This window comes from Pseudomonas sp. K8 (assembly GCF_014889455.1).
In the GTDB taxonomy this organism is placed as follows: Bacteria; Pseudomonadota; Gammaproteobacteria; order Pseudomonadales; family Pseudomonadaceae; genus Aquipseudomonas; species Aquipseudomonas veronii.
The window spans coordinates 57,672-112,782 of record NZ_VJWO01000010.1; the positions used below are offsets into that span (position 1 = coordinate 57,672).

Genomic DNA, 55,111 nt, shown 5'->3' on the forward strand with positions numbered 1-55,111 from the left:
CGCCGCCCGACACCAGAAAGCGCGCAAAACTGAAGCTTGTCAGTTTTTTCAGCAGGCTTTTATTTTTCAATATCATGCTTTTTTCAATGCGGTGAACTCATCGTAATTACGGATGTAGTCTGCCGAGTCATAGTAATGGGATGCAAACACCAACAATACTGCATCGCTTGAATAGCGGTACTGAATTCCCCATGTCATGGGCGGAAGATGGATCCCTACATTAGGCTTGTCGAGGATAAACTCTTCTCTGTTGACGCCATCATCGGCAACGACATGAACCGTTCCCTTGACAGCAATCAGAAACTGGTGGCATTCCCGGTGAGCATGTTCCCCGCGGGTTTCTTCAGTGGGTACGTCATAAACAAGGAAGTATCGTTCAGCCTTGAAAGGAATGACCCGATCAAACTCGCCAACTGATAGGCTTCCGCGGATGTCCGTTACCTCAGTCAGAACGTGCAAGGTGACCTTTGCAACAGAGGTGGCTTGTACAGTCTGAGCCTTGGGCGACAATGTATCATTACTGGTGCTACCAGGCTTTGCATTCACATAGCCTATAATTTTAGCCGGGTTGCCAACGACTATCGCATTAGGCGGGACTGATCGGGTAACGACCGCCCCCGCGCCAACCATGGCATTTGAATCAATAGTGATGCCCGGCAGAATAGTCGCATTGGCGCCAAGCGATGCCCCTTTACGAATTATCGTTTTCGAAAAAAATTCTGGATATATCTTGCTTCTAGGAAAACGATCATTGGTAAACGTCACGTTTGGACCAATGAACACATCATCTTCTATTTCTATGCCGTCCCAGATCTGCACGCCGCACTTAATCGTCACTCGGTTACCAATGATCACGTCGTTCTCGATAAAAACCTGATCGCATACGTTGCAGTCTTTGCCTAATCTGGCGGAGGGCAATATATGTGTGAACGCCCAGATTCGCGTTCCCTTACCGATATTCTGACTTTCGCATAAAGCATGCGAGTGTACGAAAACGTCGCTTGCTGATTCAGTCATTGCCCACCTTCGTAGCTTTCAATGCGCATTGGAATGGCCAATGGGCGTTTTTTGGTATTTTCATAAGTGCGCCAAGCATAAGAGCCAACAATACCCAAACCCATGAGGTTCGCGCATCCTAGAAAGGTCACTGTGAGCATTAGCATCGCGTAGCCGGGTACCTGAATCATCCCGTTGAGTTTTGCAAAGGCGACGACTATACCCAGCAAAGCGGCCGAACCTGCGCCGATGCTACCTACGCGCGTCAGGATACGGATTGGCAAGTCAGTGAACGAAAACACACTGTCCATAAGGTAGTTAACCTTTTTGCGGAATGTCCATGCAGATTTACCATGTTCGCGCTGGATACGGGCGTAGGTAATGCATTTGCGGCGAAAACCAAGCCAGAAAATTTGCGCAATCAATGAGCTGTGGCGTTCCTCCAGCGTCAGCAAGGTGTCGCGGAATGCAAGATTGCAGCCAAACATATCTATGCCGCCAGGAGGTATTTCCGGTACTACGTAACGGCGATAAAAGCCCCAGAATAAACGTGATGCCATTCGCGACAACAGTGGGTCTTCGCGCCCCTCACGTGCACCGACCACTACATCTATCGGTTCTGTCCGCAAGATGCGATCCATGGCTTCGACCAGTTCTGGAGGTTCCTGCAGATCCGCAGCCATAACGGCGAAGCGGCTACCGGAGCCATATTGAAGACCTGTGCGAATGGCCATGAATGATCCGAAGTTTTTCGACAACAGAATCAGCTTGGAGACGAAGCTTTGCGAGGGGAGCGCATCTCTCAGCAGCTCAAAACACTGGTCAGGACTGCCGTCTACGACGAACACAACCTCAAGCGCTCCTTCCAGTTTGCTGTTCAAGCTTGTCACTGCTTTCAGAAGATCTTGGATCGATCCCTCGTTCTTGTAGACCGGTATGACGAGCGTGAGCAAGCTAATCTCCTTATTCAAATTGGGGGGCCGTCGTGAGAGCCCGGTCGACTTCCTCATCCGTCACGTTGGGAATCGGGGCACCAATAGTACCTGAAAGTGTACATTTGGGTCATCAGGCTGCGGCATATCCATTTGCTTCCTGGTGATTTCGGCACAACGGTCTATCTCTTTCAGGCTGGTGTATCTATCGGTTCTCGTGCACCGACATGAGTTTTTTCGTTTGTGATAGCAAAGGGCATGAACCATCAGTGCTGGTGCGGTCTTAGCCAGCAGTCATGTGCTATGCGATTTTATGGATTGCGAGCTTTTGGCTTTTATATAGAATTTTGGAGGTGTGAAATTTTAATTGCTGATATGGGGATGATAAAGTGGGTTCTCTGTTTTATAAAGATGGATTGGCCGCTTGGCGGCTGGGCGTTACATATCATCGCTGTAGCGGCGCCGGGCTTGCGTGAAAATTCTTTGCGCTGCAGATAAGAATGAATTTTAAATGGCGCAGCTTTAGGTGATAGTTCTGCTGAGCTTATTATGACTGTCTGTTGCTTGCAGCGGTCAAAAGCGATAGAGTGTCACGCCTCCGACCTTGTCGTCGTAAATTTATTATGGATATATAAAATATGTATTGGGCGAAAAAAAACGTTAATCCAGCGGCGACAACGCTTTGTATTCTTACTTCTGATAATGCCGCTGCAGGGTTTTTTATTTCGTTCTGTGCATATATGGTCGTACAGCTTTATATGAATGTGCAGGTATTTCCTTTTGATGCTGGTAATTATTGGGCGCTCAGCGCGCATATTTGGGATTTTTCGTTCCCTCAACAGATGCGAGGTTATTTTTATCCTTTAATGTTATCCCCTTTCAAGTTTTTGCATGATAACTATGCTCCTTTCGGTCTGCTATTTTTCAAGATATTTACATCGGTTTTTTATGCGTATTTTTTTGCTGTGCTGTTCCCAGGTTTTTTTAGTACTATATTTGGAGGGAAGTTAACTGTACTAAGTCGATCTGTTCCGTCAATGTTGATTGCGATCATTTTTCCTGGTCTGATTTGTTACCCTCTGAGCGATGCTCCTTCTCTTGCATTAGTTATTGGTGCTGCTGTATTGGCGTTATCGGGTATAAAGAGTGAAAGTAATATTAAGCGATTTGGATTGTTTTTTATTGCTGGTATGTTTGCGTACTTTGCATATAATACTCGCACTATCTATTTGTTTTCAATTGTTGCGCTGTGTTTATTGATCGTTTCCACTGCGAAGCTAAATTTTACAAAGCGAGCAATAGGGGTTTTCGCATTTTTGCTCGGTGCGTGTTTAGGCGCCGTACCTCAGATGGCCATAAATAAAGGCCACTATGATACTCCATCACCGTTTATTATCACTGATTTGGGGAGTGGCTCGCTGTTTTTATCTCAACTCATGTGGGGTGTTGTGGTTGATCGCTATGAAACATACACGCCGGTTGGCGCTCCCGGTTCTCCTGTTTTTTACGCGAACTCGGCGGGGGAGAATTTATTGCTTCATACTGATGCTCGTAAAATAGTGAGTATCAAAGACTATTTAAAGCTTGTGGTTACTCACCCACTTACCTTCTCTTCTATTTATGCGAGTCACATCGCGTCAGGATTGGATGTCCGTGATGGTGAGGTTTATACCCAAACGCCTTCTCATCAGAAATCAATGCGGTCTATTTTTTCACTGGCAGTAGTTGTATTGGGTATAACACAGTTCTTTCGATTGTTGTTTTTGTCTGGCGCTTTCTCTCCTGCAGGGTTGGTGGAGAAATTGGGATGGACAATCGTATTATTAATTGCTTGTGTCGCAGTCATCCCTGGTGCTGTAGAAACTCGGTTTTTCTTCCCCGTATTCTACGTGTGCTTAGTCGCCATGGTTAGTGGTTTTCAGAGTGATCCGCTCAAGTTCAAGGGACAGCAACTTGTCTTGGCTGCACTGATAACACTTTCAATTTATGCTTTTGTCCAGCAATCAATTCAAAATCCGATCTACGATCGGCCAGAGTCACGGATGTACAACTACCGTTCAGACTAACTGTTTGTTTAAACATTTTTATATCAGCGCTCCGGCGGTGTCGTAATTTGGCGACGCCACGGGTGCTGCTCATGAAGGCAGATCAACATTAATGTATTGAGTTGCCGGGAAAAGAATGGTAGCGGTAGGGGCGGCGGTTACCTGCCGCCCCCCACACAGATCCGTACGTGCGGAACTACCGCATACGGCTACTACCTTGTGTATGTGGCGCGGAACAGTTCTCAGGGTACGGATGTGCATTTCTGGGCTTCGGTATGTAGATGTCAGCAAGGCCTCAGTAGTGTGACCATTGAAGCCGATTTTGCTGGCTGCCACGTATTGGGGTTGCCGCCATAGGCGGAAAGCCGATGAACGAAAATTGCTAATACGTATCAGTTTCCCTGGCACCGCGTGATAGTTGAAGTTATCCCTGATAACTTGGGTAAGCCACCGACCCACGACTTGAACAGATTCGTGGCTACATTGACTATCCTCTGTCAGCTCTAACTGGCGCATTAAGTGCTCTATAAACCCCAGATTCAAAGCGCTTAGCTGGTGCTCGATGCGGTGCTCTCGATTTCTTTCTGGAGCACCGCCGCCATCATGTGACACCGCGCGAAAGTCAAAAAAATCTATCTGTACCTAAGCCCTTCGACTTCCGAAAATATATTGACGGCCTGGCTGCCCTAGTCGAACTGGGTATCAAAGTCGCCACATTTGACCCAGTGCTCCTTGTTTTCCTCAATAAGCCGCGAAACCGAGTGAAGATTCTGTATTTGAAGCGCAACGGCTTCTGCCTTTGGCTCTAGTGTCTGGAGTCCGAACGTATCAAAACATTGCCTGATGTCGGCGACGAGGCGGTTGTCCTAACGTAAGCGATCCATCACCTACACTACACATTCAAAGTCTCCAGTTGAAATCTGATGCTGTGCTCCCGATCCTTTCTGGAGCCAGTCCGTCATGATGCGTCCCGACGCCAAAGTCGAAAGCCCTCAGCGCAGTGTTTCCAGACACAACTTTGCAAACATGCATTGTTCATCTGATCCGCAACAGCCTTGATTACGCGGCCTTGGATAATCGCCGCGAACTAGCCAAGGCACTCAAACCGATCTATCAGGCAGTCACCGCCGAAGCGGCTGAGCAGGCGCTGGATGCCTTTGAAAGCGGGCCGTGGGGCAAGCAGTATCCGACGGTGGTGGCTGCTTGGCGGCGTGCTTGGGATCGAGTAATTCCATTTTTTGTTTTCCCGCCAGCGATCCGAAAAGTGATCTACACGACCAACGCCATCGAGAGTATCAACGCCCAGTTGCGCAAGATCATTAAGACTCGCGGCCCCCAAAAAAATTGAGTCTCGGTCTGTTCATACCTTGCAATACCCCCACTTTTGACACCTCCCCCTCATCGCCTAACGTAGAAAAGCAGCTTCGGAAAAGCTGCTTTTTCTACCTCACCGATGTCATGGAGCCCCACCAATGCAAAACACCTACCTCACCTCCCTAATCTTCGCCTTCCTCACCACTCTCTCCGCCGCCACTACCGCCGCCCCATCGATCAAACCCGAACTCCCAAGCCCCATCACCACCCAAATGACCCAATCCGAACAATCCTCCAAGGTCAACCTCAACGCCGCCGACGCCGAAACCCTGCGTCGTGACCTTTTCGGCATCGGTGCCGCCAAGGCCAATGCAATCATCGCCTATCGCGAGAGCAACGGTCCGTTCATGGCGGTGGATGAGTTGTTGGAAGTAAAGGGTATCGGCAAGGCGTTGCTGGAGAAGAATCGTGGCAGGTTAGAGATCAAGTAAGCATCGAGGGGCCGGTCAGTGACCGGCCTTTTTTCATCCGGGATCTGCGCTTACAAACCGTCGCGCACGATTTCGACGGTGCGTGTTTACCACGCTGAATCTTTTTACATCGCGCAGGCGTTGGCATGAAAAGTGACTACTGACAGAGGGAGGATTGTTCAACAATCGTGAGGTAACGATGACACTCAGCTTGTCCTTAGCCGACCAGATCGCCCTGGAACTGCGTGCCGACATCATTGGTGGCCGACTGTTGCCGGGAATGGCATTGGTCGAAGCCGAGCTGGTCAGGGCCTATAACGCATCGCGCAATACGATTCGTGAGGCGTTGCACCGTTTGGAGCGGGAAGGGTTGACGCGCTACGTGCGCAACAAGGGCGTGGTGGTTCGTCGGTTGGAGCGCGAAGAGGTGCGTGATTTATTTGTCGTCCGCCGCACGCTCGAATTGCAGGCCATTGCCCAGAGCGGTGCGTTCACCCAGGATCAATCCGAGCGTATGCAAAACGCCATCGAGGCCACCGCGCTGGCCCGGGAGCGTGAGGACTGGCGTGCGGTTGCGACCCACAGCCTGTTGGTGCATCAGCAGATTGTCGGGCTGATGCGCAGCCCGTTGTTCGACGAGTTTTTCGCCCAGGTGATTGCGCAGTTGCGTCTGGTGTTCTGCGCCGCGCCCGATGAGCAGCGTTTCCAGTCGCCCTGGCTGGAACGGGACCTTGAGATCCACACGTTATTAGCCAATAACAACAAGCTGGCAGCCGGGGAGGCGATGAGCGTGTACCTGGATGATTCGGAACGGCAGTCGTTGGCCCTGTTTACTTTCCCTTGATCGAGGAACCGCACCATGTACAAAGACTATCCAGCCGCTTACCAGGTCAGCAAAGGTTCGGCGTTGCAGGTCGACACCGCGTTTTACGAGCGTATCCGTGAGCGCAAGGATCAACGCACCTTGGTCGAACAGTTCGAGGTGCCGATTCGCACGGGCAGGGCGTGGAAGGTGCCGGCCGGGCATGTGTTCCGTGTGACTACGCCGGTGGGGCCGCAGGTGGGCGACTTCAATGTGTGGAACGCCAACGACCCGCGCGAACGCCTGTGGGCCGCGCGCACGCGCCAGTTGCAGGGCGCGCATGTCAGCACCCATGACCGGTTGTGGTCGAACCTGCCGTTCCTGCGGCCGCTGGTGACCATCACCGATGACAGCCTGGCCAGCTACGGCATTGATGAGCATGGCGGGCGCCTGCATGATTTGCTCGGTACGCGCTGCGACCCGTATGTGAACCGCATGCTCACTGGTGAAGATTTCCATCATCACTGTCACTCGAACCTGACCCGTGCGGTGTTGCCTCACGGTCTGACGGAATTCGACGTGCATGACGTGCTGAACATCTTCCAATGCACCGGCCTCAATCACGACGACATGTATTTTATGAAAGCCTGTCCGGCGCAGAAGGGCGATTACCTGGAGTTTTTTGCCGAGATTGATTTGTTGTGTGCGCTGTCGACCTGCCCGGGCGGGGATCTGTCGCTGCCGATGTGGGGCCCCGATGCACAGGACCCGCTGACGGTGTGTCGTCCGCTGGGGGTTGAGATTTATCGATTGGAAGCCGAGTTGCTGAACGGCTGGAGTCAGCCGGAGCGTGCTGCTTATAAAGGGCAGCACGGTTTGCAGATTGCCAAGGCGGAATGGGAGTAACCGGGGGAGGGGGCTGCTTCGCAGCCCAACGGGAGCAAGCTCCCTCGCCACAGGGGCAAACCAGGTCAGCGGTCCTGCGAGTCCTTGGCATCCGCCTGCGCATTGCGCTCGGCCACGCGTTTGCGTTGTTGGTCGGTGAGTTCCACTTTGTTGGCGCTGTCACGCAGCATCAGCAGCCCGCCGACGATCGACCCGATCGCAACCACCATAATCAACCATGCATCCCACGGCATAACGCTCTCCTTGAGGCAGATTGCCGTGGGAGGTTTTTCCCACGGTAATAACTGCTTTGAGTTACAGGCTTTCTGAGTAGTTCAGTGTAGGCCTGTTCTGCCTCAAAACCTTAGAGCCCGGTCAACATTGCATCTGCCGGTGCAGCGGCGCGGTCGTGCGCGGTCATCTGGAAGTAGATGAAGCCGACCACCATGAAGCCGAGGAAGATCATGCCGATCAGTGCGTTGAACCAGGCCATAGCCACCAGGCACACCACCGCCAGCACCAGCGCGATGCCCGGTACGATCGGGTAGCCCGGTGCGCGGAAGGTGCGTTCCAGCAGCGGTTCGGTCTTACGCAGTTTGAACAGGCTGAGCATGCTCATGATGTACATCACGATGGCGCCGAATACGGCCATGGTGATCATTGCTGCAGTCAGGGTCATGCCGCCCAGGTTGATCAAACCGTCGCTGTAGATGGCGGCAATACCGACCACGCCGCCAGCGATGATTGCCCGGTGCGGTGTATGAAAACGCGACAGCTTGGCCAGGAACGACGGCAGGTAGCCGGCCCGAGCCAGGGCGAAGAATTGGCGCGAGTAGCCAAGGATGATGCCGTGGAAGCTCGCCACCAGCCCGAACAGGCCGATCCACACCAGCATGTGCAGCCAGCCGGAGCTTTCACCGACCACAGTTTTCATCGCCTGGGGCAGCGGGTCATTGATATTCGACAGAGTGCGCCAGTCGCCCACGCCGCCGGCGAAGAACATCACGCCCATGGCCAGGATCACCAGGGTCAGGATGCCGCTGATGTAGGCTTTCGGAATGGTGCGCTTGGGATCTTTCGCTTCCTCGGCCGCCATGGCCGCGCCTTCGATGGCGAGGAAGAACCAGATGGCGAAGGGGATCGCTGCGAACATTCCGGCAATCGCCGGGGCGCCGAAGGTGTCGGAGCCGGCCCAGCCATTGAGGGCGAAGTTGCTGAAGCTGAACGCGGGGGCGACCACGCCCATGAACACCAGCAGTTCGGCGACGGCGAGTACGCACACCACCAGTTCGAAGGTGGCGGCGAGTTTCACGCCGAGGATGTTCAGGCCCATGAACACGATGTAGGCGCCGACGGCGGCGTGTTTCGGATCGAGTGCGGGAAACTGCACATTCAGATACGCACCGATGGCCAAGGCGATAGCGGGTGGGGCGAACACGAATTCGATCAGGGTCGCCAGGCCGGCGATCAGGCCGCCTTTTTCACCAAACGCGCGGCGGCTGTAGGCAAAGGGCCCACCTGCGTGGGGAATGGCGGTGGTCAGTTCGGTGAAACTGAAGATAAAGCAGGTGTACATCGCGGCGACCATCAACGAGGTCACCAGGAAGCCCAAGGTCCCGGCCACGCCCCAGCCATAGCTCCAGCCGAAGTATTCCCCGGAAATCACCAGCCCGACCGCGATGCCCCACAAATGCAGGGTGCCCAAGGTGGGTTTGAGTTGTGTGTTCATCGTATTGCGCTCCCTGAACCGGTTGGAATGATTCAAGGTGTTGCAGCGGCCATGCCAGCCTGAGAATCATTGTCGTAAAGCTGCGCTACTGTCGTTTGGGGGATGGTTTGGCGTTTGAATTTTCCTGTTGCTGCACCAGATAAGTGCGGCGGTGACTGTGCCGGTGCTATCGGGAGCAAGCTCCCTCCCACACTTGACCGAGTTGTCACGCCGAGCGCCGATCAACCTGTGGGAGGGGGCTTGCCCCCGATAGCACCCGCCCAGGCGCCGAAATCCCCGGTGTAAACCCCGCATAAACCCACTCTTTACGCCATCTTTACGCCTCACCCAGCCCCTCGCTCTCGTTCCTTTACACCACTCCTGCCGACAATTGCCCCACACGCGGCACTCGCCGCTAAACGGAGAGACTTCCATGAGCGTTCTGGACGGGGTGTCACTGCTATTGGCCGTGGCGCTGTTCATTTATCTGCTGGTTGCGCTGTTACGCGCGGATCGGAACTAGGAGCAGGCTATGCACAGTTATGACTATTGGCTGATCATCGCCTTCTTCGCCGTGGTACTGGTGCCGGCCCCGTTCCTGGGGCGGTTCTATTACAACGTGATGGAAGGCCGGCGCACTTGGCTCACGCCGCTGCTCGGGCCCGTGGAGCGCGCGTGCTATCGCCTCTCGGGCGTGGACGCGCAGCAGGAACAGAGCTGGCAGAAATACATGCTGGCGTTGCTGGCGTTCAACCTCGCCGGGTTTGTGTTGCTGTTCTCGATCCTGTTGTTCCAGGGCTACTTCCCACTGAACCCGCAGAAGTTGCCGGGCCTGGAGTGGACCCAGGCCTTCAACACCGCAGTCAGTTTCATCACCAACACCAACTGGCAGTCCTACAGCGGTGAAGCGTCCCTGAGCTACCTCAGCCAGATGGCCGGCCTCACCGTGCAGAACTTCGTCAGTGCGGCCACCGGCCTGGCAGTCCTGGTCGCGCTGTGCCGTGGGATCGGTCGCAAATCCACCCAGACCCTGGGCAACTTCTGGGTCGACATGACCCGCGCCACGCTCTACGGCCTGTTGCCGTTGTGCCTGGTGATGGCGTTGTTCCTGGTGTGGCAGGGCGTGCCGCAAACCTTCGCGCATTACGTTGATGCCGTGACCCTGCAGGGCGTCGACCAGGTGATCCCTTTGGGCCCGGCAGCCAGCCAGATTGCCATCAAGCAACTGGGCACCAACGGCGGTGGTTTCTTTGGCGTGAACTCGGCGCATCCGTTTGAAAATCCGACGGCCTGGGCCAACCTGTTCGAGGTGTCGGCGATCATCCTGATCCCGGTGGCGCTGGTGTTTACCTTCGGCCATTACGTGAAGGATCTGCGTCAGAGCCGGGCGATTCTCGCTTGCATGCTGGCCCTGTTCCTGATCGGTGGCGCGACCTCGCTGTGGGCCGAGTACCAGCCCAACCCGACCTTGAACAACCCGGCGGTTGAGCAGACGGCGCCGCTGGAAGGTAAAGAAGCGCGCTTCGGCACCACTGGCACCGTGTTGTGGTCGGTGACCACCACCGCGGCGTCCAACGGTTCGGTCAACGGCATGCACGACAGCCTCAGCCCCCTCAGCGGGATGGTGGCACTGGTCAACATGATGGTCGGCGAAGTGATCTTCGGCGGCGTCGGCGCCGGTATGTACGGCATGTTGCTCAACGTGTTGATCGCGGTGTTCCTCGCCGGCCTGATGATCGGCCGCACTCCGGAATACCTGGGCAAGAAGCTGCAGGCCAAGGAAGTGCAATTGCTGGTCGTGACCCTGATGGTGATGCCGATCGGCGTGCTGGTGCTCGGTGCCCTCGCTTCCAGCCTGCCCGGCCCGGCCGGTGCGATCAGCAACCCTGGCCCCCACGGGTTCAGCCAGTTGCTCTATGCCTACACCTCGGCCAGTGCCAACAACGGTTCGGCGTTCGGCGGCTTCAGTGCCAACACGCCGTTCCACAACCTGATGCTGGGCCTGGGCATGTTGATCGGTCGCTTCGGCTACATCCTCCCGGTACTGGCCCTGGCCGGCAGCCTGGCGATGAAGAAGACCGCACCGATTGGCCAGAACAGCTTCCCCACCCATGGTCCGCTGTTCGTGACCCTGTTGACCGTGACCATTTTGCTGGTGGGCGGCCTGACCTTCCTGCCGACACTGGCACTGGGCCCTATTGCTGAACACCTGAGCATGGCTGCTTTTAAATGAAGAGCCGAGGGATATGAAAATGAACATGCCTGCAAAAAACGCGAGCCCGGTCAAAACCCACGAACCCGCCAAAACCGCGATCTCCGCGCTATGGCGCCCGGCGCTGGTCCAGGCGTTCGTCAAGCTCGACCCACGGCAACTGCAACGCTCGCCGGTGATGCTGGTGGTCGAACTGACCGCCATCCTCACCACCGTGCTGTGTCTGGTGCCCGACACCGCCGTGCCGACCTTCGTCGCCGCGCAAATCGCCGTGTGGCTGTGGTTCACCGTGCTGTTCGCCAACTTCGCCGAAGCCTTGGCCGAAGGGCGTGGCAAGGCCCGCGCCGACAGCCTCAAGGCCGGTAGCGAAGGCCTCAGCGCTCGGCGCAAGGAGGCCGATGGCAGCTTCAAGGTCGTGCCCGCCACCAGCCTGCGCAAAGGTGATGTGGTGCGCGTCGCCGCCGGGGAAATGATCCCCGGCGACGGCGAGGTCATCGAAGGCATCGCCGCGGTCAACGAAGCGGCGATCACCGGTGAATCCGCGCCGGTGATCCGCGAATCCGGCGGCGATCGCTCGGCCGTCACCGGCAACACGCGCCTGGTCTCGGACTGGCTGCTGATCCGCATCACCGCCAACCCCGGCGAGTCCACGCTGGACCGCATGATCGCGCTGGTGGAAGGCGCCAAACGCCAGAAAACCCCCAACGAAGTGGCGCTGGATATCCTGCTGATCGGCCTGACCCTGATCTTCCTGCTGGTGGTCGTGACCCTGCAGCCGTTCGCCCACTTCGCCAATGGCAGCTTGCCCCTGGTGTTCCTGGTCGCCCTGCTGGTGACGCTGATTCCGACCACCATCGGCGGCTTGCTCTCGGCCATCGGTATCGCCGGCATGGACCGCCTGGTGCGCCTCAACGTGATCGCCAAGTCCGGTCGCGCCGTGGAAGCGGCGGGGGACGTGCATGTGTTGTTGCTGGACAAGACCGGCACCATCACCTTTGGCAACCGTCGCTGCGCGGCAGTGGTGGCGGCGCCGGGCGTGAGCGGCCGGGAACTGGCCGAGGGCGCGCTGCTGGCGTCCCTGGCGGATGACACGGCAGAAGGTAAATCCATCGTTGAATACCTGCGGGCCCTGCACCCACAGGCCGAGCCGTCCCTGGCGGAACTGACCGCCGTGCCGTTCACCGCCGAAACCCGTTTGTCCGGCGTCGACTATCAGGGCCGCGTATTCCGCAAAGGCGCCGTGGACTCGCTGCTGGCGTTTATCGGTCAGCCTCGCGGCGACCTGCAACCGGCCCTGTCGCGGGAAGTCGACAAGATCGCCCAGAGCGGCGGCACGCCGTTGCTGGTGTGCGTCGATGGCAAGTTGCTCGGTGCGATCCATCTGAAGGACGTGGTCAAGCCCGGCATCCGCGAACGGTTTGCCGAGCTGCGCAAGCTGGGGATTCGCACCGTGATGGTCACCGGCGACAACCCGCTGACAGCGGCCGCGATTGCTGCGGAAGCCGGCGTGGACGACGTGTTGGCCGAAGCCACCCCGGAGAAAAAACTCGCGCGGATTCGCCACGAACAGAACGACGGTCGACTGGTGGCGATGTGCGGCGACGGCGCCAACGATGCCCCGGCGCTGGCCCAGGCGGACGTCGGCATGGCGATGAACGACGGCACCCAGGCTGCCCGCGAAGCGGCCAACATGGTCGACCTCGACAGCGACCCGACCAAGCTGCTGGACGTGGTGCAGATCGGCAAGGAATTGCTGGTGACCCGCGGCGCGCTGACCACCTTTTCCATCGCCAACGACGTGGCCAAGTACTTCGCGATCCTGCCGGCGCTGTTCGCCTCGATCTACCCGCAACTGGGCGTGCTCAACGTGATGCACTTGCAGAGCCCGCAGAGCGCGATCCTCTCGGCCATCGTGTTCAACGCGCTGATCATCGTCGTGCTGATTCCCCTGGCGCTGCGCGGTGTGCGGGTGCAGGCGGCGAGCGCGGCGGCGTTGCTGCGGCGCAACCTGTTGATCTACGGCCTGGGCGGGATTGTGGTGCCGTTCGTGGGCATCAAGGCGATCGACATGTTGCTGACCGCGCTGCACCTGGTTTGACCCGAGGCCTGTGGGCACCGGCAAAGCGGTGGCCACAGGTTGCACTGACCGAATCGAGGAATTTGAAATGTCCAATATCATCCGCCCGGCCCTGAGCCTGCTGGTCCTCATGACCCTGATCACCGGCGTTGCCTACCCGTTGGTGGTGACCGGCGTCGCCCAGGTTGCCTTCCCGGACCAGGCCAACGGCAGCCTGGTGCGCGACGCCAGCGGCAAGGTGCGCGGCTCCAGCCTGATCGCCCAGGACTTTACCGGCGACAGCTGGTTCCACCCGCGTCCTTCGGCAGGCGCGTTCGCGACCGTGTCCAGCAGCGCGAGCAACCTGGGGCCAAGCAACCCGGCATTGGCCACGCGCGTGTTCGATGACGCGAATAAACAGTTCGTGCCCGCGCAAGGGCCGGTGCCGTTAGCCTCGCTGACTACCTCCGGCAGCGGTCTTGATCCACACTTGCCTCCGCAGGCGATTGCCTATCAACTGGCGCGGGTAGCCGCCGCGCGGAATGTGCCGGTGGCCACCCTGCAACGCTTGCTGGATGAACACATCGAAAGCCCACTGGTGGGCCCGCCGGTGGTGAATGTGCTGGCGCTGAACATGGCCCTGGAAAAATTGTAAACAGGAGCGCCGCTATCGCGGGCAATGCATTCCAAATGTGGGAGCGGGCTTGCCCGCGATAGCGCCCTGAAAGACACCCTATAAACCCCTGAAGGAACCCCCGCGCATGAGCGACTCCGGCCGCGCCGATGCCCTGTTAGCCGATCTGCCCCGGGACGGCCGTGGCCGGCTCAAAGTCTTCCTGGGCGCCGCGCCGGGTGTGGGCAAGACCTACGCCATGCTCCAGGCCGCCCACACGCAGTTGCGCCAGGGCGTCAGGTTGCTCGCTGGCGTGGTCGAAACCCACGGCCGCGCCGAGACCGAAGCGTTGCTCAGCGGCCTGCCGCAGCAACCGTTGCTGCGCAGTGAATACCGGGGCGTGATGCTCGAGGAAATGGACCTGGACGGCCTGCTCGCCGCCAAGCCGCAACTGGTGCTGGTGGACGAACTGGCCCACAGCAACGCGCCCGGCAGCCGCCATGAAAAGCGCTGGCAGGATATTCAGGAACTGCTCGCCGCCGGCATCAACGTGTTCACCACGGTCAACGTCCAGCACCTGGAAAGCCTCAACGATCAAGTGCGTGGCATCACCGGCGTGCAGGTGCGCGAAACCCTGCCCGATTGGGTCCTGCAGGAGGCCGATGAGCTGCTGCTGATCGACCTGCCGTCGCGCGAGTTGCTGGAGCGCCTGCGCGACGGCAAGGTGTATGTGCCAGAACAGGCCCGTGCGGCCATCGACGCGTTTTTCACCCAGACCAACCTGATGGCCCTGCGCGAGCTGGCGATGCAAACCGCCGCGGCTCACGTCGACGACGACCTGGCCCAGGGTTACCGCCAACTCGGCCAGGCCGCGCCGGCCGTGCGTGGGCGCTTGCTGGTCGGCGTCGACGGCGATGCACAAGCCGAACGCCTGGTGCGCCATGCCAGCCGCGTGGCCCAGCGTCGCCATCTGCCCTGGACCCTGGTGCATATCGATAACGGCCGCGCACGCGATGAACAAGCACGTCTGCGTCTGCAAAATGCCCAGCAACTGGCCGAACGCCTCGGCGGTGACGTGGTGCTGCTGCGTGCGGGTGAGGTGACCAAGACGTTGATCCAGCATGCCGCCGAGCGCCGCGCCAGCCTGGTGCTGGTCGGGCAGTCGCGGATGAACTGGCGACGCCGGCTGTTCGGCGGTGGCGTGGCCGAGCGCCTGATGCGCAATGCGCGCGGTCTGGAAATCAATATCCTCGACAGCGACGACGTACCTGCACCGCCGCGCCTGCCGGATGTGCGCGGGCTGGTGTGGTTCGACTATGCGCTGGCGGTGGTCGCGACGGTGATCGCGGCGGCCCTGGCCTGGGCGGTCGCCAGTGTGTTGCCGTTGCCGAATATCTCGCTGGTGTTTCTCGCGGCGGTATTGCTGGTGGCGGTGCGCAGCAGCCTGGGGCCGTCCCTGATGTGCGCGGCGCTGTCGTTCCTGACGTATGACTTCCTGTTTATTCCGCCAAAATTCTCCTTCGCCATCCAGCGTGAAGAAGACGTACTGACTCTGTTGTTCTTCCTGCTGATGGCGGCGTTGACCGGCAACCTCGCGGCGCGCCAGCGTCGGCAGTTGCAGGCGTTGCGCGATACCCAGGAAGAAACCAGCGAGCTGCTCGACCTGTCGCGCAAACTCACCGCCGCCACCGACCGCCAGGCGGTGATCAGCGCGGCGGCGCATCACCTGGAAGGCTGGAGCGACCTGGATCTGTGCCTGGTCAACCGCGACGGCCAGGGCGCCTGGAAAGTCGAGACCGGCGGGCCGCTGACCTTCACCGAAGCCGAACGCGCCGCCGCCGACTGGGCCTGGCAGCATGACCAGCCGGCAGGTAAGGGCACCGGCACGCTGCCGTTCGGGCGCTGGTGGTGGTGGCCGTTGTCGGGCGAAGAGGGCCCGCTGGGGTTGCTCGGCGTCAGCGCAAAACCCGGTATGGAACTGAGCGGCCAGCGCCGTCGCTTGCTGATCGCCTTGAGCCAGCCGCTGGCCCAGGCGTTGGCCCGCGCGCAATTGGCGCAGGAGCTGGAGTCCGCGCGCCTGCACGGCGAGACCGAGCAACTGCGCAGTGCCTTGCTCGCCTCGGTGTCCCACGATTTGCGCACGCCGTTGACGTCCATGCGCGGCAGTATCGACAGCCTGCTGGCACTCGGCGAAGCCATCCCGCTGGAGGATCGCCGCGAGTTGCTCGAAGGCACCCGCGATGAAGCCGAGCGCCTCGACCGCTATATCCAGAACCTGTTGGACATGACCCGCCTGGGCCACGGCGCGTTGAAGCTGGCGCGCGATTGGGTCTCGCCCGGTGATATCGTCGGCAGCGCCCTCGGCCGTTTGCGCGCGGTGCTGGCGCCGTTGCAGGTGAGGATCGATGTGCCGTCTGAACTGCCATTGCTGTATGTGCATGCCGCGTTGATCGAGCAGGCGCTGGTCAACGTGCTGGAAAACGCCGCTCGATTCTCGCCGGCCCAGGGCCATTTGCACGTCAGCGCCGGGGTGTCGGATAACCAGCTATTCTTCGCCGTGGCGGACGAGGGCCCCGGGATTCCCGAAGACGAGCGCGCGAAGATTTTCGATATGTTCTACACCGCTGCCCGTGGCGATCGCGGCGGGCAGGGCACCGGTCTGGGCCTGGCGATCTGCCAGGGCATGGTCGGTGCCCATGGCGGGCATATCAGCGTCGCCGATGGGATTGGCGGGCGGGGTACCTGCATCACGCTGTTCCTGCCTTTACCCGCACAGCCTGGCCTGGAACGCGAGGCGTGAGCTACTCTCTTTTTTCGATGGATTTTGATTGGACACCATGAGCCAGACCGCGACGATTTTGGTCATTGACGACGAACCGCAGATCCGCAAATTCCTGCGCATCAGCCTGGCCTCCCAGGGCTACAAAGTGATCGAGGCCGGCACTGGCAACGAAGGCCTGGCCCAGGCCGCCTTGAGCAAGCCGGATTTGCTGGTACTCGACCTCGGCTTGCCGGACATGGACGGCCAGCAGGTGCTGCGCGAGTTTCGTGAGTGGTCGACGGTGCCGGTGCTGGTGTTGTCGGTGCGCGCCAGCGAAGTGCAAAAGGTCGAGGCGCTGGATGGGGGCGCGAACGATTACGTCACCAAACCCTTTGGCATCCAGGAGTTTCTGGCCCGCGTGCGCGCCTTGTTGCGCCAGGCCCCAGCGGGTGAAGCCCAGGAAGCGGCGTTGTGTTTTGGCCCGCTGACGGTGGACCTGGCCTTCCGCCGCGTATTGCTGGACGGTGCCGAAGTGGCGCTGACCCGCAAGGAATACGCGGTGCTGGCGCAACTGGCGCGACATCCGGGGCGGGTGATTACCCAGCAACAACTGCTCAAGGACATCTGGGGGCCGACCCATACCGAGGACAGCCACTACCTGCGCATCGTGGTGGGCCACCTGCGCCAGAAGCTGGCGGATGATCCGACTCAGCCGCGGTTTATCGTGACCGAGGCGGGGGTGGGGTATCGGTTGTTGGGGGCTTAGGTCTGATGGATTTTCGTTGGCTGTCAGGGCCTCATCGGGGGCAAGCCCCCTCCCACATTTTGAAATGTGTTCACAAATCAAACTGTGGGAGGGGCGGTGCGACGATTCGACTTGCCCCCGATGAGGCCCCCAGCCACACCGCCAATCTCAGTGCTGCTCACTCTCATACCGATCCAACGTATCACTGGCGATCTCGCGCCCCAGGGCGATCAGTTCCGGCGCCTTGTAGAACTCGAAAAACCGGCACACCCGCTTCGGCACGTTGATCAGCACATCCGGCGGGTAGCCGGCGATCTTGTATTGCGCCAGCGATGTCTGCATCACCTCGAAGCTCTGGTTGATCAGGTCCAGCAATGATGCCGGGCCGACGTTGTCGATGATGAACGATCCGGTCGCCGACTTCGGCGCCCCGGCTTTTTCCGGGGCGGCGGCGGGCTGCTGGGATTCCGGTTCGGCCGACTCCAGCCACGGGTTGATCTCGGCCGCTTGGGCCTGCAAGGCTTCCTGTTCGAGCTTCATCAACTGCTCGGCCTGCTTGCGGCGAAACGGCAAGTGCGACCCCAGCGACTTCGCCAGGCTGTTGAAGCGGCTCTTGAACGCCGGCGGCCGCTGGATCACCGGCAAGTGGTAGTGTTTCTGGTTGGTCGCATTGAGGTTGACCGCAATGATCAAGTCGCAATGGCTCGACACCACCGGCACGATCGGCAGCGGGTTGAGCAGCCCGCCGTCCACCAGCATGCGGTTGCCCTGCATCACCGGGGTGAACAGGCTCGGAATCGCCGCCGATGCGCGCATGGCCTGGTGCAGGCAGCCTTCCTGGAACCAGATTTCCTGCTGGTTGGTGAGGTCGGTGGCCACGGCGGTGTAGGGGATGCGCAGCTCTTCGATATTGATCTCGCCGACGATCTTGCGGATCTGCCCGAAGACCTTCTCGCCGCGAATCGCTCCCAGGCGGAAGCTCACATCGACCAGGCGCAGTACGTCGAGGTAATCCAGGCTTTCGATCCAGTTGCGATACTCGTCGAGTTTGCCAGCAGCATAGATTCCGCCCACCACCGCGCCCATGGAGCAGCCGGCGATACAGGCGATGTCGTAGCCGCGCCGTTCGATTTCCTCGATCACACCGATATGGGCATAGCCCCTGGCCCCACCGGAGCCCAGCACCAAGGCAACACGCTTCTTCATGGTCGATGTCCTTCGTTAAGCAGGCGCCCACAATGCACCCAATACGGGGGCGGCTTCAATCTTCGCGCCAACGCGCAATATTTTTCCAGAATAGCGGCTAGGCTCGGGTATGCTCTGGCAATAGGCGCTTTTGATTTCGGGTGGCGGACAAGGCACTTTTCTTTGTAGGCAACGTCTACACGGTACGACCGTTTTTCTTTATTTTGAGGTGTCATCGATGAAAGCCTGGATGTGTGTGCCTGTGATCATGTTGGCCCTGGCCGGTTGCGCCGGGAAAACTGCCTATCGCGACAGCTGCGGCAGCCAATTGGACGCCGCGTGGAAAGAGCTGGACCTGGCCAAGGCCGAAGGCTTTGCCGGTACCGTGAGTTATTCCAAGGCCTTGTCCCTGCTGACCGGCGCCAAGACCCAGCAGCAATTCGAAGCGTTCGAAGGCTGCGCCAACAAGGCCGAGAAGGCGCGTTTCTATATTCGTGAGTCGCGCGCCGGCCGCTGATTCGTCGCAGCTGTCGAGTGCAACCAGGCTGCGTCAGCGGTTTGAGTGATGCAGGGATTATTCGTCGTCAGTGGAGGAAAACATGTCAGCCTTGGTAGATCAGTTAGTCGCTCAGGTCATCGGCCTGGAAGTAGGGTTACTGAGCTGCCAGGCTCGGCTCGCCGCCGTCACCGACGATGAAGCCCTGCATGATTTGCGCACCACCGTGCGGCGCCTGCGTAGCCTGTTGCGACCCTTGCGCGGCTTGCCGGGGGTCGAACAACTCGAACTGGCCGCCAGTACCGTCGGCCAATTGACCACCCCGTTGCGCGATCGTGAAGTGCTGGCCGCGCATCTGCACCAGCACGGTCACCATGCCGCCGCCGACCGTCGTCTGCGCCTGCAACCCGAGGCCTATCGCCACGTCGCCGAGGGCCCGGAGCTGGCGCACCTGCTGCAGATCCTCGATGCATTCCCGCGGTTTATCCGTGCCTCGCAACACCAGAAACTGCTCAGGGGCCTGCGCACGCGTATCGAGAAACGCCTGGCCAAGCAATGGCACAACCTCGATGACGCCCTGCAGGACCCCAGCCACGATCGCCACCGTCTGCGCTTGTTGATCAAGCGCGTGCGCTACGCCGCCGAAGCCTACCCCGAGCTGGACAAGCTGCCGGTCAAGGCGATGTCGCGCCTCAAGCAAGCCCAAGGCGCCCTGGGCGATTGGCATGATTGCTGGCAGTGGCTGCTCCAGGCTGAGCATCAAGCCGATCTGCAGCCCTGTGTGACGATTTGGCGTCGCACCATGGCCCAGGCCGAAGGCGAGGCGGATCGGGTGCTGGACAAACTCTGCGCGGACTGTTTCTGAGCCGGTCCGGTTTTTGGCCGGAATAGGCGCTGTACCTGGTGGGTGCGCTGGTTAAGATCGCTGCTCCGGTCTTTTTGATGTGAGGTCGCCATGCGCTTCAGTGATTTGCTCGACGCCGCCCGTAACCACCCGCTGGAGGTCACCATCCCCGCCGAATGGGCGCAGGGTCGCGCGACCTTTGGTGGCCTGGTGGCCGCTTTGCAATATGAAGCGCTACGCGCCCAGGTCCCTGCCGACCGGCCGTTACGCTCGTTGGCAATCACTTTTGTCGGCCCGGTCGCCGCGGATGTGCCCGCCAGTTATCACGTCGAAGTGCTGCGCGAAGGCAAGGCGGTCAGCCAATTGCTTGGCCGGGTGATGCAGAACGGTGAAGTGGCGACGCTGGTCCAGGCCAGTTTCGGCGCGTCCCGTGAGTCGCAAGTCGTGGTGGCGAGTGAGCCGCCGCCGACCTTCAAGCATTGGGATGAATGCCAGGAGCTGCCGTATATCCAGGGCGTCACCCCGGAATTCATGCGGCACCTGGCGATGCGCTGGAGTGTCGGCGGCCTGCCGTTTACCGGCAATACCTCCCGCGACATGGGCGGTTGGGTGCGCTTGCGCGGCGATGTGAAAGAAGAGCCGCTGACCGAGTCGCACATCCTCGCCCTGGTGGATGCCTGGCCGCCAGCGTTGCTGCCGCACCTGCGCAAGCCCGCGCCGGGCAGTACCCTGACCTGGACCATCGAGTTTATCCAGCCGCTGCAAGACCTCACCACACTTGACTGGTGCCAGTACTACGTCAACATCGAACACGCCCGTGACGGCTACGGCCATGCCGCTGCGGCGCTGTGGAGCCCGAGCGGCGAGTTGATCGCCATCAGCCGCCAGACCGTGGTGGTCTTCGCCTGACCTTCAGTGCCGGTGGCGTTGACGCCAGGCGCGCCACCAGCCACCGCTGAGCACAAAGCGTGGGAAGCTCACGAACTGCTCGACCAACAGGCGTTGGACCGCGTCTTTGCGGTCGCTGAACGGTTCACCGGCCTGGGCTTCCAGGCTGTGGCCATGCTGCTGCAAGGCAAGGCCGGCGAGGATGCCGACAACGCCCACGGCCAAACTGGCCAGGCTCAGGCTGAACACCCCGGAAACGACCAACAGAAACCCGATGATAAACAGCGGCACCGCGATCATGTGCAACGCCAGGTTGGTCGGGTGCTGGTGGTTTTGCGGGTACTGACGCCATTGCCAGGCGGGGAGATTGGGATGACGTTTGCCCATGATGATGAATCCTCTGTCCGTTGAAATAACTTGAACAGAGTTTAGGTCGGGTCGGCTGGCGCGGCGAATCAAGGCTGGCTATGGGGGCCATAGCCTCGCCTTGTATTGCTTATAGCTTCAACTGGCCAATCGCCTTGCTCAACTCCCCGGCCAATGTGGCGAGCTGATTGCTGGTGGTGGCCGAATCCACGGTCTGCTGCACGGTGTTCTCGGTCACATCACGAATACTCACCACGGCGCGGTTCATCTCTTCGGCGACATGGCTCTGCTGTTCGGCGGCGACGGCGATCTGGGTGTTGCTTTCGCGCATCTGCGCCACGGCGCCGGTGATTTCGGCCAGTGCCGCGCCGGCTTCCTGGGCCTGTTGCACGCAGTCATCGGCCTTGAACGAGCTTTCTTGCATGAAGTCCACCGCATCGCGGGTGCCGGCTTGCAGCGCCGAGACCATGAGCGTGATTTCGTCGGTGGAGGTTTGCACGCGTTTGGCCAGGTTGCGCACTTCGTCGGCGACCACGGCGAAACCGCGGCCCATCTCCCCGGCGCGGGCGGCTTCGATGGCGGCGTTGAGCGCGAGCAGGTTGGTCTGTTCGGCGATGCTGTGGATAACGCTGACCACGCCGTTGATTTTCTGGCTGTCTTCGGCGAGTTTCTGGATCATCTCGGCGGTCTGTTGCACGCCGCTGGACAGCCCGGCGATTGAGCGTTGTACCCGATCCACCACTTCGCGGCCGCTGCCGGCGAGGGTGTCGGCGGTCTGGGACAGGTCGCGGGTGGCGCCGGCGTGTTGGGCAATGTGGTGGACGGTGGCCGTCATCTCGTTGATGGCGGTGGCGGCCTGGTCGGTTTCGCTTTGCTGGCCGAGCATGCCGTGCTGCACCTCGTTCATGCTGCTGGCCAGGCGCGCCGCGCCCTCATCCAGTTGCTTGGCGGTGCTGGCCACGGTGTTGACCACTCGCTGGTAGCCGGCTTGCATGGCATTGAACGCGCTGGCCATCTGCCCGACTTCATCTTTGCAGGCCAGCGGGACGCGCGCCGACAAGTCGCCGGTTTTCTCGACGTGCAGCATCACGTCCTTGAGGGTGTTGAGCTGGCTGAGCAGGAAGCGGATCAGCAACTGCGACGCGCAGAGCATCGCCAGCATCAGGATCAGCACCGCCACCGCGTAGTTGGCGAAGCGCTCACTGAACACCTGGCTCAGGCTTGGCGCGTAAGCGAGCACGGCGACCTGTTGCCCGTCGGCGCGGGCGACCACTTCAGCGCCCATCAACGGGTTTTCGCCGAACAAGGGCAGGTGATTGAGTTCGACCCAGCCGCTGGCACTGCTCAGGTCTGACAGATCTTGATCAGCCAACTGTGGGACTTGGCCACGGGCAAACGTCAGCCACGCCTCGCCCTTGGGCAGCGCCTTGTCGGCCGGCCAGGCGCTGAGCAAGCGCGCCTGGGCTTGTGCCGAGGCCTGGGACGCCTGGCTGCGCGACTGCTGTTCGAGATGCACAGCGTATAGCACCAACAGCAGCGTGGTGATAAAGGCGACCGCGTTGACGGCCCAGAATTTGTATTTCAGCGAGATATTGCTAAGCCAGGCACCCATAGAAGGTTTTTCTCTGATAGCGGAAACAGCATTGGCAAGGTGCCATTATTGTGCCGCTACCGAAAAAATACCACTTTGATATGGGTCAATACGCCACATCAAACCACCGCGGGTAGGCCAAAAAAAATGCGCGCGCAGGCGGTGCTGTGCTGGGCCAGGTCTTCCAGGCTTTCGTTGCGGTGCAGGGCGACTTCGCGCAGCACCTCCGGCAGGTAGGCCGGTTCGTTACGGCCGTTTTTCGGTTTGGGCCGCAGGGTGCGCGGCAGCAGGTAAGGCGCATCGCTTTCCAGCATCAGGCGGCCCCGAGGAATTTCTCTGACCAGCGGATGCAGGTGCGTCCCACGGCGCTCGTCGCAGATCCAGCCGGTGATGCCGATGTGCAAGTCGAGGTCGAGGTAGCTGAACAGCGCCTGCTGCTCGCCCGTGAAACAATGCACCACGGCGGCGGACAAGTGATCGCGGTAATCCTTGAGGATCTCCAGCAGGCGCTGGTTGGCGTCGCGTTCGTGGAGAAACACCGGCAGTTTCAGCTCGACGGCCAGGGCCAGGTGTTCTTCGAGGACTTTTTCCTGCTGCGGGCGCGGTGAGAAGTCGCGGTTGAAATCCAGCCCGCATTCGCCCACCGCGCGCACGCGGCTGTCGTTGAGCAAACCACGTAGGCGTTGGGCGCTGTCGCCGTTCCAGTCGCTGGCGGAATGGGGGTGGATGCCGGCGGTGCAGAACAGTCGCTGGCCGCTTTCATCCAGCTTTTCGCACAATTGCAGGGCCTGTTCGCTGCCGTCGACACTGGTGCCGGTGAGCACCAATTGTTGCACGCCGGCGGCATATGCACGCTCGAGAACGGCCTGGTGCTTCTCGTCGAAACTTGGGTTTGTCAGGTTGACGCCGATATCAATGAGTTGCATGGTGCTATCTCCGCCTGCGGCCGGAAAGCATATCAGAGCTGTAGATTTATAAGAAAAACCTAGAACTACAACGAGTTATAGCTGTCTTTGAACGTCGCAAGTGACATTGTGGTGGGTCTATCGCCTATCCTGGTGCCGCCGTTGCGTGCCTTGTCAGCGCATAAAGCGCTCTGTTTCTGACCTCCAGCCCCTCGTTTTTCGCGAAGGTGCTGGCCAGTATTCTTTCCGGAGAGCGGATGATCCGACCCTCGGCGTTGCTTATGTTGTGCCTGACGTTATTGCTGCCCATGGCGGCGGTCGCGCGGCTGGACGGGCCGCTGGAAGTGACCAAACCGAGCAAGGTGCGCGACCTGGCCGAGATTCGCTCCAGTCGTACCCTGCGCGTACTGGTCAACCAGAGCCGCAACAGTTCCGGCGAAATCCAGGGCCAGGCCATTGGTGTCGAATACCATCGCCTGCGTGCGTTCGAGCAGTACCTCAACGACCAAGCCCGCGATGGCCAGGAAATCAACCTGAAGATCATCCCCAAGGCCAAGGACCAACTGCTCGGCGCGCTGGCGCGGGGTGAAGGCGATCTGGTAGCCCCCGGGGAATTGCTGGAAGTGAAGGCCACGCACAAGATCAGTGCGAGCGACCCGATTGCCAGCGGTGTGCCGTTATGGCTGGTGGGGGTCAAGGGCGAGCGCCGGTTCACCCGGCTGGAGCAGTTGTCCGGGCGCACATTGGCGCTGACCACCGGCAGCGCGGCGGCGGATGCGATCAACCAGGTCAACCAGAAACTGGCCCTGCACAAGCAGCCGCCGATCAAGGTGGAGTGGGTCGACCCGAGCCTGGCGGTGGAGGACGTGCTGGAGATGGTCCAGGCCGGCATCTTTCACCTGACCATCGTCGAGAAGCCCATCGCCGAACGTTGGTCGAAGATCCTGCCCAAGCTGCGCTTCGACAAGCAGGTGGTGATCAATGAGCCGGGCGAAGAGTATTGGTTCGTGCGGCAGGACGCCGCGATGCTGCGGGCGAGTATTGATCGCTTCCTCAAGACCTACCGCACGCCTTCCGACCAGGACGTGGCGTTTCAGCGCATTTATCGACGCCTTTACCAAGTGCGCAACCCGCTGGCCCGCATCGACCGCCAGCGCCTGGAGAAACTGCGTCCGATCCTGCAAAAACATGCGCGCGAGCAAGGCATGGATTGGTTGAACCTCGCCGCGCTGGCCTTCAAGGAGTCCGCCCTCGACCCAAGCGCGCGCAGCAGCGGTGGTCCCACGGGCCTGATGCAGATCACGCCTTCGGCGGCGCAGCGGGTGGGCGTGAACAATATCGAGAATCTCGACAGTAACGTACAGGCGGGCGCACGTTACCTGTCGATGATCCGCCGCAAGTTTTTCGCCAGCCCCAAGCTCAACGAGCGTGAGCGCATGGCGTTCGTGCTGGCGGCCTACAACATGGGGCCGGAACGCGTGCAAGGCATGCGTACCGAAGCCAAGCGGCGTGGGTTGAACCCCAATCAGTGGTTCTTCCAGGTGGAGCGCATTGCCATGGAGCAGGTGGGGATGAGCGGCGTGAGCTATGTGAATAGCGTCAACAAGTACTACCTGGCGTTTGATCGGGAGCGGGACTCCCTGGAGCCGTCGGCGTTGGAGCCGAAAATCGCTTCGCGCAAGTGATCGATTTTATAGATATTAATCAGGCATTTTTTCGGCTTTTATCATTGCCTAAACTGATTAATATAGCGGCCAACCAACCCCTACTCTGAAAAGGATTATCCCCATGAGCCCACTGATCAAAAGCATCCTGTCCACCCGCGCCGGCTATGGCTTGACCATTCTGCGCATTGTCGTCGGCATCATCTTCGCCGCCCACGGTTCGCAAAAACTCTTTGGCTGGTTTGGCGGCTACGGCCTGGCGGGCACCGCGCAGTGGATGGAAAGCATCGGCCTGGCGCCGGGCACCCTGATGGCCTTGTTGTCGGGCGGTACCGAGTTCTTCGCCGGCCTGGCCTTGATCATCGGCCTGCTGGCACGCCCTGCGGCCTTGGGCCTGACGATCCTGTCGCTGGTGGCGATCTTCTCGGTGCATATCCATAACGGTCTGTTCATGGCGAACAATGGTTATGAGTTCGCCCTGGCCTTGCTCGGCGGCTCCCTGGCCGTCCTGTTCGAAGGTGCCGGCAAACTGTCCGCCGACCGCGCCATCACCCACTGATCGGTCTGTAACCGCTGGAGAAGGCCCGCCATGTGCGGGCCTTTTCGTTGCGCGGGATTCTTGACACCGCCCCATCGGCTTCTCTAGGATGTTGGTTATGCGCCGATTTAAACAGCTAATTGCGGGGCGCCACTGGGACTCGATGCAGCCCGACAGAAGCCAGTTCTCATTGCAGACGCCGGCTTCGAAATACCGCTAAAGCGCTGGTTCGGTGTTGCCTCTCACCTGCCCGCAGACTTTTGAGGCAGAGACACGACACGATGAATGCACCACGCCCCCTCATACGCCTGGCTCCGATCACTGCGGAGCTGACTCAACGCAATCCGAGAATTCTCCTGGGCGGCAAGCACCAGCCGACGCTGTTGCGTTACCTGGACGGCTGGCCGCGTCGGGGCGGGCGGCCCTCGGCGTTCCTGATCCAATTTGTCGAAGATGGCGATTCCCTGGCACGCTTTGCCAGCAACAGCTTTGACCTCGCGGTGATCCAGGCGCCCAGCGCCAGTGACGCGGCTGAGGTGATCCGCCAACTGACGCGCATTGCCCGGCAAGGTTTGATCGCGCGGCGCTGAGCCCTCAATAAAACGCCGACGGCGGCACCGGCCAGCGACGACGCCGCCGCCGAAACAGCCCCCAGGCAATCAGGCACAGCAGTGCCGGCAACGGCACAGTCACCAGCAGTTTTACGTTGCGTTCCAGGCGCTGCACTGGCGCGTAAAGCGTGTTTTTCAGCGTATGCAGTTCCATCGGTAGACGCAGGCGTTCCTTGTTGAGCGCTTGCAACTGGGTACTGGTATCGACCGACTCCGTGCCCAGGGCCGTGACGTCGGGGTTAAGGCGCTGCCATTCCTTTTCCGTTCGTGCCAGGCGCCGTTCCAGCTCGGCAGCCTGATCCCGATAGGCGCGTTCGGCAGCCTCGCGCCGCTTCGCCAACAGCTTCAATGAATGGCCGGCCACCGCGCGCGGGCGAATATCCGCCAGGGCCTGCGGCGCGGCGAGGTTATCCAGTGCGTTCATGACAAATAGTTTGTTGGCATTTCGCGCGGATTCGCCGGGAGGCTCGCTCAACATATCCGTATCTGCAACCACGACCACATGGATCTGCGCCGCCTTCTGCAACCCCGGCGGCCGCCCGCCAAATCCGTCGGCAAACGCCGAATAGGCTGGCCCTTCGAGGCGGGCAGCGATCACGTGAGGCTCGCCACGCGTGGGTAACGCACTGTCCACGGCGTCTGAATCGATCAGTAACGACTGTCTGGAACTGCGCAACAGCGGCGTGAAGATGGCGCGGCTTTTATCCAGGGAGAACAGGGCGCCGCTGTTCGACACGGTCACTGTGCCCAGCTTCCAGGTGCTGACATCGCGGGTATTCATTGCTTGGCGTGGCAGGGTGAATGTGGCCGGTTGATGTTCCGACGGGGCATAGGTGGGGTCGACCAGCACTTTGTTGCTCGGCATGCTGACCCCCCAGCCGGCGAGCAACCCGTCTAACCGGGTGGCGGAAGACGTTGTCTTTGAGCCGCCTTTGTCGAGGGGGTCGATAAACATCAGCAGTTTGCCGCCGCCCAGGACGAACTGGTCGATCGCATACAGTGTTTTTTCCGGCAGCCCGCGTGGATGTACGAGCATCAGGGTTTTAATCCGCGAGGGCACATGATCGGCCGTCGGTTCCAGCTCCAGGAGGTCGAAATGTCGGTGCAATTCCAGTACCAGCGGCTCGATGGATGCGCCGGCCGGTAACCCTGATAACAGCCCGACGATCGCGGGCTCGGGGTGCAGCAACTGGGTGATCAAGTGGCTGATTTCATACTCCAGCAGCGGCTCGTTCTCCGGGTTGAACGACTCGATGCGTTGGGCGGTTTGCCCCTCCCGAGCGCCGATAAGACCGAAGAACCCCGGTTGATCGCGCAGGCCATACAGTCCTGCTTTGTAGGCATCCTCTGAAAAGGGAGTGGGATCGATAATGTGCAGATTGATCCTGCCGTTTGCTGCGTGTTCGAACGCCCTGAGTTTTTCTTCGACGCGTTTGGCATAGTGTTTCAGGATGCTTTTTTTGGCCGGTATGCTTGAATTGAAATAATAGAAGTCCAGTGGACTTTCCAGTGTGGTGAGTAAGTGCAATGCCGCGGGTGACAATGTATTGGTCTGTTGTTGGGAAAAGTCCTGGCGTAAATCAGGAAGTTTGACTACCCATACCAGGTTGAATGCGAGGAACAGCAGCAGTATGACGCTAAGTGTCATGCCGGTGCGCAATGGATATCGCATCGAGAGTGTTCCTTCTCAGCTGTTCTTGTAGTTGAGGATAACGGTCGTCGCAGCAAGAAAAGCAATGATCATGCTGATGAAATACGCGCCGTCCTGAAAGGTAAGTGTCCCGTGATCAATCAGGCCAAAACGCAGGAGTGGGCTGAGAGATGTCAAACTGTCGATGATCCAGATGGGGGCTTGACGCTCCAGTGCATCCAATATCGAAGACACGCCGCTGGCCAATAACAACAGGCTCAGCGTCAATATGAAAATGGCCAGGCGCTGGCGGGTCAGTGCGCAAATAAAAACACCCACTGAGAGATAGCTTCCGCTCAATAACCAACTGGCCAGGAATTGGGAGACGATGACCCGGTTGTCCGCACTGCCCAACAAGTTGACCACCGTCACGATGGGGAATGTCAGTAATAATGCCAGGCCCGCCACGACCCAGGCGGCGAGGAACTTTCCAATAACCAGTTCGGCGGGCCGCACAGGCAGTGTTTTCATGAAATCGCCAAAGCCTGTCTCGTTCTCGTCCGCCCAAAGTTGAGTCGACAGTGCAGGGACCAGTAACAGGTACAACCAAGGGTGCCATTGAAAAAAGCCCTGCAAATCGCTGCTGCTGCGCTCCAGCAATTGGCTGGTGTGCAACCCCAGCAAGGTCGACAGCAACAGGAACAGCGCAACACTCAGGTAGGTGGCAGGTGCCGATAGATAGCTGGCAAGCTGGCGTTTGAAAACAGATGGCAGCAGGTTCAATGGGATGCCTCCTGGCTCAGGTGGTGAACGACATCGTTCAGGCGGCCTGGCTCCAGATTCAGTGAGTGTATTTCCCAGCGTCGGTTGGCAATCAATGCGCAGATGGCGGGGTAGATGGAGTGTCCCGGCATGGCGAGAACGGTTACCGTGCCAGGGCCGTGCCGGTCTTCTTCGATACCTGCCACGCCGGGCAGTACGGCAAGCGCCAGTAAATCCAGGGCTGACTCCGCCGCCAGGGTGACTGCGCGAAAGTGCCGGGAACTGCGCTGCAGCTCGGGCATCGGGGTGTCCGCCAACAGGCGCCCGCCGCCAATGACTAGGGCGCGGGTGCAGACGCCGGCCAGTGCTTCGCAATCGCGTGAGGCAACGATGATCGTCATCTCGTCGGCCAACGACTGGATAAGCCTGCTGATCTTGCCTTGCTGATGGGGCGCCAACCCTTCGCTGGGTTCGTCCAGTAACAGCACGTCGGGGTCGTGCAGCAGGGCCTGGGCAAACGCGACTTTGCGTTTCAGGCCAGGGGGAAGGGTGTTGATCGGGTAATCGAGGACTGGCCAGAGTTCGAGTCGGCTGGCCGCATGATCCACCCGCCTGCGTCGCTCCGCGCCTTGGAATCCCCGAACGGTGGCGATGAACCTGAGCAGGTTCTTGACCGACAGGGTCGGGTGACTGACACCGGATTCGGGTTGATAGCCTATTGCCTTGCGTGCGTGATAGCCGTGTGTGTGTGTATCCAGCCCCAGAATCCGCACTTGCCCCGAGGAGGGTTGGATGGCGCCGGCGATCATTTTTAAAAGTGTCGTTTTACCTGCCCCCTCCAATCCAAATAAACCAAGGCACTCTTGGCGTTTGGCAGAAAATGAGACATCGCTGATTACACTCTTTTTGTTCAAGTATTTTGTGAGGTTGCTTATCTCGATCATTATGCTTTTCTGTTCGGTTGGTGAGGCAAGAAGAATGAAGAGGCAAGCGCCTTTGTTGAGTGATATAGGGCTCGGGTTTAAAAATGGTACGTTCAATGTACAGTGCTTGGAAACGCTGAAGTATCTTAATAAGAGAAGTCCTACGTTCAGTCTGTTACCTCGCTGAAACAATCGTTGAGTGATAAATGCATGTTGATGGTCGGATGTTTATCTGATGTTTATATACGCTTTGCTTGTTGTCATGAGGCCTGATTACTATGATGCTTCTACGTACCCTAGTTCTTGAACGCTCTGGTGAGGATGCGCCGGTCAACGGTGCTCTGCTCTGTGGTTTTGCTGTTCCCCAGATCGCGTCGAACTTTCTTGTGTACAGCCTGGATGAAGAAATAGAGCCGGGTAGTTCCCGGGTATATGTCGCAGCATTGCGTAGGAAAGTTGAACGCTACTTCTTGGGTGGGGTGGATACCCAAGAGGATCTGCAAGTTGCGATGCGGGTGTTTAAACAAATACTGACCCTGGCCGCTTCCGGTACCAAGTCCGGTAGCGTCGGCGACGGCCAGATTCCCTATCACTTTGTCGACTTGAAAGGCTGCAAGTTGCCGCCCGCCAGGCCCGAAGATCATCATTCAATGAACATCAAGAAAGCCTTGGTGATGAAGGTGATTACCTTGGGCACATCGGCCCCTGCGTCAGAGGCGATTGAAAGTCCTACGCTGATTGTCCCGTCCATTCGTTTTTCTTCCAAATTGGTCTCGGCTCCCAAAGTCACCAAGGAGCCTGAAAAGGTCTTACCGGTGGTGATCGAGGGGCTGGCTGAACCTCAGCGGCAGGTGCCCGCGGTCGTGGCGCCAACTGCTGCGCCGGTCGTCGCGGTTGCACCCAGTGCGCCGCCGGCATCCAACGAACAGGCAGAACACAATTCACTGTTCGAGGTGGACAGCACCTTGACCAACCTCGCGCGTGTCGCCCAGGAACTGACCCAGCAAAAACTTGCAATGCAAAAGCGCGAAGAAGCACTCGAACAGCGCCAGGTTGAACTGCAGCGAGGGCTGGCGGAGCTTGAGCAAAAGCGCCAGGAACTGACCCGTCGCATGGTGCAGGAGGAGGGCGCCGTGCAGTTGCAGGCGCAGGCGTTGGAGGGGCGTGAAGCGCAGTTGGCAAATGCCGTGGCCATGCAGCAGCAAGGGCAGCGTCAAATGGATGAGCGCACCCGCGTCCTGGAAGAGCGGGCCATTCAAGTCGAGGCGCAAGAGCTGCGGGCGCGTCAGAAAGGCGAGACGTTGGCGGCGCTGCTCGTGCAGTTACCAGGGTTGCGCCAGAATGTGCATGCCATTCTCTATGAACTCGACCAGGCGTTGGACGGCCTGGCCAGGAATGAACTGGTTCAAGCGAGCAGCGAGCCGGGCGCAATCCAGCTGTGATGCGAGGCGTCAGAGGGTCTGGCTACTTTCCCCGGTTCATTTATCATCACCCTCTGTTCGTCGACGCCGGGCCTGCATGCCGCGGCGTATTGGAATCAATGGACATTGCCTGGGGATGCACACGTTTGAGTACCAAGCTGATTACCAAAGAAGGTCATGAGGCGCTGAAGAAGGAGTTGGATTACCTGTGGCGCGAAAAGCGTCCGGACACCACGCGCAAAGTGACTTGGGCCGCTTCCCTGGGGGATCGCAGCGAGAACGCGGACTACCAGTACAACAAGAAGCTGCTGCGTGAGATTGACCGACGGGTGCGCTACCTGCGCAAGCGTCTGGAAGACATGCGCGTGGTGGAGTACATGCCCGAACAGGAAGGGCGGGTATTTTTCGGTGCCTGGGTCGATATCGAAAACGAGCAGGGCGAAACCAAGCGTTTTCGCATCGTCGGCTATGACGAGATCTACGAACGCATGGACTACATCTCCATCGACTCGCCGATGGCGCGGGCGCTGCTGCGCAAGCAAGTCGACGATGAGGCCATCGTGCAGACGCCGAACGGCGAGGTGTGCTGGTGGATCACCGCAATCGAGTATGTGAAATAGACAATAGTGGCCCGCGGTCTGTGACGCGCGGGCCATTGTCGTCTCAGCCTTCGCGCAATACCGCCAATGGCGTGGCATTCAGCGCGCGGCGCGTCCCGAACACCCCGGCAGCGCCGATCAGCACGCCACCGATCACCGGCAGCAACAACAACCACGGGTGTGGGTGCCAGGCCAGGTCGAAGGCATAGCGGTACAGCACCCAGGTCACCAGCTCGGTGCCCAGCGCCGCGAGCAAACCGCTGACGGCGCCGAGCAGGCCGAACTCGATGCGTCGGGCCTTCACCAGCAGCTTGCGCTCGGCGCCCAGCGCACGCAGCAGCGCACCTTGGCGAATGCGCTCGTCCAGGGTGGCCTGCAGGCCGGAGAACAGCACCGCCATCCCTGCCGCCAGCACGAACAGCAGCACATACTCCACGGCCAGCGTTACTTGGGCGAGGATGCTGCGCAACTGTTCCAGCAGGGCCTCGACTTGCAGGATCGTGACCGCCGGGAAGGCCCGGGACAGGTCGATGATCTGCCGGTCATGGCCGGGGGCCAGATAGAAGCTGGTCAGGTAGGTGGCCGGCAGGTCTTTCAAGGTGCCAGGCTGGAAAATCATGAAGAAGTTGGGCTGGAAGTTATCCCAATTGATGGTGCGCAGGCTGGTGACCCGCGCTTCACGGGTTTCGCCCGCCACGGTGAACACCAGGTGGTCGTCGAGCTTGAGTTTCAGGCTTTCGGCAACCTTGGCTTCCACCGACACACCCGGTATTTCATCGCCCGGTTGCTGTGACCACCAGGTACCCGCGGTCAGGGCATTGCCCGGCGGCAGGTCGGCGGCCCAGGTCAGGCTCAGGTCGCGCTGGATTGCGCGGTCGCCGCTGGAGTCCTTGCTGACGATCGCCTGCACGGGCTCGCCGTTGACGCTGATCAGCCGGCCGGGCACCACCGGATACAGCGGCGCCGATTGTGCCTGCAGTTCGAGCAGGCGAGCGCCAAAGGCGTCTTTGTCGGCGGGCAGGATGTTCAGCGCGAAGTAGTTGGGGGCATCCTTGGGCAGCTGGTTTTGCCAGGTGTCGAGCAATTCGCCGCGCAGCAGGGCGATCAAGCCCATGGACAGCAGGATCAAGCCGAACGCCAGCGACTGGCCTGCCGCCGCCAATGGATAGCGCAGCAACTGGCCCAGGCCCAGGCGCCACGGCAGGGACGCCCGGGCCAGCAGGCGGCGCAGGCTCTGCAACAGCAGCAGGAGCAGGCCACCGAGGATCAACGCCGCAACCACGCCCCCGCCGAGCAGGGCGAAGGTCAGCACCAGGTCGAGGCTCAGGCGCCACATGATCAGGCCCAGGGCAAGCAGCGCCGCGCCGTAGACCATCCAGGTGCTGGACGGGATGGGCAGCAGGTCGCGCCGCAACACGCGCAGCGGTGGGACGCGGCCCAGTGCTGCCAACGGTGGCAGGGCGAAACCGGCGAGGGCCACCAGCCCGGTGCCGATCCCGGCAATGGCCGGCAGCAGCCCGCCGGGCGGTACGTCCGCCGGCAGCAGGTCGTGCAGGAAATAGAACAGGCCAAATTGCGCCAGCCAGCCCAGCAGGGCGCCGGCCAGGCTCGCCAACAGGCCGAGTACGCTCAGTTGCAGGCTGAACAACAGCATGGTTTCACGCCGCGATAAACCCAGGCAGCGCAACAACGCGCTGGCATCAAAACGTCGGCTGGCGAAACGGTTGGCGGACAACGCCACGGCCACACCGGCCAGCAACACCGCCACCAGGCTGGCCATGTTCAGGTAGCGCTCGGCCTTGCCCAGGGCGCCGCCGATCTGCTGGTTGCCATCCCGCGAGTCCTGCAGGCGCTGGTTGGCCGCGAGGCCCGGCTCGATCAGATCACGATAGGTTTGCAGTGCCGTACTTGAGGGGGCTGCGCGCCACAGCTCGCGGTAACTGACGCGGCTGCCGGGCTGGACGACGCCAGTGGCGCCCAGGTCGGCCAGGTTGATCATCACCCGTGGCGTGAGGCTGTAGAAATTGCCGGCGCGGTCCGGTTCATAGGTCAGCACACGCGCCAGGCGCAGGGACTTCATGCCCACGTCGATGCTGTCACCGACTTTCAGGTCGAGTGCGGTGAGCAGCCGTGCCTCCACCCAGGCTTCGCCGGGTTTCGGGCCGCCGCCTGCGGTTTCGTCAGCGAATGGCGCGGCTGCGCTCTTCAGTTCGCCGCGCAGCGGGTATTGTTCGTTGACCGCCTTGATGCTGGACAGCTGGATGCCGTTATCGGTGGCGATAACGCTGGAGAACTCGACGACGCGTGCGTGATCCAGGCCCAGTTCGATCCCGGACCTGATTTGCTCGGGGCGCGCGGGTGAGCTGCCCTCGAGCACCAGGTCGGCGCCGAGGAACTCGGTGGCGCGCAACAGCATGGCGCCATTAAGGCGTGCGCCGAAGTAGCCGATGGCGGTGCTGGAGGCCACGGCCACCAGCAGGGCGAAGAACAACACGCGCAATTCGCCGGCGCGGGCATCGCGCAGCAATTGGCGCAGGGCAAGGCTGAACAGGCGCAACAGCGGCAAGCGTGCCATCAAGGCTCCAGGGGCGCGACCAGCAGGCCGGCTTCAAGGCGGATCAGGCGTCGGCAACGGTGCGCCAGGCGCTCGTCGTGAGTGACCAGGACCAGGGTCGTGCCGCTTTCTTTATTCAGTTCGAACAGCAGGTCGCTGATGCGCTCGCCGGTATGGCTGTCGAGGTTGCCGGTGGGTTCGTCGGCAAACAGCACGTCCGGTTCGGCGGCAAAGGCGCGGGCGATCGCCACCCGTTGCTGCTCACCCCCGGAGAGTTGGCGTGGCGAGTGGGTCAGGCGTTGGCCCAGGCCGACCCGTTCGAGCAGGTACCTGGCGCGCTCGCGGGCGTCTTTGCGGCCGTCCAGCTCCAGCGGCAGCATGACGTTTTCCAGGGCGTTGAGGCTGTCGAGCAGTTGGAATGACTGGAAGACGAAGCCCACATGCTCGGCGCGGATGCGCGCGCGCTGGTCTTCGTCGAGGCTGCTCAGCGCTTGGCCGGCGAGGATGACTTCGCCGCTGCTGGGCAGGTCGAGGCCGGCCAGCAGACCGAGGAGGGTGGACTTGCCGGAGCCGGAGGCACCGACGATAGCCAGGCTATCGCCCTTGTTCAGTTCCAGGCTCAGTTCGTGCAGGATAGTCAGTTCACCTTCCGCGCTGGGAACCACTTTGCTAAGGTTTCGCGCGATGAGAATGCTTGCGCCCATGGAGAATCCGATGCGAATGTGGTTTTTGAGTGCTGGCCTGGCCTTGATGTGCATGGCCCAGAACGCAGCGGCGGGTACAGTCCTGATCGTTGGCGATAGTATCAGTGCCGGTTTCGGACTGGATACCAGCAAAGGGTGGGTAGCCTTGTTGGGACAGCGGCTCAAACACGAAGGTTTCGACGATAAAGTGGTCAACGCGTCCATCAGCGGCGACACCAGCGCCGGAGGCCTCGCGCGGCTGCCGGCGGCGCTTGCGGAGCATAAGCCCAACCTGGTGATTATCGAGCTGGGCGGCAATGACGGCCTGCGTGGACAGCCGCCCGCGCAATTGAAACAAAATCTTGCGTCGATGATCGAGCAGTCCCAGGCGGTCGGGGCCAAGGTCCTGCTGCTGGGCATGCAGTTGCCGCCTAACTACGGTCCGAAATACACCACGGCATTTGCCGGGGTCTACGCGGCCCTGGCCAAGGAGAAGAGCGTGCCGTTGGTGCCGTTTTTCCTCGACGGCGTGGGCGGTCATCCCGAGCTGATGCAGGCCGATCAACTGCACCCGGCGGTCGGCGCCCAGGGTAAGTTGCTGGAAAATGTCTGGCCGACGCTAAAACCGCTGTTATGACGCTTTTCTACCGGCAGGCTTTCGGCTAAGGTGGCGCCCCCCCGATTTGGAGCCCTCGATGTCGCGTCCTGCCTGGTCCCTGTTTAATTACCAACTGATCGAGCCGGACGAGCAGCTGGATCTGTTCGCCTGCCAGGAAGTCCGGGTGCATCTGGTCACGCGTCAATTGGAGCTGGGCGGCACGATCGATCGCACGCTCTGCGGCACGTTGTTGCCGGCTCAGCCACGCTGGTCGGCGGTGGATCGCTCGATCTTCCAGGACCAGCGCCTGTGCCCCCTGTGCCGTGCCATCTTGGAGTCGCAAAAGCGTGGCACGCCGCCGATCTGGCCGGAGCTGCGCTTCGAGTGGTGAGGGGCGCTACGAGCTTGCAGCTTGAAGCCCGCATCGCGTATACAATCGCTTTTTACCTACACGTTGTTCTGCGAAGGATTTTCCGGATGTTGTCGCGCCTTTCCGCCGTCACCTGCTGCCTGTCTCTTGCCGCCCTGTGTGCGGCGGGTTCCGCGGCGGCCTTGCAGTTGCCCCTGCCACCCCCGGGCGAAGACATCGTCGGCCAGGTCCAAGTGATCAAGGCCAAGTACGAAGATACGTTTGCCGACCTGGGCACCACCTACGACCTGGGCTACTCGGAGATGGTCGCCGCCAACCCGGGCGTCGATGCCTGGTTGCCGGGGGCGGGCACCGAGATCGTCCTGCCGACGCGGTTCATCCTGCCGCCGGGCCCCCGCGAAGGCATCGTGATCAACCTTGCCGAATACCGGCTCTACTATTTCCCCAAGGGCCAGAACGTCGTCTACACCTTCCCGCTGGGGATTGGTCGTGAAGGCTGGGGCTCGCCGATCGCCCATACCAGCATTGTCGCGAAAACGCCGAACCCGACCTGGACGCCGCCCGCTTCGATCAAGGCCGAGCACGCCGCCAACGGCGATCCGTTGCCCAACGTGGTACCGGCCGGCCCGGACAACCCGCTGGGGCCGTTCAAGTTCACCCTGGGCACGCCGGGCTACCTGATCCACGGCTCCAACATGAAGTTCGGTATCGGCACGCGTACCAGCCACGGCTGCTTCCGCATGTTCAACAATAACGTGCTGGAAATGGCCGGCATGGTACCGGTGGGTACTCCGGTGCGTATCATCAACGATGCCTACAAGTTCGGCAGCAGTGGCGGCAAGGTCTACCTCGAAGCGCATACGCCGCTGAACGACGATGGCACGCCGTCGGTGGTCGACAAGCACACCGCGGTGATCAACGCGCTGCTCAAGCGTGAAGACCTGGCCAATCACCTGCGGGTGAACTGGGATCAGGTGCGCGACGTGGTCGCGGCGGAAGATGGCCTGCCGACTGAAATCGGTGTGCCGGCTGCGGCGTCGATGGTCTCGAACGCGCCGCTCGATCCGTTGCAATAAGCCGGTTCGATCAATCGCCCGCCACGGCCTTGGGCTGCGGCGGGCTTTTTATTGCCCGTGATCCGGGACCGAATCGCAGGCAATAAAAAGCCGGTCCAAGAATGGACCGGCTTGGTAACAACCCCGAAGGACTATTACTTGCGGCTAGCTTTTTCAAGCATGCGCAGAGCGCGCTCGTTAGCTTCGTCAGCAGTCTGTTGTGCTTTTTGAGCAGCAGCCAGAGCTTCATCAGCTTTACGGTAGGCTTCGTCTGCACGAGCCTGGGAGCGAGCTGCTGCGTCTTCAGTTGCAGTCAGACGAGCTTCGGTTTCTTTGGAGACGCTGCTGCAACCGGTAGCCAGAACTGCGGCCAGAGCCAGAGCAGAGAATTTCAGAACGTTGTTCATCGTGTTCCCCTTCAAGGACTTTCTATAAGATAGCTACTATCTCAGAGTGAGCTAATAGCCGGCGTACATACTACTCATTACTTGTAGTAAGTAAACTGACGTAGCGCAAGAAGCAAAAAAAAATTTCTGTGCTGAATCTATTTTGGCTAATCTTTTGGGAAATTGTATAAAAAGCGTTCAATTTTTAGCAGTCTGCTGAAGAATGCATGCGCCCTGAAAGGGCCGGCCCGCATGTGTCAAGCCTTGTAAGTAGATGAAAATTTATATACTGAAGCTAACACTTTTGTACAGGTTGACTTTGCCAAACCCTGTATCTTTTGCGCATGTAGAGGTGACTTTAACAGCGCCTGTTCGTCTCAAGCTTCAACTGCCGGCAATGTTCAGGCTTTCGGTCACCGATTGATCGAGGCCCTTTCTATATCCGCCAGCCCCAGGGATGACGAGTGCGTCTTGAGCAATTTCAGGATTGCCGCCTACTATTCTCTACGTGCTGGTTGTGAGCGCTCACGGTTTTCTCGTTGTCGAAACCGGCACGGGGTGGCGTAGATGTTCCTTCGCCGGAAAAACATCGGTAAGGTAGGGGTCAGAATCCAAGACCCGCGAGGAGTAGTGATGAGCGAGGCGTTGTCCATCCACCATGACCAGGCTGGTCATCAGTTCGAGACCAATGTGGACGGTCATCGTGCCTACCTGACCTATATGGACCTCGGGAAGCAGACCTTGGACATCTATCGGACCTTCGTGCCCAACGCACTGCGAGGTCGCGGTATCGCGGCTGCATTGACCGAGGAAGCCTTGAAGTTCGCCGAAGAGGCCGGCTACACGGTGATCCCGTCGTGCTCTTACGTCGAGCGCTACATGGAGCGCCACCAGCGCCATGCGGCCAAGCTGTAAGGCATGAACTGCAACATGAAAAACGCCGGGCTTAGCCCGGCGTTTTTGTGTGCGCTGATCAGGATCAGGTTCAGCTGCGCTTGCGCAGGGGCAACACGTCCTTGAGCTTGGCGTGCATGCTGCGCAGGGTGTTCTCGGTGGTCGCCCAGTCGATGCAGGCATCGGTGATCGACACGCCGTACTGCAAGTCGGCCAGGTCTTTGGGGATCGCCTGGCAGCCCCAGTTCAGGTGGCTTTCGACCATCAGGCCGATGATCGACTGGTTGCCTTCCAGGATCTGGTTGGCGACGTTTTCCATCACCAGCGGTTGCAGGGCCGGGTCCTTGTTGGAGTTGGCGTGGCTGCAATCGACCATGATGTTCGGCTTGATCTTGGCCTTGTTCAGCGCCTGTTCGCACAGGGCAACGCTGACCGAATCATAGTTGGGCTTGCCGTTGCCGCCGCGCAATACCACGTGACCGTAGGCGTTGCCTTTGGTGGTGACGATGGAGACGCCGCCTTCCTGGTTGATACCCAGGAAGCGATGAGGGCTGGAGACCGACTGCAGCGCGTTGATCGCCACGGTCAGGCCGCCGTCGGTGCCGTTCTTGAAGCCCACGGCCGAAGACAGGCCGGACGCCATTTCGCGGTGGGTTTGCGATTCGGTGGTGCGCGCGCCGATGGCCGACCAGCTGATCAGGTCCTGCAGGTACTGCGGGGAGATCGGGTCGAGGGCTTCGGTGGCGGTGGGCAGGCCCATTTCGGCCAGGTCCAGCAGCAACTTGCGACCGATGTGCAAGCCGTCCTGGATCTTGAACGAGTCGTCCAGGTACGGGTCGTTGATCAGGCCCTTCCAGCCGACGGTGGTACGCGGTTTCTCGAAATAGACGCGCATGACCAGATACAAGGTGTCGGACACTTCTTCGGCCAGCGCCTTGAGGCGCTCGGCGTATTCGTGGGCCGCCTTGAGGTCGTGGATCGAGCATGGCCCGATTACCACGAAGAGGCGGTGGTCGGTGCCGTCGAGAATGTCACGAATGACTTCGCGGCCCTTGGTGACGGTCTGCAGGGCAGCGTCGCTCAGGGGGATTTCGCGCTTGAGCTGATCGGGCGTGATCAGGGTCTCGTTGGATTCGACGTTCAGGTCGTTGATCGGTAAATCAGCCATCGTGTTACTCGTCAGGGTCACGGGTGCCGGCCGCCAGCCATCCCCGTGCGGCGGAGCACAGCATGATTTGAATGCAGGGGGGAGGAACCTTAGCGCGTAACACGGGCCCGCGACAATGGGCAAAGCCCGCTTTAATCCAGTGCCGGCACTACAAACGCCTCATGGGAGAATTCACCGGCATGCCGCGCCACCCACTCGCGGGCCATCGTTTCGAACTGCTCGGGCGTCGACTCGGCGTCTTCGTGCTGGCGGCAGTAGCGCTCTATCCGGCATGCTTGCTCACCCATGCGTGCGCCGAACAACGCATGTTCATCGGTAAACGAGATGCCGACGCGATAGCCGTCTTCTACCTTGCGGCACCATGCCACATAGCCCGGGTAGCGGGCCCCGGCGCCCAGGGACGGGATATGCAGGTCAACCGCTGTACCCTGGCGCCAGGCACGCGGGCAATTGCAGGCGATGCCGCCCAGGCCGATAGTGTGCAGGCGTTGGCGGGGAATGGGGGGAGAGGGACGTTGGATCAACAGGGCAGCGACATCATCAGGATGAGGTAAAAAACGACCCATGTACACGGACTCCGAGCACCGTCCAGTCGACGGCGGTGGCAGCAGTATAGTGAAGGAGCAGGCATTGACCGACCTGGATATTGACCAGCAACTGCTGGGATTACCAGGCATTTCGCTCGTGCTGTTTACCAGCGTGGGCTGTTCCGGTTGCCGTTGGGCGCATCAGCAGCTACCGGGCTGGCAGTTGCCGGTGGATCGGTTGTGCTGGGTGGATGCCGGGCACAACGGCGGCGCGGTGGAACGTTATCAGGTCTTTCATTTGCCGGCGCTGTTCGTGGTGTGCGAGGGTCAATTCTTCGGGCAGATACAGACACGTCTTACACCTTCCGAGCTTACCGACGCTATTCATCAAGCGCTTACCCGCACTCCAGAGGATTTGCCATGACCGCATTGTCGCCACGCATTGGCATTATCGGCACCGGCGCCATCGGTGGTTTCTACGGCCTGATGCTGGCGCGCGCCGGCTTCGATGTGCATTTCCTGCTGCGCAGCGAATACGCAGCGGTCAGTGAGCGTGGCCTGCGCCTCAATAGCAGCGTGCATGGCACCTTGCACCTGAACCCCGTGCAGGCCTACGCCCACGCCGCCGACATGCCACCGTGCGACTGGCTGCTGGTAGGCACCAAATCCACGGGCAATGTCGACCTGGCCCCGACCATCGCCCAGGTCGCGGCGCCCGACGCGAAGGTGGTGTTGCTGCAAAATGGCCTCGACGTCGAAGACAGCCTGCGCGAACACTTGCCGGCGTCCCTGCATCTGCTCGGTGGGCTGTGCTATATCGGCGTACACCGTTCCGCCCCCGGCGTCGTCGAGCATCAGGCGTTGGGCCGGGTCAACCTGGGTTATCACAGCGGCACCGCCGCCAACGACGAAGCGCGCCAGAAGGCGATTGTCGAAGCAGGCGCCGCGTTGTTTCATCAGGCCGGCATCGAGTCCCAGGCCATGGCCAACGTACACCTGGCGCGCTGGCACAAGCTGGTGTGGAACGTGCCTTATAACGGTCTCTCCGTGCTGTTGGGCTGTGGCACCACGGCGATGATGGCGGACGAGTCCAGCCGCGAACTGATCCAGGCGCTGATGGCTGAAGTGGTGAAGGGCGCTCACGCCTGCGGTCACGACATTCCGGCCAGCTATGCCGAGCAGATGTTTACCATGACCGAAAGCATGGACGACTACCTGCCTAGCATGTACCACGACCATATCCATAAACGCCCGCTGGAACTGGCGGCGATCTACGCTCGCCCACTCGCCGCCGCCAAGGCCGCCGGCTGCGAGCTGCCGCGCATGCAGGCGTTGTATCAGGCCTTGAGTTTTATTGATCGGCATAACCGCTGATTGGGGGGAACCACCATGGCAAACGGATTGGGCGACAAACTGGTGCTGGCGATTTCATCGCGGGCCCTGTTCGACTTGAGCGATAGCCACAAGGTCTACCTGGCCCAAGGCGTGGAGGCCTACCGCAAATACCAGATCGAGCACGAAGAAGAAACGCTCGAGCCGGGCGATGCCTTCCCGCTGGTCAAAAAACTGCTGAGCCTCAACGCCAGCCTGGGCCGGGCCCGGGTCGAGGTGGTGCTGGTGTCGCGCAACAGTGCCGACACCGGCCTGCGCGTGTTCAATTCGATCCAGCATTACGGGTTGGACATTTCCCGCGCCGCTTTCGTAGGAGGGCGTAGTCCATATCCTTATTTGGCGGCGTTTGGTTGCCATCTGTTTCTTTCGACCCATGCTGACGATGTGCGCAGTGCGCTCGATGCCGGGTTCGCCGCGGCGACGATTCTGTCGGGCGGCGCGCGCCGTGCATCGAGCGAGGAGCTGCGGATCGCATTCGATGGCGATGCGGTGTTGTTTTCCGACGAGTCGGAGCGCGTTTACCAACAGGGCGGGCTGGAAGCGTTCCAGGCCAGCGAACGCGAATCGGCGCGCCAGCCGTTGCATGGCGGCCCCTTCAAGGGCTTCCTCGCGGCGCTGAACCTGTTGCAGCGTGAGTTTCCGGACGCGGCCTGCCCGATCCGCACTGCCCTGGTCACCGCCCGGTCGGCGCCGTCCCACGAGCGGGTGATCCGTACCCTGCGCGAGTGGGATATCCGCCTGGACGAGTCGTTGTTCCTCGGCGGCCTGGAGAAATCCGCGTTCCTGGAGGCGTTCGCCGCCGACGTATTTTTCGACGACCAGGCCGGCCATTGCGAGAAAGCCAGGGAGGTGGTGGCCACCGGGCATGTGCCCCATGGCATCAGTAATGAGGTGAAGGTTCAGACGCCGAGCTAAGTCAGTCGAAATCCCCGAGGCGCTGCTAAGCTCATTCAATCTCCGCCATCCTGGCAGTCCAGGAGGTTTTATGATCCGTTCGATGCTGTATGCCACGGACCTTGGTCTGTATGCGCCTTATGTGATGCAACATGCGCTGGCGCTGGCGCGAACGTTCAAGGCTGAGCTGTCGGTGATTCATGTGGTCGAACCCATCGGGCTGTTCGCCGAATCGGTGTTGCAAAGCTACCTTGATGAAAAGGCCCTGAACGAATGGCAGAGCCAGGGCCTGAGCACAGTGATGGCGACGATCGAGCAGCGGGTCCTTGAGAGTTTTCGCGAGGAGCTGGGGGACGGCGCGCAAGACTTGCAACTGATCCACTCGGTGCGGGTGATCCAGGGTGACCCGTGCGAGGTGATTCTCGACCAGTTGCGTAAACTTTCCGTGGATTTGTTGATCGTAGGCAGTCATAGCCACGCAACGGCCGCGGCCACACCCCTTGGGCGCACTGCCGCGCGGGTGTTGCAGCTGTCTCCGGTGCCGGTTTACCTGGTGCCATCGTTACAACGTCGACGCAGTGATGACGTGTGAGGGGGAGTGATAGATAAAAAGTTCTAGATTTATCCGTCTAACCTTTAATATAGTTATATATCGTCGCTGATACCCGTGGCGTCTATCTGCTTTGAGGGATACATATGAAGCTTCAACAACTGCGCTACATCTGGGAAGTGGCGCACCACGATCTCAACGTTTCCGCTACCGCTCAAAGCCTGTACACCTCGCAACCGGGTATCAGCAAACAGATCCGCCTGCTCGAAGACGAGCTGGGTGTCGAAGTGTTCGCCCGCAGCGGCAAGCACCTGACACGCGTCACCCCGGCCGGTGAGCGCATCATCACCACCGCCGGCGAGATCCTGCGCAAAGTCGAAAGCATCAAGCAGATCGCCCAGGAATTCTCCAACGAGAAGAAGGGCACCCTGTCGATCGCGACCACCCACACCCAGGCACGGTATGCGTTGCCGCCGGTGATCCGCGATTTCATCAAGCAATACCCGGACGTGGCCCTGCACATGCACCAGGGGTCGCCGATGCAGATCGCTGAAATGGCCGCCGACGGCACCGTCGATTTCGCGATTGCGACTGAGGCGCTGGAGTTGTTCGGCGACCTGGTGATGATGCCGTGCTATCGCTGGAACCGTTGTGTGGTGGTGCCGCAAGGCCACCCGCTGGCCAAGCTGCCTAAGCTGACCCTGGAAGCCCTGGCGGAATACCCGATCGTGACTTATGTGTTCGGCTTTACCGGCCGCTCCAAGCTCGACGAAGCCTTCAGCCACCGCGGCCTCACGCCGAAAGTGGTGTTCACCGCGGCCGACGCCGACGTGATCAAGACTTACGTTCGCCTGGGCCTGGGCGTGGGGATCGTCGCCAAGATGGCGGTCGATACCCAGCTCGATAAAGACCTGGTCGTGCTCGACGCCAGCGAGTTGTTCGAGTCCAGCGTGACCAAGATCGGTTTCCGTCGCGGCACGTTCCTGCGTGGTTTCATGTGCGACTTCATCGAGAAATTCGCCCCGCACCTGACGCGCGAAGTCATGGCCAAGGCGATCCAGTGCCACAACAAGCAGGAACTGGAAGAGTTGTTCGACGGCGTAGAACTGCCCGTCCACTGAGTGGTTTCAGCGGGCCTCGGTCACCGTAAAGTGTTGCCGGGCGCCCGCCACCAGGATTTCCACCTCATCGCCTTCGAACTTGCCCAGCAGGCTGTGGCCCAGGGGCGAGCGCGGGGTGATGACGGTGACCGGTTGCCCCACCACATCGACTTTCAAACCCGCAGCATCCGGCGCCAGGAACAACCATTGCTGGCGACCGTTTTCGTCCTCCAGGCCCACTAGCGCGCCGACTTCTATGCCCCGTTGCTCATCGTATGCACGCAGCTGCAGTTGCAGGTTCTGGCACAGCGCCAGCGACTGCTTGATTTCTTCCACCCGCTTGGCCTGCCCGGCCGCCAGGTAAGACGCTTCCAGGCCGAGGGTGTCGTATTTGTTTTCGGCGATGTTTTCTTCGTGGGTCGCGGTTTCGTAGGCGGTCTGCGCGGCGCGCTGGGCGATGTCGAGGTCGACGCTGAGTTTTTCCAGGATCAACTGGAGGACGGCGTGTTTATTCATGGTTGGGCTTGATCATTCGCAAAATTGCAGGACATTCGCCTTGCTCTTTTCATTGGGCGCGTTCTGGTCCTGTTGCAGCCAGAACTGGCATTTGGGGTTGGACAGGTTGCGCGCATTGTTGCGCGCCTGATCCAGGCTCTGCCGTTGTTCCTGCTTGCGCAGGTTCTCTTGATACTGCTCGAACAGACGGTTCGGCGGTTCCACCGCGACCGGTGCGGGCTTGCCGAGTTGCTCGACGGCCTGGGCGACCGGCGCCAGGCTCTGCGGGAACAGATAGCGCGACGCCAGCCAGGTGGTCAGCGCAATCGCGATAAACCCCAGCCACACGCCCAGGGCGATAGCGAGACAAAGCTTGAACAACGACAGCGGACGGTCAGACATGGCGGTCTCCTGGCAGGCATTTACGGCGTGGCGGCGATTGTCGCACAGCCTCCGTGCAGAATAATCGCGATCAAGCCTTCTGCATCGGGGCATTTATGCGGACAATCGAGCCTTTGAGCGTGGGAGCCCGGAATGAAAGCCCGCTGGGATATTTTTTGCAGCGTCGTCGACAACTACGGCGACATTGGCGTGACTTGGCGCCTGGCCCGGCAATTGGTGGTGGAGCACGCCTGTGATGTGCGCTTGTGGGTCGATGACCTGCGGGCCTTCGAACGCATGTGCCCGGAGATTGATGTGCAACGGGAGCAGCAATGGCAAGAGGGCGTCGACGTGCGCCATTGGCCGGCGCAGTGGTCGGCCACGCCATCGGCGGATGTGGTGATCGCCGCGTTTGCCTGCCAGCTGCCGCCTGACTACATGGACGCGATGGCCGCGCGCGAGCACGCGCCGTTGTGGATGAACCTGGACTACCTGAGTGCCGAGGACTGGGTGGTGGGGTGCCATCGTCTGCCGTCGGTGAAGTTCAAGGGGGTGCAGAAGTACTTCTTCTTTCCCGGCTTCCGGCCCGGCACCGGTGGCCTGTTGCGTGAGGCGGGGTTGCTGCAACAGCGTCAGGCGTTTCAGCAGGATGCTGGCGCTCAGAAAAATTTCCTGCAAAGCCTGGGCGTATTTCCCGCAACCGGTGCGCGGCTGATGTCGCTGTTTGCCTACGAAAATGCCGCGCTTGCCGGTTGGCTGGATGTGTTGGCGACGGACGGGCGCGCCACTCATCTGCTGGTGCCGGAAGGGCGCATCCTCGGCGATGTGCAGCGCTGGCTCGGCGTGGACCGGCTGGCGGCGGGCGATACTCATCAGCGCGACGCCCTGACCGTGCAGGTGCTGCCGTTCGTGCGCCAGGAGCAATACGACCGCCTGCTGTGGTGTTGCGAGTTCAACGCCGTGCGCGGCGAAGACTCGTTCGTGCGGGCCCAATGGGCCGGGCGCCCGTTGCTGTGGCACATCTATCGCCAGGACGAAGACATCCACCTGGACAAGCTCGACGCCTTTCTGGAGCTGTACACCGCAGCCCTCTCGCCGGCGGCAAAACTCGCGGTGGTAGCGCTTTGGCAGGCCTGGAACACCGAGGGCGATATGGCCCAGCCGTGGAAAATGCTGCTGGAACACTGGCCGGAAGTGGCTGCACACGCCGAAACATGGTGTCTGGAACAGGCCTTGCAGGCGGATCTTGCGACGGCGCTGGTACAGTTTTATGAAAGTTGGATATGATACGCCACCTTGATTTTTGTAAACCCCATCCAAATTTCGGATATACGCAATGAAAACTGGTAAAGAACTGAAACCCGGTATGGTAATCCGTATCGACAACGATCCTTGGTTGGTTCAGAAAGCTGAGTTCACCAAGTCGGGCCGTAACAGCGCGATCATGAAGACCAAGCTGAAAAACCTGCTGACTGGTTACAAGACCGAAACCGTTTACAGCGCTGATGACAAGCTGGACGACGTGATCCTCGACCGTAAAGAAGCGACCCTGTCCTTCATCAGCGGCGACGCTTACACGTTCATGGACACCACCGACTACACCATGTACGAGCTGAACGCTGAAGATATCGAAGCCGTTCTGCCGTTCATCGAAGAAGGCATGACCGACGTCTGCGAAGCTATCTTCTTCGAAGACCGTCTGGTTTCCGTAGAGCTGCCGACCACCATCGTGCGTAAGGTTGCCTACACCGAAGGTTCCGCTCGCGGCGACACTTCGGGCAAAGTCATGAAGCCTGCCAAGCTGGCTAACGGTACCGAACTGCAAGTGGCCGATTTCATCGAAATCGACGACTTGATCGAGATCGACACCCGTGAAGGCGGTTCGTACAAAGGTCGCGCCAAGAAGTAATTCTGGCCCCACCGGTACGAAAAAAGCCCGACCTTGAGTCGGGCTTTTTTGTGGGCGTTTACCTGTCACTTCAAGTATTGCCTCAGCTCATCCGATGCTTGCCGCAACGCCAGCACGTGGCTGGCGGCGTGTCGTTGGCGAGCCGAGCGGGTTAGACGGTGACGTGCAGACGCACATCGACGTTGCCGCGGGTGGCGTTGGAGTACGGGCAGACTTGGTGGGCAGCGTCGACCAGGCTTTGCGCGTCGTCCTGGGCCAGGCCCGGCAGGCTGATGTGCAGGTCGATATCCAGACCGAAGCCACCCGGGATCTGACCGATGCCGACATGGGCAGTGATCGACGCATCATCCGGAATTTTGCGTTTGGTCTGGCTGGCGACGAATTTCAGTGCGCCGATAAAGCAAGCCGAGTAGCCGGCGGCGAACAGTTGTTCCGGGTTGGTGGCCTGACCGCCGGCACCGCCCAGTTCCTTGGGGGTGGAGAGTTTGACGTCGAGGATGTTGTCGTTGGAAACGGCGCGACCATCACGGCCGCCGGTGGCGGTGGCTACTGCGGTATAGAGCGTTTGCATGGTGTTGCCCTCTTGGTGTTTTGCGCTAAATGTTTGCGCGCTAAGTAGTTGGTGAGATGAATATATAGCGCTAATGTTTAGTGCGCAAGATAAATTTCAGGATTTTTTCGTAAGGGCACCTCAAAACCACCTGTGGGAGGGGATTGCCCCCTCCGCAGGTATTGGGCTTGGGTGTGTTTAGACCGCGCCTTGCAGATTGCCCCGCAACGCAATCAAATCAGCTTGCAGCTTGCGCAGTTGCGCCAGATCCAGGCCGCTGGCGCCGAGGATGCACTGAGGAATCCCCTTGGCCTTGTCTTGCAAGGCACGGCCAGCGTCGGTCAGTTCCACCACCACCACCCGCTCATCTTCGCGACTGCGCGTGCGGCTGAGCAGGCCCTCGGCTTCCAGGCGCTTGAGCAGGGGGGTCAGGGAGCCGGGATCGGTCAGCAGGCGGCTGCTGATTTCGCTGACAGTCAAGCCATCTTCTTCCCACAGCACCATCATGGCCAGGTACTGCGGATAGGTCAGGCCGAGGGCTTGCAGCAACGGCTTGTAGACCTTGGTCATCAGCAATGAAGTGGAGTGCAGGGCGAAGCACAGCTGGTTATCCAGCAACAGGGATTGGCAAGGATCGGGATTTTTGCTCATGGTGCTGCCTCAAAAAAAAAGCGTATCTGGGCTGGAATCTAGCGGGCAAATCTTTAATGCGCCAGGTAATTCTGTCCGGGGGGTCAGACCAATCCGCTTTGCAGCGCCAGGTCCCAGGGCGGCACTGGGCTGAAGCGCGATTTCAGGTATTCGAGCAACAAGCGGCTACGTGCGTTCGGCTGTTGTTCCAGGCGCAGCGCATAGATGCCGGTGGTTTCCGGGCTGGGCAGGCCGTTTTCGCAAAACAGGGGCAAGAGTTCGCCGCGGACCAGGTATTCACTCGCCAGCCAGGTGGGCAGGTGCGCGATACCCAGGCCGGCCAGGGCGCCGGAGAGCAGGGCTTCGGCGTTGTTGGCGCTCATGCGGATGCGTTGCGGGCGATAGGTGGCGCGACGCCCGTCCAGTTCGAAGCGCCAGGCGAACATCGGCGCCAGGCCATCCCAGTCCAGGCCGTCGTGTTCGCTGAGGTCTCGCGGATGGGTCGGCGTGCCACGGTTTTTCAGGTAGGCCGGGCTGGCACAGGCAATTCGCACGATGCTGGCCAGCGGCGTGGCGATCAGCCGGGTGTCGACGATATGCCCGGCACGCAGCACCAGATCGACCTGGCCCAGGTGCGCGCCCTGCATGTCCACGAAGCTGTCGATCAAATGCAGGTGTACATCCAGCCCCGGGTAGACATTCAGGAAGTCGGCGATCACCGGCGCCAGATGCCGTCGACCGAACGCCGCCGGTGCGTCCACGCGAATCAAGCCTTCTGGCGCATGGCTCAAGGACACCGCTTCCGCCCGCGCCAATTGCAACTCGGTGACGATGCGCCGCGCGCGTTCGGCGAACGCCAGGCCGGCCGGTGTCGGCAGCACCGCGTGGGTGCTGCGCTGGAACAAGCGGCTGCCCACCGAGCTTTCCAGGCTGTCGATACGCCGGGCCACGGCGGAGGGCGTCAGCGGATGGCGACGCGCGGCGGCAGAAAAACTGCCGGTTTCCAGCACATCGAGAAACAGGCTGAGTTGGTCGGTGAGGATATGCGGGTTCATCGGTCGACGCTTATGCGGGATTGGCACAGCCATTGTGCGTTGCTGTGCGTATCCGCGCCAGAGCGGACTGCGTAGCATGCAAGGCTTGGGATTGTGGAGTAATGCGTGGTGTTGGATTTAGCGATGTACTTGGTTATGGGCGCGGCATTGGGCACGGTGGGCGGCCTGTTCGGCATTGGCGGCGGGTTGATTGCCATCCCGGTGCTCGGCGTGCTGTTCGGCCTCGATCAGCAGATCGCCCAAGGCACCGCGCTGGTGATGGTGGTGCCCAACGTGATGCTCGCGCTGTGGCGTTATCACCAGCGTAATCGCATTGAACTGCGCCACGCGCTGCCGCTGGGGGTGATGGGCTTCAGCTTTGCCTGGCTCGGCTCGATCTGGGCCGTGGGCCTGGACGCCGGCGCGATGCGTGTCGGCTTTATCGCATTTCTGCTGGCGCTGTCGGCCTACAACCTGCTGCGCATGTTCACCCGCAATGCGCCGCCGACGGCACAGATGCGCCATGCCTGGCCGTGGCTCGGGGTGTTGGGCGCGGGCTCCGGCTCTATGGGCGGTTTGTTCGGTGTCGGTGGTGCGGGGGTCGCCACGCCGGTGCTGACCAGTGTGTTCGGCACCACCCAGGTGGTGGCCCAAGGCTTGTCCCTGGCCTTGGCGCTGCCCAGCACCGGGGTGACTCTTGTCACTTACGCCTGGCACCACGAAGTGGACTGGATGATCGGCATCCCCCTGGCGGTCGGTGGCCTGCTCAGCATCAGTTGGGGTGTAAAAGTTGCCCACGCTCTGCCGGAGCGCCTGTTGCGCGGTTTGTTCTGCGGTTTCCTGGTGGTGTGCGCCGTGATGCTGATGTTTAAGGTTTGAAACCGTCGATGATGTACTCCGCCAGGCATTCGGTGATAGGTGACGTCATCAGCGGGTTGCGTAACAAGCGCAGATTCATCGACGGCAAGGGTGGGAAACCCTCGTCACTGCCGAGCACGCGCAGGTCATCCGTCACCAGGCTTTCCATGCTGACCATCACTGCCAGGCCGGCGCTGACCACGGCCTGGATCGCCGCCCCGTTGGTGCTGTTGTAGGCCAGGCGATAATTGCGCCCGACGGTATCCAGTGAGGTACGCGCCCACTGGGTGTAAAGGCAATCGGCGCCGGACATCGCCAGTGGCAGGGCGTCGTGCTCGTCCACGCAGAAACACGGCGCCGCGGCCCACACCACGCGCTCGGTGCGCAACAGCTCGCCGATATCATTGCCGGGTTCGCGGCTGATCACCGTCAACGCCAGATCCCGCCGTTGCATCAGCACGGTGGATGCTTCGCAGTGCATCTCGATTTGGATCAACGGGTAGGCCTTGGAAAACTGTTTGAGAATCCCCGGCAGGAAGCGCATCACATAGTCGTCCGGGGTGCCGATGCGTACCAGCCCGACCATATGCGGTTCTCGCAGGGTGTTGAACACCTCGCTGTGCAGTTTCAGGATGCGCCGCGCATACCCCAGCAGCACCTGGCCCTCCGGCGTCAGCCGCACTTGGCGGCCGTCGCGCTCGAACAGTTTGCGCTGCAGCACGTCTTCTTCCAGGCGCTTCATCTGCATGCTGACCGCCGATTGGGTGCGGTTGACCTGCTCGCCGGCGCGGGTAAACCCACCCTGGTCGGCGATGGCGACGAAGGTGCGCAGCACGTCGGTGTCGATGCTTGGGTAGGCGGCCAATTGATCAATTCCTGAGATGTATTTCATAAGAAACATTCGTTGGATTGATCATAGCCGCCGGCACACACTCGCGTCATCCCCAAGGGAGGGCGAGAAGATGAAAGGTCAAACAGGTTGTGCAGGATGGACGAAGCGGCCGCTTTCCGGGCTGTTCCAAGCGATTGCGCGGTGGCAGGTATTGCGGTACGAGCGTCGGTTAGTGGCCACGCTGAGCGATGCGGCGCTCAAGGATATCGGGCTGAGTCGCGCTGATGTGGAGCACGAAACCCATTGGCATTTCTGGGAAGACCCACTGCGAAAATGACCGAGGATGCAGTAGGGTGGTCGGTACGTTCATACGGAGATGTCCATGCCCGCCGACCTGTCGTTTTCCCTCAAGCAAGCGCGCCGCATGGCACTGGCCGCCCAGGGCTTTTCCGGGCGCCAGGCGCCTGCATTGATCAAGGCCACACACCTCAACCGCTTGATCGACCGCCTGGGCGTGCTGCAGATCGATTCGGTCAATGCCGTGGTGCGCTCCCATTACCTGCCGTTGTTTTCCCGCCTGGGTCAGTACGCCCCGTCACTGCTTGAGCAGGCGGCCTGGAGCCAGGGCCGACAGCGTTCGTTGTTCGAGTATTGGGGGCATGAGGCCTCGTTGTTGCCGATGGCGCTGTACCCCTTGATGCGCTGGCGCATGGAGCGGGCAAGACAAGGGCAGGGGATCTACGCGCAGATGGCGCGTTTTGGTCGCGAGCAGCAGGCCATCATCCAGCGCGTGTTGAACACTGTCGAACAACAGGGCGCCCTGGGTGCAGGCAGTCTGTCGACCCGCGCCGAGCGCGCCGGCCCGTGGTGGGACTGGAGCGATGAAAAGCACGCGCTGGAATGGCTGTTCGCCGCTGGCCTGGTCACGGTTGCCGGTCGGCGCGGGTTCGAGCGGCTCTATGATTTGCCCGAGCGCGTGATCCCCGGCGACCGGCTGCACCAGGCGCCGTTGAGCGAGGCCGAGGCTCAGCGCGGTTTGCTGCTGCACAGTGCGACTGCGCTGGGTGTGGGCAGCGAAAAAGATCTGCGCGATTATTTCCGCCTGGAGCCTGCCGACACTCGCAGCCGTTTGGCCGAGCTGGTCGAAGACGGCCAATTGCTGATGTGCCGCGTGCAGGGCTGGAAGCAGCCGGCCTACTGCCTGCCGGAGCCGAAAGTACCGCGCAAGGTGCCGGCCAGCGCGCTGTTGTCGCCGTTCGATTCGCTGATCTGGGAGCGCAGCCGCACCGAACGGCTGTTCGATTTCCGTTATCGGCTGGAGATTTATACGCCGCAGGACAAGCGGGTGTACGGCTACTACGTGCTGCCGTTTCTGCACAACGAGCGGATCGCCGCGCGCGTCGACCTGCGTGCCGAACGCGCCCACGGCCGCCTGGCCGTGCATGCGGTGCATGAAGAAACGCCGGGGCTGGACGAGGAGGGGATGTGCGCGCTGGCGCTGAACTTGCGGCAAATGGCCGATTGGCTGGGGCTCGAACAGGTGCAGCTCAATTGCCCACGGCCGAGTGCCGACCGATTAAGGGCGGCGATGCTCACATCACGGTAGGCCCGAGCTTGCTCGCGCCTACCGAATGGTGTCACCGTTTTACTTGCTTCAACGTCTCGGCGATCAGGAACGCCAGCTCCAGCGACTGATCGGCATTCATCCGCGGGTCGCAGTGGGTGTGGTAGCGGTCCGACAAGCCATCTTCGGTGATCGGCCGCGCGCCGCCGATGCATTCGGTGACGTTCTGCCCGGTCATCTCGATATGAATCCCGCCGGCATAGGTGCCTTCGGCCTCGTGTACCTGGAAGAATTCCTTCACCTCGCCGAGGATCTGCGCAAAGTCGCGGGTCTTGTAGCCGCTGCTGGCCTTGATGGTGTTGCCGTGCATCGGGTCGGAGCTCCACAGCACCTGTTTGCCCTCACGCTGCACGGCGCGAAGCAGCGCCGGCAGGTGGTCGCCGACCTTGTTGGCGCCCATGCGCGCGATCAGGTTCAAGCGGCCGGGGTCGTTGTCCGGGTTGAGGATGTCGATCAGGCGGATCAGGTCATCCGGGTTCATGCTCGGGCCGACCTTGACCCCGATCGGGTTGTGTACCCCGCGCAGGAACTCGACGTGGGCGCCGTCCAACTGACGGGTGCGATCGCCGATCCACAGCATGTGGGCCGAGCAGTCGTAGTAGTCGTTGGTCAGGCTGTCGCGGCGCACGAAGGCTTGTTCGTAGTTGAGCAGCAGCGCTTCGTGGGCGGTGAAGAAGCTGGTTTCGCGCAGTTGCGGCGAGCTGTCCATGCCGCAGGCGCGCATGAAGGCCAGGGTTTCGTCGATACGGTTCGCCAACTGGCTGTACTTCTCGGCCAGTGCGGAGTTGGCGATGAAGTCCAGGTTCCACTTGTGTACCTGGTGCAGGTCGGCAAACCCGCCCTGGGCGAACGCGCGCAGCAGGTTAAGGGTGGCGGTGGACTGGTGGTAGGACTGCAGCAGGCGGTCGGGGTCCGGCACGCGGCTTTTTTCGTCGAAGCCGATGCCGTTGACGATATCGCCACGGTAGGCCGGCAAGGTGACGCCATCGATGGTTTCATCGTTGGACGAGCGCGGCTTGGCGAACTGGCCGGCCATGCGCCCGACTTTCACCACCGGGCAGCCCGCGGCGAAGGTCATCACGATAGCCATCTGCAGCAGCACCTTGAAGGTGTCGCGGATTTTTGCGGCGGAGAACTCGGCAAAACTCTCGGCGCAGTCGCCGCCTTGCAGCAGGAAGGCGCGACCCTGGGTCACCTCGGCAAACTGGCGGCGCAACTCGCGGGCCTCCCCGGCAAATACCAGCGGCGGGTAGCTGGCCAGGCTCTGCTCCACCTGTAACAGGTGTGCAGCGTCCGGGTACTGGGGTTGTTGCTGGATCGGCAGGGCGCGCCAGCTGTCGGGGCTCCAGGGTTGGCTCATCGTGGACTCGATAGGGTGATTGACGGTCGGGCGCCAATGTTATCAGCAATTAGTGCGTGACCTGTTGCCGCCGGTTGGCCGACAATCGCGCCTTTGCCCTGGGGTGAACCCGTTAGGAGTTGTAGATGAGCGAGGAGCGTGTCGAGCGCCTGCTGGCCGAGGTCCATGATGACTTCGGCATGATCCGCGTGCTCGAAGTGGCCGATTACCGTTTTCTCGAGTTTGGCGACGCCATCGAGCAAAGCTGCGTGTTCACCGCCGACCCGAGCTGGCTGGAGTACGACTACACCCGTGCGATGCTGATCGGTGCGTTGTGCCACGAGCAGCCGGAAAGCGCGTTGTTCCTCGGCCTGGGCGCCGGCACGCTGACCCAGGCGTGCCTCAAGTTCCTGCCGCTGGAGGATGTCGAAGCCATCGAGCTGCGCCCCGAAGTGCCGCGCCTGGCCATTGAGTTCCTGGGGCTGGACGACGATCCGCGCCTGTACATCCGCATTGGCGACGCCCTGGAATTGCTCGAGACCGCCGAAACGGCCGACCTGATCTTCGTCGACCTGTACACCGATGTCGGCCCCGGCGTCGGGCACCTGGCCTGGACCTTCCTGGAAAACTGCCAGAAGAAACTCAACCCCGGCGGTTGGCTGGTGATCAACCAGTGGGCCACCGACGACGGCAAGCCGTTGGGTGCGGCCCTGCTGCGCGGGTTGTATCACCGGCATTATTGGGAGCTGCCGGTGAAGGAGGGCAATGTGATCCTGCTGGTGCCTTCGGAGTTGGATCAGGTGCTGGACGCTGCGGCGCTCTCGGCCCGCGCCGAAGCGCTGGCACCGCGATTGGGCTATTCGTTGCAGCCATTGATCAAGGCGATTCGGCCGGCAACCTAGTTGTCTGAACGGGCGTCATCGCGAGCAAGCCCATTCCCACATTTGACCGAGCACATCCTGAAGGAATGCGGTCGATATGGGCGCGGGCTTGCTCGCGATGACTGCGGCACGGCCAACTCAAATTCCCCTGAATACCCCCGGGCGCTTCTCGAGCATGGCGCGCACGCCTTCCTTGGCGTCTTCGCTGTTGAACAATTGCGCGACCAGCGGCGGTAACGCCGCGGCCGCGACAGCTTCGCCCTCCAAGCGCGCCAGGCGGGCCGACATCAACGTGGCTTGCACGCCGAGGGGCGCCTGGCGCGCGATGCGGCTGGCCAGTTCGATGGCGCGCGGCAGCAGGTCTTCGCTGGCCATCACTTCCTGCACCAACCCCAGACGCAGGGCTTCGTGGGCATCGAACTCATCGCCGGTGAGCAGCCAGCGC

Annotated in this window: 59 protein-coding genes and 1 pseudogene (2 of these 60 only partly in view); 35 read left to right on the top strand and 25 right to left on the bottom strand. The window is 60.6% G+C overall.

Annotated elements, in window-relative coordinates:
- The 3 genes in view from INT12_RS09955 to INT12_RS09965 are tightly spaced (each overlapping or abutting the next) and all read right to left on the bottom strand, a layout consistent with a single transcriptional unit that may run on beyond the window.
- Positions 1–76, bottom strand: partial view of a GtrA family protein gene (locus INT12_RS09955; protein WP_102617948.1) — the 5' end (the start) only. It extends 326 nt beyond the left edge of the window; 76 of the gene's 402 nt are visible here — the first part of the coding sequence; its start codon is at positions 74–76; its stop codon lies beyond the left edge, outside the window.
- On the bottom strand, positions 73–1,017 hold the full coding sequence (locus INT12_RS09960; RefSeq protein WP_102617949.1) for a WxcM-like domain-containing protein: 945 nt from the start codon (positions 1,015–1,017) through the stop codon (positions 73–75). The genes INT12_RS09955 and INT12_RS09960 overlap by 4 nt, the downstream gene beginning before the upstream one ends.
- Positions 1,014–1,955, bottom strand: a complete 942-nt coding sequence (locus INT12_RS09965) for a glycosyltransferase family 2 protein (RefSeq protein ID WP_102617971.1) — start codon at positions 1,953–1,955, stop codon at positions 1,014–1,016. The genes INT12_RS09960 and INT12_RS09965 overlap by 4 nt, the downstream gene beginning before the upstream one ends.
- 611 nt (positions 1,956–2,566) lie before the next feature.
- Between INT12_RS09965 and INT12_RS09970 the strand changes: the two genes are divergently transcribed.
- The 6 genes and pseudogenes from INT12_RS09970 (at position 2,567) to INT12_RS09995 (ending at position 7,465) form a co-directional block, all read left to right on the top strand.
- Positions 2,567–3,994, top strand: a complete 1,428-nt coding sequence (locus tag INT12_RS09970) for a hypothetical protein (protein WP_146013176.1) — start codon at positions 2,567–2,569, stop codon at positions 3,992–3,994.
- Between the two features lie 584 nt (positions 3,995–4,578).
- Complete coding sequence (gene tnpB / locus INT12_RS31760) at positions 4,579–4,782, top strand: IS66 family insertion sequence element accessory protein TnpB (protein ID WP_256580909.1); 204 nt, start codon at positions 4,579–4,581, stop codon at positions 4,780–4,782.
- Positions 4,783–4,958: 176 nt separating this feature from the next.
- A pseudogene (locus INT12_RS09980) lies at positions 4,959–5,306 on the top strand (transposase); the annotation flags it as partial.
- A 139-nt stretch (positions 5,307–5,445) separates the two neighbouring features.
- Positions 5,446–5,778: a ComEA family DNA-binding protein gene (locus INT12_RS09985; protein ID WP_102617950.1), complete on the top strand. Its 333-nt coding sequence runs from the start codon at positions 5,446–5,448 to the stop codon at positions 5,776–5,778.
- A gap of 178 nt (positions 5,779–5,956) precedes the next feature.
- Positions 5,957–6,601 (top strand): GntR family transcriptional regulator, encoded by a 645-nt coding sequence (locus tag INT12_RS09990; protein WP_102617951.1) that lies wholly within the window; start codon positions 5,957–5,959, stop codon positions 6,599–6,601.
- A 15-nt stretch (positions 6,602–6,616) separates the two neighbouring features.
- The gene (locus INT12_RS09995) at positions 6,617–7,465 is read left to right on the top strand and encodes an urea carboxylase-associated family protein (protein ID WP_046384258.1); all 849 of its coding nucleotides are present in this window, start codon (positions 6,617–6,619) and stop codon (positions 7,463–7,465) included.
- 65 nt (positions 7,466–7,530) lie between these two features.
- Here INT12_RS09995 and INT12_RS10000 read toward each other — a convergent pair whose 3' ends face one another.
- Together INT12_RS10000 and eat are read right to left on the bottom strand one after the other, a co-directional pair.
- Positions 7,531–7,698, bottom strand: a complete 168-nt coding sequence (locus INT12_RS10000) for a DUF2897 family protein (protein WP_193058839.1) — start codon at positions 7,696–7,698, stop codon at positions 7,531–7,533.
- 110 nt (positions 7,699–7,808) lie between these two features.
- Positions 7,809–9,173, bottom strand: a complete 1,365-nt coding sequence (eat, locus tag INT12_RS10005) for an ethanolamine permease (RefSeq protein ID WP_017848825.1) — start codon at positions 9,171–9,173, stop codon at positions 7,809–7,811.
- A 412-nt stretch (positions 9,174–9,585) separates the two neighbouring features.
- Between eat and kdpF the strand changes: the two genes are divergently transcribed.
- The 6 genes from kdpF to INT12_RS10035 all read left to right on the top strand — a co-directional run bounded on the left by kdpF (position 9,586) and on the right by INT12_RS10035 (position 17,560).
- Positions 9,586–9,675: a K(+)-transporting ATPase subunit F gene (gene kdpF / locus INT12_RS10010; RefSeq protein ID WP_003218754.1), complete on the top strand. Its 90-nt coding sequence runs from the start codon at positions 9,586–9,588 to the stop codon at positions 9,673–9,675.
- 9 nt (positions 9,676–9,684) lie between these two features.
- On the top strand, positions 9,685–11,385 hold the full coding sequence (gene kdpA, locus INT12_RS10015; RefSeq protein ID WP_169885188.1) for a potassium-transporting ATPase subunit KdpA: 1,701 nt from the start codon (positions 9,685–9,687) through the stop codon (positions 11,383–11,385).
- Between the two features lie 19 nt (positions 11,386–11,404).
- Positions 11,405–13,462, top strand: a complete 2,058-nt coding sequence (gene kdpB / locus INT12_RS10020; protein WP_169885185.1) for a potassium-transporting ATPase subunit KdpB — start codon at positions 11,405–11,407, stop codon at positions 13,460–13,462.
- 67 nt (positions 13,463–13,529) lie between these two features.
- Positions 13,530–14,075, top strand: a complete 546-nt coding sequence (gene kdpC, locus INT12_RS10025; protein WP_026140252.1) for a potassium-transporting ATPase subunit KdpC — start codon at positions 13,530–13,532, stop codon at positions 14,073–14,075.
- Between the two features lie 106 nt (positions 14,076–14,181).
- Positions 14,182–16,833 (top strand): sensor histidine kinase, encoded by a 2,652-nt coding sequence (locus INT12_RS10030; RefSeq protein WP_193040758.1) that lies wholly within the window; start codon positions 14,182–14,184, stop codon positions 16,831–16,833.
- A 37-nt stretch (positions 16,834–16,870) separates the two neighbouring features.
- On the top strand, positions 16,871–17,560 hold the full coding sequence (locus INT12_RS10035) for a response regulator (protein ID WP_026140251.1): 690 nt from the start codon (positions 16,871–16,873) through the stop codon (positions 17,558–17,560).
- Positions 17,561–17,707: 147 nt separating this feature from the next.
- Here INT12_RS10035 and INT12_RS10040 read toward each other — a convergent pair whose 3' ends face one another.
- Positions 17,708–18,745, bottom strand: a complete 1,038-nt coding sequence (locus tag INT12_RS10040; protein WP_017848819.1) for a patatin-like phospholipase family protein — start codon at positions 18,743–18,745, stop codon at positions 17,708–17,710.
- A 217-nt stretch (positions 18,746–18,962) separates the two neighbouring features.
- Here INT12_RS10040 and INT12_RS10045 point away from each other — a divergent pair, with 217 nt between their 5' ends.
- The 3 genes from INT12_RS10045 (at position 18,963) to INT12_RS10055 (ending at position 20,973) form a co-directional block, all read left to right on the top strand.
- Complete coding sequence (locus INT12_RS10045) at positions 18,963–19,241, top strand: hypothetical protein (RefSeq protein WP_017848818.1); 279 nt, start codon at positions 18,963–18,965, stop codon at positions 19,239–19,241.
- A gap of 82 nt (positions 19,242–19,323) precedes the next feature.
- Positions 19,324–20,085: a CHAD domain-containing protein gene (locus tag INT12_RS10050; RefSeq protein ID WP_017848817.1), complete on the top strand. Its 762-nt coding sequence runs from the start codon at positions 19,324–19,326 to the stop codon at positions 20,083–20,085.
- Between the two features lie 90 nt (positions 20,086–20,175).
- The gene (locus tag INT12_RS10055) at positions 20,176–20,973 is read left to right on the top strand and encodes an acyl-CoA thioesterase (RefSeq protein ID WP_108524395.1); all 798 of its coding nucleotides are present in this window, start codon (positions 20,176–20,178) and stop codon (positions 20,971–20,973) included.
- Positions 20,974–20,976: 3 nt separating this feature from the next.
- Here INT12_RS10055 and INT12_RS10060 read toward each other — a convergent pair whose 3' ends face one another.
- From INT12_RS10060 to INT12_RS10070, 3 genes are all read right to left on the bottom strand, one after another.
- On the bottom strand, positions 20,977–21,339 hold the full coding sequence (locus INT12_RS10060; RefSeq protein WP_193040420.1) for an Mpo1-like protein: 363 nt from the start codon (positions 21,337–21,339) through the stop codon (positions 20,977–20,979).
- 109 nt (positions 21,340–21,448) lie between these two features.
- Positions 21,449–22,930 (bottom strand): methyl-accepting chemotaxis protein, encoded by a 1,482-nt coding sequence (locus tag INT12_RS10065; protein ID WP_046384251.1) that lies wholly within the window; start codon positions 22,928–22,930, stop codon positions 21,449–21,451.
- A gap of 98 nt (positions 22,931–23,028) precedes the next feature.
- Entirely contained in the window at positions 23,029–23,835 is an 807-nt protein-coding gene (locus tag INT12_RS10070; protein ID WP_046483457.1) for a TatD family hydrolase, read from the bottom strand.
- 236 nt (positions 23,836–24,071) lie between these two features.
- Here INT12_RS10070 and INT12_RS10075 point away from each other — a divergent pair, with 236 nt between their 5' ends.
- From INT12_RS10075 to INT12_RS10085, 3 genes are all read left to right on the top strand, one after another.
- Entirely contained in the window at positions 24,072–25,499 is a 1,428-nt protein-coding gene (locus tag INT12_RS10075) for a transglycosylase SLT domain-containing protein (protein WP_193040421.1), read from the top strand.
- A gap of 103 nt (positions 25,500–25,602) precedes the next feature.
- Positions 25,603–26,037 (top strand): DoxX family protein, encoded by a 435-nt coding sequence (locus tag INT12_RS10080; RefSeq protein WP_017848811.1) that lies wholly within the window; start codon positions 25,603–25,605, stop codon positions 26,035–26,037.
- A gap of 260 nt (positions 26,038–26,297) precedes the next feature.
- Positions 26,298–26,606 (top strand): hypothetical protein, encoded by a 309-nt coding sequence (locus INT12_RS10085; RefSeq protein WP_017848810.1) that lies wholly within the window; start codon positions 26,298–26,300, stop codon positions 26,604–26,606.
- A gap of 4 nt (positions 26,607–26,610) precedes the next feature.
- Here the strand turns inward: INT12_RS10085 and INT12_RS10090 are convergent, their stop codons facing one another.
- The 3 genes from INT12_RS10090 to INT12_RS10100 are packed head-to-tail and all read right to left on the bottom strand — an operon-like array spanning position 26,611 to position 29,963.
- Positions 26,611–28,299: a Gldg family protein gene (locus tag INT12_RS10090; protein ID WP_193040422.1), complete on the bottom strand. Its 1,689-nt coding sequence runs from the start codon at positions 28,297–28,299 to the stop codon at positions 26,611–26,613.
- Between the two features lie 15 nt (positions 28,300–28,314).
- Positions 28,315–29,040 (bottom strand): ABC transporter permease, encoded by a 726-nt coding sequence (locus INT12_RS10095; protein WP_193040423.1) that lies wholly within the window; start codon positions 29,038–29,040, stop codon positions 28,315–28,317.
- Complete coding sequence (locus INT12_RS10100; RefSeq protein WP_193040424.1) at positions 29,037–29,963, bottom strand: ABC transporter ATP-binding protein; 927 nt, start codon at positions 29,961–29,963, stop codon at positions 29,037–29,039. Before INT12_RS10100 ends, INT12_RS10095 begins: the two co-directional genes overlap by 4 nt.
- Before the next feature lie 257 nt (positions 29,964–30,220).
- Between INT12_RS10100 and INT12_RS10105 the strand changes: the two genes are divergently transcribed.
- Positions 30,221–31,384 carry a hypothetical protein gene (locus tag INT12_RS10105; protein WP_193040425.1) on the top strand — a complete coding sequence of 388 codons (1,164 nt, stop codon included), beginning with the start codon at positions 30,221–30,223 and terminating at the stop codon, positions 31,382–31,384.
- Between the two features lie 125 nt (positions 31,385–31,509).
- Complete coding sequence (greB, locus tag INT12_RS10110; RefSeq protein ID WP_026140354.1) at positions 31,510–31,983, top strand: transcription elongation factor GreB; 474 nt, start codon at positions 31,510–31,512, stop codon at positions 31,981–31,983.
- Between the two features lie 43 nt (positions 31,984–32,026).
- On the opposite strand, the gene INT12_RS10115 is transcribed toward greB, so the two are convergent.
- The gene (locus INT12_RS10115) at positions 32,027–34,537 is read right to left on the bottom strand and encodes an ABC transporter permease (RefSeq protein ID WP_102617957.1); all 2,511 of its coding nucleotides are present in this window, start codon (positions 34,535–34,537) and stop codon (positions 32,027–32,029) included.
- Positions 34,537–35,220 carry an ABC transporter ATP-binding protein gene (locus INT12_RS10120; protein ID WP_017849531.1) on the bottom strand — a complete coding sequence of 228 codons (684 nt, stop codon included), beginning with the start codon at positions 35,218–35,220 and terminating at the stop codon, positions 34,537–34,539. Before INT12_RS10120 ends, INT12_RS10115 begins: the two co-directional genes overlap by 1 nt.
- A gap of 10 nt (positions 35,221–35,230) precedes the next feature.
- On the opposite strand from INT12_RS10120, the gene INT12_RS10125 reads away from it, so the two are divergent.
- The 3 genes from INT12_RS10125 (at position 35,231) to INT12_RS10135 (ending at position 37,243) form a co-directional block, all read left to right on the top strand.
- Positions 35,231–35,836 (top strand): arylesterase, encoded by a 606-nt coding sequence (locus INT12_RS10125; protein ID WP_026140353.1) that lies wholly within the window; start codon positions 35,231–35,233, stop codon positions 35,834–35,836.
- A gap of 58 nt (positions 35,837–35,894) precedes the next feature.
- Entirely contained in the window at positions 35,895–36,188 is a 294-nt protein-coding gene (locus INT12_RS10130) for a hypothetical protein (protein ID WP_017849529.1), read from the top strand.
- 86 nt (positions 36,189–36,274) lie between these two features.
- Positions 36,275–37,243 (top strand): L,D-transpeptidase family protein, encoded by a 969-nt coding sequence (locus INT12_RS10135; RefSeq protein ID WP_017849528.1) that lies wholly within the window; start codon positions 36,275–36,277, stop codon positions 37,241–37,243.
- A gap of 134 nt (positions 37,244–37,377) precedes the next feature.
- On the opposite strand, the gene oprI is transcribed toward INT12_RS10135, so the two are convergent.
- The gene (gene oprI, locus INT12_RS10140) at positions 37,378–37,629 is read right to left on the bottom strand and encodes an outer membrane lipoprotei OprI (RefSeq protein ID WP_003172710.1); all 252 of its coding nucleotides are present in this window, start codon (positions 37,627–37,629) and stop codon (positions 37,378–37,380) included.
- 612 nt (positions 37,630–38,241) lie between these two features.
- Between oprI and INT12_RS10145 the strand changes: the two genes are divergently transcribed.
- Positions 38,242–38,523 (top strand): GNAT family N-acetyltransferase, encoded by a 282-nt coding sequence (locus INT12_RS10145; RefSeq protein ID WP_003189869.1) that lies wholly within the window; start codon positions 38,242–38,244, stop codon positions 38,521–38,523.
- Between the two features lie 70 nt (positions 38,524–38,593).
- Here INT12_RS10145 and INT12_RS10150 read toward each other — a convergent pair whose 3' ends face one another.
- Together INT12_RS10150 and INT12_RS10155 are read right to left on the bottom strand one after the other, a co-directional pair.
- Positions 38,594–39,670 (bottom strand): 3-deoxy-7-phosphoheptulonate synthase, encoded by a 1,077-nt coding sequence (locus tag INT12_RS10150; RefSeq protein ID WP_017849526.1) that lies wholly within the window; start codon positions 39,668–39,670, stop codon positions 38,594–38,596.
- Positions 39,671–39,801: 131 nt separating this feature from the next.
- Positions 39,802–40,236 (bottom strand): PilZ domain-containing protein, encoded by a 435-nt coding sequence (locus INT12_RS10155; RefSeq protein WP_193040427.1) that lies wholly within the window; start codon positions 40,234–40,236, stop codon positions 39,802–39,804.
- Between INT12_RS10155 and INT12_RS10160 the strand changes: the two genes are divergently transcribed.
- The 5 genes from INT12_RS10160 (at position 40,235) to cysB (ending at position 44,154) form a co-directional block, all read left to right on the top strand.
- On the top strand, positions 40,235–40,621 hold the full coding sequence (locus tag INT12_RS10160; protein WP_017849524.1) for a hypothetical protein: 387 nt from the start codon (positions 40,235–40,237) through the stop codon (positions 40,619–40,621). The two genes, INT12_RS10155 and INT12_RS10160, sit on opposite strands and share 2 nt — an antisense overlap.
- Positions 40,618–41,571, top strand: a complete 954-nt coding sequence (locus tag INT12_RS10165; RefSeq protein WP_057003730.1) for a putative 2-dehydropantoate 2-reductase — start codon at positions 40,618–40,620, stop codon at positions 41,569–41,571. The genes INT12_RS10160 and INT12_RS10165 overlap by 4 nt, the downstream gene beginning before the upstream one ends.
- Before the next feature lie 15 nt (positions 41,572–41,586).
- Positions 41,587–42,504, top strand: a complete 918-nt coding sequence (locus tag INT12_RS10170) for a 5'-nucleotidase (protein WP_046384243.1) — start codon at positions 41,587–41,589, stop codon at positions 42,502–42,504.
- Positions 42,505–42,574: 70 nt separating this feature from the next.
- Complete coding sequence (locus INT12_RS10175; RefSeq protein ID WP_046384242.1) at positions 42,575–43,075, top strand: universal stress protein; 501 nt, start codon at positions 42,575–42,577, stop codon at positions 43,073–43,075.
- Between the two features lie 104 nt (positions 43,076–43,179).
- Positions 43,180–44,154 (top strand): HTH-type transcriptional regulator CysB, encoded by a 975-nt coding sequence (gene cysB / locus INT12_RS10180; RefSeq protein WP_017849520.1) that lies wholly within the window; start codon positions 43,180–43,182, stop codon positions 44,152–44,154.
- A gap of 6 nt (positions 44,155–44,160) precedes the next feature.
- Here cysB and INT12_RS10185 read toward each other — a convergent pair whose 3' ends face one another.
- Complete coding sequence (locus INT12_RS10185) at positions 44,161–44,649, bottom strand: GreA/GreB family elongation factor (RefSeq protein ID WP_046384241.1); 489 nt, start codon at positions 44,647–44,649, stop codon at positions 44,161–44,163.
- 12 nt (positions 44,650–44,661) lie between these two features.
- Positions 44,662–45,030, bottom strand: a complete 369-nt coding sequence (locus INT12_RS10190) for a hypothetical protein (RefSeq protein WP_017849518.1) — start codon at positions 45,028–45,030, stop codon at positions 44,662–44,664.
- Between the two features lie 132 nt (positions 45,031–45,162).
- Here INT12_RS10190 and earP point away from each other — a divergent pair, with 132 nt between their 5' ends.
- Positions 45,163–46,296 (top strand): elongation factor P maturation arginine rhamnosyltransferase EarP, encoded by a 1,134-nt coding sequence (earP, locus tag INT12_RS10195; protein ID WP_193040428.1) that lies wholly within the window; start codon positions 45,163–45,165, stop codon positions 46,294–46,296.
- A 49-nt stretch (positions 46,297–46,345) separates the two neighbouring features.
- Positions 46,346–46,918, top strand: a complete 573-nt coding sequence (locus INT12_RS10200; protein ID WP_017849516.1) for an elongation factor P — start codon at positions 46,346–46,348, stop codon at positions 46,916–46,918.
- Between the two features lie 151 nt (positions 46,919–47,069).
- Here the strand turns inward: INT12_RS10200 and INT12_RS10205 are convergent, their stop codons facing one another.
- The 3 genes from INT12_RS10205 to INT12_RS10215 all read right to left on the bottom strand — a co-directional run bounded on the left by INT12_RS10205 (position 47,070) and on the right by INT12_RS10215 (position 49,153).
- Positions 47,070–47,489, bottom strand: coding sequence for an organic hydroperoxide resistance protein (locus tag INT12_RS10205; protein WP_010211852.1), 420 nt, complete (start codon positions 47,487–47,489; stop codon positions 47,070–47,072).
- Positions 47,490–47,666: 177 nt separating this feature from the next.
- Complete coding sequence (locus tag INT12_RS10210; protein WP_193039860.1) at positions 47,667–48,119, bottom strand: MarR family winged helix-turn-helix transcriptional regulator; 453 nt, start codon at positions 48,117–48,119, stop codon at positions 47,667–47,669.
- Between the two features lie 83 nt (positions 48,120–48,202).
- Entirely contained in the window at positions 48,203–49,153 is a 951-nt protein-coding gene (locus tag INT12_RS10215; protein WP_193058840.1) for a LysR family transcriptional regulator, read from the bottom strand.
- 108 nt (positions 49,154–49,261) lie between these two features.
- On the opposite strand from INT12_RS10215, the gene INT12_RS10220 reads away from it, so the two are divergent.
- Positions 49,262–50,011, top strand: a complete 750-nt coding sequence (locus tag INT12_RS10220; protein ID WP_193058841.1) for a sulfite exporter TauE/SafE family protein — start codon at positions 49,262–49,264, stop codon at positions 50,009–50,011.
- Here INT12_RS10220 and INT12_RS10225 read toward each other — a convergent pair.
- Entirely contained in the window at positions 50,001–50,882 is an 882-nt protein-coding gene (locus INT12_RS10225) for a LysR family transcriptional regulator (RefSeq protein ID WP_032805034.1), read from the bottom strand. The genes INT12_RS10220 and INT12_RS10225 overlap by 11 nt on opposite strands.
- Positions 50,883–50,952: 70 nt before the next feature.
- Between INT12_RS10225 and INT12_RS10230 the strand changes: the two genes are divergently transcribed.
- The gene (locus tag INT12_RS10230) at positions 50,953–51,159 is read left to right on the top strand and encodes a DUF1127 domain-containing protein (RefSeq protein ID WP_169885167.1); all 207 of its coding nucleotides are present in this window, start codon (positions 50,953–50,955) and stop codon (positions 51,157–51,159) included.
- Between the two features lie 45 nt (positions 51,160–51,204).
- Entirely contained in the window at positions 51,205–52,428 is a 1,224-nt protein-coding gene (locus INT12_RS10235) for a winged helix-turn-helix domain-containing protein (protein WP_193039859.1), read from the top strand.
- 31 nt (positions 52,429–52,459) lie between these two features.
- Here INT12_RS10235 and INT12_RS10240 read toward each other — a convergent pair whose 3' ends face one another.
- Positions 52,460–53,806, bottom strand: coding sequence for a class II 3-deoxy-7-phosphoheptulonate synthase (locus tag INT12_RS10240; protein ID WP_017849509.1), 1,347 nt, complete (start codon positions 53,804–53,806; stop codon positions 52,460–52,462).
- Between the two features lie 125 nt (positions 53,807–53,931).
- Between INT12_RS10240 and INT12_RS10245 the strand changes: the two genes are divergently transcribed.
- Positions 53,932–54,687: a spermidine synthase gene (locus INT12_RS10245; RefSeq protein WP_193039858.1), complete on the top strand. Its 756-nt coding sequence runs from the start codon at positions 53,932–53,934 to the stop codon at positions 54,685–54,687.
- Positions 54,688–54,804: 117 nt separating this feature from the next.
- On the opposite strand, the gene INT12_RS10250 is transcribed toward INT12_RS10245, so the two are convergent.
- Positions 54,805–55,111 carry the end of a crotonase/enoyl-CoA hydratase family protein gene (locus tag INT12_RS10250; protein ID WP_017849507.1) on the bottom strand. It continues 485 nt past the right edge of the window, so the window shows 307 of its 792 coding nt (coding positions 486–792); the start codon falls outside the window, past its right edge; its stop codon occupies positions 54,805–54,807.

Coding starts and splice junctions, on each gene's coding strand:
- INT12_RS10080 (WP_017848811.1), top strand. CDS start 25,603: ATGAGCCCACTGATCAAAAGCATCCTGTCCACCCGCGCCGGCTATGGC.
- INT12_RS10135 (WP_017849528.1), top strand. CDS start 36,275: ATGTTGTCGCGCCTTTCCGCCGTCACCTGCTGCCTGTCTCTTGCCGCC.
- INT12_RS10215 (WP_193058840.1), bottom strand. CDS start 49,153: ATGAACCCGCATATCCTCACCGACCAACTCAGCCTGTTTCTCGATGTG.
- INT12_RS10145 (WP_003189869.1), top strand. CDS start 38,242: ATGAGCGAGGCGTTGTCCATCCACCATGACCAGGCTGGTCATCAGTTC.
- INT12_RS09995 (WP_046384258.1), top strand. CDS start 6,617: ATGTACAAAGACTATCCAGCCGCTTACCAGGTCAGCAAAGGTTCGGCG.
- INT12_RS10200 (WP_017849516.1), top strand. CDS start 46,346: ATGAAAACTGGTAAAGAACTGAAACCCGGTATGGTAATCCGTATCGAC.
- INT12_RS10175 (WP_046384242.1), top strand. CDS start 42,575: ATGATCCGTTCGATGCTGTATGCCACGGACCTTGGTCTGTATGCGCCT.
- INT12_RS10040 (WP_017848819.1), bottom strand. CDS start 18,745: ATGAAGAAGCGTGTTGCCTTGGTGCTGGGCTCCGGTGGGGCCAGGGGC.
- kdpA (WP_169885188.1), top strand. CDS start 9,685: ATGCACAGTTATGACTATTGGCTGATCATCGCCTTCTTCGCCGTGGTA.
- INT12_RS10160 (WP_017849524.1), top strand. CDS start 40,235: ATGTACACGGACTCCGAGCACCGTCCAGTCGACGGCGGTGGCAGCAGT.
- INT12_RS09970 (WP_146013176.1), top strand. CDS start 2,567: ATGTATTGGGCGAAAAAAAACGTTAATCCAGCGGCGACAACGCTTTGT.
- INT12_RS10090 (WP_193040422.1), bottom strand. CDS start 28,299: ATGCGATATCCATTGCGCACCGGCATGACACTTAGCGTCATACTGCTG.
- INT12_RS10115 (WP_102617957.1), bottom strand. CDS start 34,537: ATGGCACGCTTGCCGCTGTTGCGCCTGTTCAGCCTTGCCCTGCGCCAA.
- INT12_RS10130 (WP_017849529.1), top strand. CDS start 35,895: ATGTCGCGTCCTGCCTGGTCCCTGTTTAATTACCAACTGATCGAGCCG.
- INT12_RS10240 (WP_017849509.1), bottom strand. CDS start 53,806: ATGAGCCAACCCTGGAGCCCCGACAGCTGGCGCGCCCTGCCGATCCAG.
- INT12_RS10120 (WP_017849531.1), bottom strand. CDS start 35,220: ATGGGCGCAAGCATTCTCATCGCGCGAAACCTTAGCAAAGTGGTTCCC.
- INT12_RS10060 (WP_193040420.1), bottom strand. CDS start 21,339: ATGGGCAAACGTCATCCCAATCTCCCCGCCTGGCAATGGCGTCAGTAC.
- INT12_RS09985 (WP_102617950.1), top strand. CDS start 5,446: ATGCAAAACACCTACCTCACCTCCCTAATCTTCGCCTTCCTCACCACT.
- INT12_RS10170 (WP_046384243.1), top strand. CDS start 41,587: ATGGCAAACGGATTGGGCGACAAACTGGTGCTGGCGATTTCATCGCGG.
- INT12_RS10050 (WP_017848817.1), top strand. CDS start 19,324: ATGTCAGCCTTGGTAGATCAGTTAGTCGCTCAGGTCATCGGCCTGGAA.
- INT12_RS10235 (WP_193039859.1), top strand. CDS start 51,205: ATGCCCGCCGACCTGTCGTTTTCCCTCAAGCAAGCGCGCCGCATGGCA.
- INT12_RS10165 (WP_057003730.1), top strand. CDS start 40,618: ATGACCGCATTGTCGCCACGCATTGGCATTATCGGCACCGGCGCCATC.
- INT12_RS10205 (WP_010211852.1), bottom strand. CDS start 47,489: ATGCAAACGCTCTATACCGCAGTAGCCACCGCCACCGGCGGCCGTGAT.
- INT12_RS10210 (WP_193039860.1), bottom strand. CDS start 48,119: ATGAGCAAAAATCCCGATCCTTGCCAATCCCTGTTGCTGGATAACCAG.
- INT12_RS10105 (WP_193040425.1), top strand. CDS start 30,221: ATGATGCTTCTACGTACCCTAGTTCTTGAACGCTCTGGTGAGGATGCG.
- INT12_RS10000 (WP_193058839.1), bottom strand. CDS start 7,698: ATGCCGTGGGATGCATGGTTGATTATGGTGGTTGCGATCGGGTCGATC.
- INT12_RS10065 (WP_046384251.1), bottom strand. CDS start 22,930: ATGGGTGCCTGGCTTAGCAATATCTCGCTGAAATACAAATTCTGGGCC.
- oprI (WP_003172710.1), bottom strand. CDS start 37,629: ATGAACAACGTTCTGAAATTCTCTGCTCTGGCTCTGGCCGCAGTTCTG.
- INT12_RS10030 (WP_193040758.1), top strand. CDS start 14,182: ATGAGCGACTCCGGCCGCGCCGATGCCCTGTTAGCCGATCTGCCCCGG.
- INT12_RS10075 (WP_193040421.1), top strand. CDS start 24,072: ATGATCCGACCCTCGGCGTTGCTTATGTTGTGCCTGACGTTATTGCTG.
- INT12_RS10245 (WP_193039858.1), top strand. CDS start 53,932: ATGAGCGAGGAGCGTGTCGAGCGCCTGCTGGCCGAGGTCCATGATGAC.
- INT12_RS10085 (WP_017848810.1), top strand. CDS start 26,298: ATGAATGCACCACGCCCCCTCATACGCCTGGCTCCGATCACTGCGGAG.
- earP (WP_193040428.1), top strand. CDS start 45,163: ATGAAAGCCCGCTGGGATATTTTTTGCAGCGTCGTCGACAACTACGGC.
- INT12_RS10070 (WP_046483457.1), bottom strand. CDS start 23,835: ATGCAACTCATTGATATCGGCGTCAACCTGACAAACCCAAGTTTCGAC.
- INT12_RS10055 (WP_108524395.1), top strand. CDS start 20,176: ATGCGCTTCAGTGATTTGCTCGACGCCGCCCGTAACCACCCGCTGGAG.
- cysB (WP_017849520.1), top strand. CDS start 43,180: ATGAAGCTTCAACAACTGCGCTACATCTGGGAAGTGGCGCACCACGAT.
- INT12_RS10125 (WP_026140353.1), top strand. CDS start 35,231: ATGCGAATGTGGTTTTTGAGTGCTGGCCTGGCCTTGATGTGCATGGCC.
- INT12_RS10045 (WP_017848818.1), top strand. CDS start 18,963: ATGAAAGCCTGGATGTGTGTGCCTGTGATCATGTTGGCCCTGGCCGGT.
- INT12_RS10190 (WP_017849518.1), bottom strand. CDS start 45,030: ATGTCTGACCGTCCGCTGTCGTTGTTCAAGCTTTGTCTCGCTATCGCC.
- INT12_RS10230 (WP_169885167.1), top strand. CDS start 50,953: ATGAAAGGTCAAACAGGTTGTGCAGGATGGACGAAGCGGCCGCTTTCC.
- INT12_RS10035 (WP_026140251.1), top strand. CDS start 16,871: ATGAGCCAGACCGCGACGATTTTGGTCATTGACGACGAACCGCAGATC.
- kdpF (WP_003218754.1), top strand. CDS start 9,586: ATGAGCGTTCTGGACGGGGTGTCACTGCTATTGGCCGTGGCGCTGTTC.
- INT12_RS10185 (WP_046384241.1), bottom strand. CDS start 44,649: ATGAATAAACACGCCGTCCTCCAGTTGATCCTGGAAAAACTCAGCGTC.
- kdpB (WP_169885185.1), top strand. CDS start 11,405: ATGAACATGCCTGCAAAAAACGCGAGCCCGGTCAAAACCCACGAACCC.
- INT12_RS10150 (WP_017849526.1), bottom strand. CDS start 39,670: ATGGCTGATTTACCGATCAACGACCTGAACGTCGAATCCAACGAGACC.
- INT12_RS10225 (WP_032805034.1), bottom strand. CDS start 50,882: ATGAAATACATCTCAGGAATTGATCAATTGGCCGCCTACCCAAGCATC.
- kdpC (WP_026140252.1), top strand. CDS start 13,530: ATGTCCAATATCATCCGCCCGGCCCTGAGCCTGCTGGTCCTCATGACC.
- INT12_RS10100 (WP_193040424.1), bottom strand. CDS start 29,963: ATGATCGAGATAAGCAACCTCACAAAATACTTGAACAAAAAGAGTGTA.
- INT12_RS10155 (WP_193040427.1), bottom strand. CDS start 40,236: ATGGGTCGTTTTTTACCTCATCCTGATGATGTCGCTGCCCTGTTGATC.
- eat (WP_017848825.1), bottom strand. CDS start 9,173: ATGAACACACAACTCAAACCCACCTTGGGCACCCTGCATTTGTGGGGC.
- INT12_RS09960 (WP_102617949.1), bottom strand. CDS start 1,017: ATGACTGAATCAGCAAGCGACGTTTTCGTACACTCGCATGCTTTATGC.
- INT12_RS09990 (WP_102617951.1), top strand. CDS start 5,957: ATGACACTCAGCTTGTCCTTAGCCGACCAGATCGCCCTGGAACTGCGT.